Below are 55,512 nucleotides of genomic sequence, written 5' to 3' on the forward strand. Positions count from 1 at the left end.
GCTGAACCGAAGCAACCTTGTAGGGGCCGGACGCCATCGGCACTTCCAGCGACGTGCGCGAAATATCGCGCGCCTTACCCTGGCTGTCGGTCCCTTCCCACCAATGTTTCGGCAGGATCGGGAAATCGCCTACGATCGAGGGTAGTTCCTTGTTGTTCTTCTCATCGAAGCGGAAGGTCACTTCGCGATCACCGGTCTTTTCCGCTCCGGTCACATGGCGATAGTAACCGGAATAAAAGGCACTGTGCTGTTTGAGCATATTCAGGCTGAAGACGACGTCTTCCGGGGTCACCGGCTGACCGTCGGCCCATTTGGCTTCCGGCCGCAGTCGGAAGGTCACTGACGACATGTCGTCAGGGTAGGCAACGGCTTCAGCCAATAGGCCGTAGGTGCCGAAGACCTCGTCTTCCGAACGCTTCATCAACGTTTCGAAGATCATCGTCACGCTGGAAGCGATGGCGCCCCTGTCAATTACCGGATTGAGGTTGTCGAACGTGCCCTCTTGGGCAAGCTTGAGTTCGCCTTGCTTGGGGGCGTTTACATCGACATAGGGAAGCGCCTGGAAATCTGCTGGCAATTGCGGCTCGCGGACCACGGCCATGCCGTAACGCCATTTCGGCTCATCGGCCATCGCCCATGGCGCCATGAATGACGCTGCCAATGCGACAACAAGACCTTTGCGGAGCCGGGCCAAATCCATGCTTTTCCCTTTGTGGTTTTGATTTGTTGCACCGAAGCATAGGGCAAAAGAGGGCGAAAAACAGGAGGAGCCGCTCACAAGCAATTTATCGCCCGCAGCCGCCGGGCGAGATCTCCATTTCACCAAAGTCTCATTCCAGACTAAACTGGCGATAAAAGTGATTTGCGGCGGAAGTTCATGAAATCGATTTCGAAGATGGTCCTCGGACTGGCGGCGACGGCTCTGTTATGCGGTTCCATCACGGATCCATCGATGGCGCAGGACGGTACGCCGGCCAAGCAGCTCTTCGGCGCGGTGAAATTGCCGAACGCTGCGTCGCCGGCACCTCTCGGCTTCTACGCCAAGGGCTGCATGTCCGGTGCCGTCGCACTACCGACGGACGGCCCGACATGGCAGGCCATGCGCCTTTCGCGCAATCGGCGCTGGGGCAACCCGGCAATGATCGATCTGCTCGAACAGTTTTCCCGCGATGCCGCAAGCCTCGGCTGGGGGACCGGCATTCTGGTCGGTGATATTTCCCAGCCTCGCGGCGGCCCGATGATAAATGGCCATGCCTCGCACCAGATCGGGCTCGATGCGGATGTCTGGTTCACACCGAAACCGGCCCAGCCGATGAGCGTGCAGCAGCGGGAAGACCTTCCGTTCACCTCGATGCTGGACAAGAGCAAGTTCCTGACTGTCGATTCGCGCAAGTGGACGAACACGCATGCTCGCCTGGTTATGCAGGCAGCAAGCTATCCCCAGGTACAGCGGGTTTTCGTCAACCCGGCCATCAAGAAGAAGCTTTGCCAGACCTGGACCGGCGACCGAAGCCTGCTCGGCAAGGTGCGGCCGGTCTACGGACATGACGAGCATTTTCATATCCGCATGAACTGCCCGCCGGGTGCAACAGGCTGCGAACGGCAGGCGGCAACGCCTGTCACCGACGATTGCGACAGCAAGGCGCTCGCATGGTGGTTCACCAAGGAACCATGGGCGCCGCCGAAGCCTGCCGACCCCGACAAGAAGCCGGTCAAGCCGCGCCAGGTCATGCTGTCGGACCTGCCAAAGGCCTGTTCTGCAGTGCTTGCCGGCGCGTCTCGCTCCGAAGCCGACGCGACCTTCGGGGGCCAGCCTGTGGCCTATTCGAGCCAGCCTTCCGTGCCTCAAGCCGTCGATCAGATGGATGCGATCAGCTCCAATCCGGCCAATGTTCCGGCAGACATACCGTTGCCACGCGAGCGGCCTTTCCGTTAAGCCCGTTTGGCATCCGTAAGCTGCAGCGACAACGCCGAGCCTTCCCTTATCGGCAACGGCACGATAGAAAGCCAAGGCAAATTAAGGTGGCCTGCAAAGGCCCGATGGAGGAATGCCTTGGAATCGGCCAAGCCGTGCATCGCGCTCATCGCGCATGATCTGAAAAAAGACGACATGGCGGATTTTGCCCGCCAACGCCAGACGGCATTATCGAAGTTTCGCATCGTCGCAACGGGAACGACCGGCGGCCGCGTGCAGGAAGCTGCTCCAGGTCTCGATGTTACGCGACTGAAAAGCGGGCCGCTGGGCGGCGATCAGCAGATCGGTGCGATGATCGCAACCGGCGAGGTCAGCATGCTGGTCTTTTTCATCGATCCGCTCTCCGCACTTCCGCACGATGTCGACGTCAAGGCGCTTACGCGGCTTGCAACCGTCTATGACATCCCGATGGCGCTCAATCGCGCCACTGCAGAACATCTCATCGACTTTCAGTAATCCGCGAGATCCGCTCCCCATGGCCAATGTTCATTCCGAGGCACTGCCCTTTCCTATCCTGATCGGAGATATCGGCGGCACCAATGCCCGCTTCTCCATTCTTGTCGATGCCGAAAGCAAGGCAACGGACTTCGTCCATGTGCAGACGGCGGATTACGAAACGATCGACGATGCGATCGTCGACAAGGTCTTCAACAATCCCGAGCTTGCCAAGCCGCGTTCGGCAATCCTTGCCATTGCCGGTCCGGTCGACGGCGACGAAATCGATCTGACCAATTGCGACTGGATCGTTCGGCCGAAGAAAATGATCGGCGAACTCGGCTTTGACGCGGTGCTCGTCCTCAACGACTTCGAGGCTCAGGCGCTCGCAGTTGCCAGCTTGACCGATAGCGACCGCGAGCAGATCGGCCCGAATGCGCCTGCCGTCGATGCAACACGGGTCGTACTTGGCCCCGGCACTGGTCTTGGCGTTGCAGGCCTGCTTCACGCCCAGGACACTTGGTTTCCCGTGCCGGGTGAAGGCGGCCATGTCGATATCGGCCCGCGCACACCGCGCGATCTCGAGATCTTTCCGCATCTCGTCACCATCGAGGGGCGTGTCTCGGCCGAGGAAATCATTTCCGGACGCGGCCTCCTGCATATCTACAATGCGGTCTGCGCGGCTGGCAGCGTTACACCGAGCGTCAGCCAGCCCAAGGATGTGACCGAAGAGGGTCTGAACGGGAAGAACGCCCAGGCTGCGGAGGCACTCGAACTGTTCGTGACCTATCTCGGCCGTCTCGCCGGCGATCTGGCCCTCATCTTCATGGCGCGCGGCGGCGTTTTCCTTGGTGGCGGGATTTCGCCAAAAATCCTGCCTGAGCTGAAGAAACCCGCCTTCCGGGCGGCTTTCGAGGACAAGGCACCGCATAAGGAACTGATGGAGACAATCCCGACTTTTGTCGTGACGCATCCGCAGGCAGCGCTCGCCGGCCTTGCCAGCTATGCCCGCACGCCCGCCTCTTATGGTATTGCTACCGAGGGGCGCTGCTGGCGTCGGTGAATGCCGGAAAGTCACACCATTAACGAATCCGGCAAGGTCGGCTGGCAAAACCAAGCCTAAGGGGTTAACAAGCCCCTTCTTGAGACTGCGCAGTGATACTGCCGAATTGGGACTTTCCATTGAAGGCTGAAAAAGAAAAAAAACGTCACGTTGATTCCAGCACCGTCGTCAGCGTGCTGAAGCGTATCATTTCGGAAAACGGCCGCGACCATATCCGTGGATATGTATTTGCGATCAGCTGTCTGATTGTCGTGGCGCTTTCAACCGCATTTACCGCCTGGATCATGGAGAAGGTTGTAAACGAGGCATTTGCCAATCGTCGCGCAGATATCGTCTGGCTGATATGCGGCTCTATCCTTGCTGCTTTCGTGCTGCGCGGTTTCGCCACCTATGGCCAAGCGGTTGCACTGTCGAAGATTAGCAACAATATCGTGGCGCGTTATCAGCGCCGGCTATACAGCCACATGATGTCGCTCTCGGTCGGCTTCTTCTCGGAAGCCCGTTCCGCGCATCTGGCGGCACAGATCAGCCAGAACATTTCGGGCATCCGCGATGTGATGAACCTGACGGTCACCTCGACAGCACGCGATCTCCTGACGCTCGTCTCGCTTGTCGGCGTTATGATTTCCAAGGACTGGGTTCTATCGCTGATCGTCTTTGCCGTCGCGCCGCCGCTCCTTTATGCGCTCCGTTATGTGTCTCGCCGACTTCGACTGGCGACCAGGGAGTCGATCGAGATCAACAGCCGCGTTCTTGGCGCCATGCAGGAAACGGTGCAGGGCATTGCGGTGGTGAAGGCCTTCACTATGGAGCAGGAGCTCGAGAAGAAGGTCAACAAGATCATCCAGACGGCTGAGGCCCGCTCCAACCGCATCGCGCGGCTTTCCGAGCGCACCTCGCCGCTGACGGAAACCTTTGCCGGCTTTTCCATCGCGAGCGTGCTGGCCTATGCCGCATTCCGTTCGATCTACGACAACGTGCCGCCAGGGGCTTTCTTCGCCTTCGTCACCGCCTTGCTGTTGGCCTATGATCCGGCACGCCGGCTTGCCAAGCTGCAGGTGCAGATGGACCGCGCCGTGGTCAACGCGCAGATGATCTATGCCCTTCTCGATCTGCAGCCCGCGCAACGCGAAAAGCCCGGCGCACCTGCTCTTGCGATCACCGAGGCCAAGGTCGAACTCAAGGATGTCGTTTTTTCCTATGCGACAGGTTCACCGATCCTTCGCGGAGTGAGCCTTGTCGCCGAAGGCGGCAAAACGACTGCGCTTGTCGGACCTTCAGGTGCCGGCAAATCGACCATTATCAACCTCATTCCGCGCTTCTACGATCCGGCGGAAGGCGAGATCCTGATCGACGGACAAAATATCGCCGACGTTACGAAATCCTCGCTTCGCCACCAGCTCGCTTATGTCTCGCAACAGCCCTACATGTTCGAAGGCTCGATCCGCGACAACATCCGATACGGACGTCCGGACGCAACCGACGAAGAGGTCGAGGAGGCAGCGAAGCTCGCGCACGCGCATGAATTCATCATTGCCCAGTCCGAAGGCTATGACACATCGGTCGGCGAAAACGGTGTGACGCTTTCCGGCGGCCAGCGGCAGAGGCTTTCGATCGCCCGCGCACTGGTGCGCAACGCGCCGATCCTACTGCTCGACGAGGCGACATCGGCGCTCGACAACGAGTCGGAGGCCGCCGTGCAGAAGGCGCTCGACACGGCCATGCGCGGCCGCACCGTGATCGTCATTGCGCACCGGCTGTCGACCGTCGTAAACGCCGACAAGATCGTGGTGATGCAGGAAGGCCGCGTTGTCGAGGAAGGCACTCATGATGACCTTGCCCAGCGCAAGAACGGCCTCTACGCTCGGCTCAACAATCTGCAATCGCCGGAACATCATTAAGCAGGAACAGGCAGGACATGAGTGAAAACGAGATGAAGCTGGTCGTCGTGGGTGCCGGCGGTCGAATGGGCCAGACCCTGATCCGCGTGATCCACGAAACGCCCAGCGTCACTCTTCATGCAGCCATCGAGCGCGAAGGCTCTCCGTTCCTCGGCAAGGATGCAGGTGAATTGTCGGGTGTTGGACCGATCGGCGTTGCGGTAACCAGCGATCCGCTTCAGGCCTTTCTCAATGCCGAGGGCGTGGTCGATTTCACCGCGCCTGCTGCCAGCGTCACCTTCGCAGGTCTCGCTGCGCAGGCGCGCATCGTGCATGTGATCGGCACGACCGGCTGCTCTGCCGATGATGAAGAGAAGTTCACCGCCGCAAGCCGTCATGCACGGGTGGTGAAATCCGGTAATATGAGCCTCGGCGTCAATCTTCTCAGCGTCCTGACCAAGCAGGCCGCGCGTGCCTTGCCGGCAGAGGGCTGGGATATCGAAATCATCGAGATGCATCACAAGCACAAGGTGGATGCTCCGTCGGGCACCGCATTGCTGCTCGGCGAAGCGGCTGCCGCAGGGCGCGGCATCGACCTTGCTTCCCAGTCCGTGCGCGTTCGTGATGGTCATACCGGCCCGCGCCCGGGCGGCACGATCGGCTTTGCAACGCTGCGCGGCGGCTCCGTCGTCGGCGATCATTCCGTCATTCTCGCCGGTGAAGGCGAACTGGTTACATTGTCGCACAGTGCCCGGGACCGCTCTATTTTCGCACGCGGGGCAGTTGCAGCCGCACTCTGGGCGCGTAATAAGAAGCCCGGTCAATATTCGATGCTCGACGTGCTCGGGCTCTCAAATCAATAATATACGGAGGTCTTTCTCATGAGCGGTACTCTTGTCCTCGTTCGCCACGGCCAGAGCGACTGGAATCTCAAAAATCTGTTCACCGGCTGGAAGGACCCTGACCTGACCCCGCTTGGGATCCAGGAAGCCGAGACCGGCGGCAAGGCGCTGGCCGAAACCGGCATCAAGTTCGACATCGCCTTTACCTCCGACCTGCAGCGCGCCCAGAAGACGCTGAAGATCGTGCTCGACAAGGTCGGCCAGCCGGACCTTCAGACGATCAAGGACCAGGCGCTGAATGAGCGCGATTACGGCGATCTCTCCGGCCTCAACAAGGACGATGCCCGTGCCAAGTGGGGCGAGGAGCAGGTTCACATCTGGCGCCGTTCCTATGACGTCCCGCCTCCGGGCGGCGAAAGCCTGCGCGACACCGGCGCCCGCGTTTGGCCCTATTACCTGACCGAGATCCTGCCCCGCGTCCTTCGCGGCGAAAAGGTGCTGGTTGCAGCCCACGGCAATTCGCTGCGCTCGCTGGTCATGGTGCTCGACAAGCTCACCAAGGAACAGATCCTCGGCGTCAACCTCGCAACGGGCGTTCCTATGGTCTACAAGCTCAACGCCGACTCCACGGTCGCTTCCAAGGAAGTGCTCGGCGACATGTCCGGCGCGCACTAAGCGTTACTCCGGTCCTCAAATTCAGACGCCAGCCGACAGGAAACTGCGGCTGGCGTTTTCTATTCCGGTCCTGTCAATTCTCGATCGTGAACTGCACCGCATCCGCCGGAAAACGGCTGACGGCATATTGGACCGGTACGCCATCGGGATCGACATTCAGCGCCCGGGTAACGAGAACGATCGCTCCGGGCGACAGCTCCAGGGAGGCGAGATCGTCATTGTCCGCGTGGACGGCGGTGATTTCCGTCGAGGCGCGGATATAGTCCGGCAAGCCGACAGCCGCAAAGGCGGCGGTTATGGAGCCGCTGTCGCGATAGGCATCGGCCATGCCGGCAAAGCGGTCCGCCGGGAACCACGCGGTTGCGCGGGAAACGGGCCGGCGGTCGGCCTTTCTCAGTGTTTCGAGCCGGATGAGCCTTGAGCCTAAGGGCAATTGCAGCCGGGCGGCGAGATCGGCACTTGCGATTTCTTCGGACGAGGCGAGCAAGATGCCTTCCTTTTCCCGCGCCTGATCGCCAATGCCCTGATTGAATCTCGTGCGCCGCGAGATCGGAAAATTCAGCCTTTCCTTGCGCAGGATCAGCGTTCCCCGGCCCTGCACCGCCTGGACGATGCCTTCCTGGGCAAGCGCTGCAAGCGCACTGCGAACGGTATGGCGATTGACGCCGAACTGGGCTGCCAGAACCACTTCCGGCGGCACTTTTCCGGTGTCGTCATAGTCGCCGCCGGCGATGGCCGTGCGTATCCTGTCGGCAATCTGCCGCCAGAGCGCTACACCGTTTTGCCGACGAACTGCCGCTTCCTGCATATCCATGTCACACGCTTGTTATATCCAAAAGTTATGGCTAAGTTATCTTGTATAGTTGTCTATATCAATAGACATTTTGGAGAGTTGCCATGAGTGTTGCAGAGCAGACCCTGCCAACCGAACAGGCAGGCCGCAGGCGGTGCGCTTCCCTTCTCGCCGTAGCGACAACGGATGAACTTCGCGCCGCGTGGGATGCATTGAAAGACAAGCCCGAGACAAAACCCGTTCGCGGCCCGGAGACCGGGCTGGTGATGGTTCGCGGCCGGATCGGCGGCGGCGGCAGTCCGTTCAATCTCGGCGAAGCGACCGTGACACGCGCGACCATCGCACTTGCATCGGGCACGGTCGGCCACGCGCAAGCTCTCGGCACGGATAAGCAGAAGGCAAAGCTTGCGGCAATATTCGATGCACTCTGGCAGGAAGATGCCACGAGAGACCATGTCGAAAACGTCCTACTTGCTCCGATTGAACATCGCATTGCGACGGAAAACCGAGCGAAGGCGGAAGAGACTGCCGCGACCCGCGTCGACTTCTTCACAATGGTTCGGGGAGAAGACTGATGTCTGCCAATACACAGGCCTTTACCGGTAGCTTTTCCGATCCGGTATTCCAGTCCCAGAGCGTATTTCGCATGCTGATGGACGGCACGGCGCGGCCGGGATCGATCCGGTCGATCGAGCATGATGCCGGTCAGCCCGATCCGCTCGGAACGGCAGCCGGCGCAATCGCGCTGACGCTTTGCGACCATGACACGCCGGTCTGGCTCAGCGCCGGCTTTGCCAAGTCGGCGGTCGGCGAATGGATCGGCTTCCATTCCGGTGCGACGATAACCCGCGAAAAGGCCGAAGCACGCTTTGCCTTCGTCGAGGCGGGCGTGACGCCTTCTTCCTTCGGCCTGTTTTCGCTCGGCAGCCAAGAATATCCGGATCGTTCGACGACGCTGGTCATAGAAGTGGCGGGACTTGGTGAAGGCCAGTCCTTCACGCTGTCGGGACCGGGCATCCTTCAGTCCAAGACAGTCGAGATTGCCGGATTGCCCGAGGCGTTCCTGCGTCTATGGGCCGACAACCGGCCGCTGTTTCCACGCGGGGTCGATGTCATCTTGACGGCGGGACGCAGTTTTCTGTGCCTGCCCCGCACGACGAAGATCGTGGCTTAGTCCTCAAGGAGAGTAGACCATGTATGTTGCCGTCAAAGGTGGCGAGGTCGCCATCAGCAACGCTCACCGGCTTCTCGCCGACCGACGCCGGGGCGATCGTTCACTGCCCTCCGTCACGATCGACCAGATTGCCGAACAGCTCGGCCTTGCCGTCGATCGGGTGATGGCGGAGGCCTCGCTTTATGACCGTTCGCTTGCAGCGCTTGCCGTGCGCCAATCGCGCGGCGACCTGATTGAGGCGATCTTCCTGCTGCGCGCCTATCGCACCACCCTGCCCCGTTTCGGCAATTCGGTGCCACTCGACACCGCCGACATGCAGGTCGAACGCCGCGTCTCGGCTACCTACAAGGATCTGCCGGGCGGACAGCTGCTCGGTCCGACCTTCGATTACACGCATCGCCTTCTCGACCCCTCGCTGCTTTCGGACGAAGCGGTCGAAGAACCGGCCCGCAGGGAAGCCGGTGGCGAGGAGATCATGCGCGTCTCCGACATTCTCGCGCATGAGGGCCTGATCGAAGCCGACGGGGATCTGCCGCAGGATCATCAGGCAGGCGATCTGACACGCGAGCCGATGGAATTCCCGATGGGCCGCGATCTGCACCTGCAAGCCCTGGCACGCGGCGACGAAGGTTTTCTCCTGGCGCTCGGTTATTCGACCCAGCGCGGCTATGGCCGCAACCATCCGTTTGTCGGCGAAATCCGCATCGGCGAAGTCGAGGTGGAGATGGACATACCGGAACTCGGCTTTGCCGTTTCGCTCGGCAACATCCGCGTCACCGAATGCCAGATGGTCAACCAGTTCAAGGGTTCTTCCAAGGCGCCGCCGCAGTTTACCCGCGGTTACGGCCTGGTCTTCGGCCAGAGCGAGCGCAAGGCGATGTCGATGTCATTGGTCGATCGCGCGCTTCGTGCAGAGGAACTTGGCGAGGACATTACCGCGCCGGCACAGGACGAGGAATTCGTCATTTCGCATTCCGACAACGTGCAGGCGACCGGTTTCGTCGAACACCTGAAGCTGCCGCATTACGTCGATTTCCAGGCGGAACTCGCCATGGTCCGCAAGATGCGCGCCGATATCGAAGCCGCGCGCAACGGTGAAACCGAGATGAAGGATGCTGCCGAATGAGTGCCGATCTCGCCACCTATAATTTCGCCTATCTGGACGAGCAGACGAAGCGGATGATCCGCCGCGCGATCCTGAAGGCAATATCGATACCCGGCTATCAAGTACCCTTCGCATCGCGCGAAATGCCGATGCCTTATGGCTGGGGCACCGGCGGCGTGCAGGTAACCGCCTCGATCATCGGGCCGGAAGACGTGTTGAAGGTGATCGACCAGGGCGCCGACGACACGACCAATGCTGTATCGATCCGCGCCTTCTTCCAGAAGGTCGCGAACGTGGCCGTGACGACGCGGACCTGCGATGCGACAATAATCCAGACACGTCACCGCATTCCCGAACAGAAGCTCAGCGAAAATCAGGTTCTCGTCTACCAGGTGCCGATCCCCGAGCCGCTGCGGTTCCTCGAACCGCGGGAGACCGAAACGCGGAAAATGCATGCGCTGGAAGAATACGGCCTCATGCATGTGAAGCTTTACGAAGACATCGCCATCAACGGTCGCATCTCGAAAACCTATGCCTATCCGGTGAAGGTCGATGGCCGTTATGTGATGGACCCCTCGCCGACGCCAAAGTTCGACAATCCGAAAATGCACATGTCGGACGCGCTGCAGCTTTTCGGCGCCGGGCGCGAGAAACGCATCTATGCGGTGCCGCCCTACACGGAGGTTGTGAGCCTCGATTTCGAGGACTATCCGTTCGAGATCCAGACATTCGACCAGGACTGCGCCCTTTGCGGTGCGCATGGCGTCTATCTCGACGAAGTCGTGCTCGACGACAAGGGCGGGCGAATGTTCGTCTGCTCCGACACCGACCATTGCGAGGATCGCCGTGAGCACGGGCATGTCGGGGCGATGCTTGCTCCAAACCAGGAGGCTGCGGAATGACCGATACCCCTCTTCTCAAAGTCAGCGGTGTGTCGAAATTCTATGGCAGCCGGATCGGCTGCAAGGATGTTAATTTCGAGCTTTGGCCCGGCGAAGTGCTGGCGATCGTCGGCGAATCCGGTTCGGGCAAGACGACGCTTCTGAATTGCATCTCCACTCGCCTGCTGCCTACTGCCGGCAGTGTCGAATACCGGATGCGCGACGGCAATTTTCGCGATCTCTATCACATGAGCGAGGCAGAGCGCCGTCTCCTGATGCGCACCGACTGGGGTTTCGTTCACCAGAACCCGGCGGACGGGCTGCGCATGGCCGTTTCTGCCGGCGCCAATGTCGGCGAGCGGCTGATGGCGGTCGGCGACCGTCATTACGGCAAGATCCGCGAAACGGCGACGGACTGGCTCGGTCGGGTAGAAATCTCCGCCGACCGGATCGACGACCAGCCGCGCGCCTTCTCCGGCGGCATGCGCCAGCGCCTGCAGATCGCCCGCAATCTCGTCACCGGCCCGCGTCTGGTCTTCATGGACGAGCCGACCGGCGGTCTCGATGTTTCGGTGCAGGCACGCTTGCTCGATCTCGTTCGTGGCCTCGTCAACGATCTGGGCCTGGCGGCAATCGTCGTCACACATGACCTTGCGGTCGCACGCCTGCTGTCGCACCGGATGATGGTGATGAAGGACGGACATGTCATCGAACACGGACTGACAGACCGGGTGCTCGACGATCCGCGCGAGCCCTACACCCAGCTTCTCGTTTCCTCGATCCTACAAGTATAGGAGATCCAGATGGCCACTCCCCTCGTCGTCTCGGAAGTCTTCAAGAGCTTCACCATGCATCTGCGCGACGGTATCAAGCTTCCGGTCGTCAACGACGTGAACTTTTCCGTCGCCTCGGGCGAATGCGTCGTGCTCGGCGGCCCGTCGGGCATCGGTAAAAGCTCGATCCTGAAAATGCTCTACGGCAACTATGCCGTCGATGCCGGCCAGATTCTCGTCGACCACAAGGACCGGATCGTCGATATCGCCAGCGCCGACCCGCGCACGATCATCGAGGTGCGTCGTCATACGATGGGTTATGTCAGCCAGTTCCTGCGCACCGTGCCGCGCGTCGCTGCAATCGATGTCGTCGCCGAGCCTCTTGTCGTGCGCGGCGTCGAGGCAGCTATTGCGAAAGAGAATGCGGCCGAGCTTCTTTCGAGGCTCAACCTGCCGCGCGAATTGTGGTCGCTGCCGCCATCTACCTTCTCCGGCGGCGAGCAGCAGCGCGTCAATATCGCTCGCGGTTTCATCACCAGCCATCGCGTCCTGCTTCTGGATGAACCGACCGCCTCGCTCGATGCCATCAATCGCCGCGTTGTGGTCGAGATGATCGCCGCGAAGAAGAAAGAGGGCGTCGCCATGCTTGGTATCTTCCATGACGAGGAAGTGCGCGAGGCAGTCGCAGACCGTATTCTCGACGTCAGTGCCTTTTCTCCACGGAAGGCCATTGCGGCATGAGCAGGAAACTGACCGAGGCGCCGAATATCCACGAAACGGCAAGCGTGACGAACGCGACGCTCGGACGCTACACGGAAGTGGCCGAGCGCTGCCGCCTGGATGAAGTGGAGTTTGGTGACTATTCCTATATCGAGCGCGATGGCTCGATCTGGTGCGCCACGATCGGCAAGTTCGTCAACATTGCCGCCGCAGTGCGTATCAACGCCACCAACCATCCCATGCAGCGCGCAACGCTTCATCACTTCACCTATCGCGCCGCCTATTATTGGGATGACGCGGATATGGAAAAGGAGTTCTTCGACTGGCGTCGGGAACACCGGATCGCGATCGGTCATGACGTCTGGATCGGCCACGGCGCCACTCTGCTGCCGGGTGTGAATGTCGGAAATGGCGCGGTGATCGGCGCCGGCGCTGTCGTCTCCAAGGATGTCGCGCCTTACACCATCGTCGGCGGTGTGCCGGCCAAACTGATCCGCGAGCGCTTTACCAAGAAAATCGGAGAAGAAATGGACCGGCTCGCTTGGTGGGATTGGGATCATAAGAAGTTACGCAGCGCACTCGAAGATTTCAGGACACTTTCAGCAGAGGATTTTCTTGCGCGCCATGCGTTGTAACGAAAGCGTTACAGAAGCGTCACACTTGTAATCAAACTGACATCGAATCGACATTCAGACTTCATCAACCAAGTCTAATCCGATCCCCACCAGGGGATTGGACAGGCATTAGAACATGAAGTTTGAACTGAGGAATATCACTCGACGTTTCGGCGATCGTATCGCGGTCAATGCCGTCAATGTAGAGATTCCCCAGGGCCAGATGGTCGGCATTATCGGCCGGTCCGGTGCCGGCAAGTCCACCCTTCTGCGGATGATCAACCGCCTGCAGGAGCCGAGTTCCGGCTCTATCCATTTCGGCAGCGTCGAAGTGTCCTCACTGAAGGGCGCCGGATTGCGCAACTGGCAGCGTGACTGCGCGATGATCTTCCAGCAGTTCAATCTCGTGCCACGCCTCGACGTGCTGACCAATGTCATGCTCGGTCGCCTGAACCACCGTTCTACGATCATGAGCCTGCTCAACATCTTTTCCGACGACGAGCGACTGGCAGCCATTGCGGCGCTCGAACGTCTCGGTATCGAACAGACCGCGATGCAGCGCGCCGGAACGCTTTCGGGCGGCCAGCAACAGCGTGTGGCGATTGCCCGTGCGCTGATGCAGGCGCCGAAGATGCTGCTTGCCGACGAGCCGATTGCTTCGCTCGATCCGCTCAACGCCAAGATCGTGATGGATGCGCTGCGCGATATCAACGAGCGTGAAGGCATTACCGTCATTACCAACCTGCACACGCTCGATACCGCCCGCAGCTATTGCGAGCGGATCATCGGCATGGCTCATGGCAGCGTTGTCTTCGACGGCACTCCAGCTGAACTCACGGCGGCTGCCGTGCAGGAAATCTACGGCTCCGACAAGGATGGCGCCGGCATCGACGAAACGATGACCTCGACCAGCATCAACATTCCCGCAGCACAGGCTAGCCGGGAACAGCAATCGGGCGGGATCGGTTCGCTGGCGAGCGCCAGCGCCTGATACCCGCACCCAGATCGACAGCCCGCGTAAAGGGCAAACCATTCATTCATGACCCAACTCCGGATGATCCGGAAACAGGAGATCACCATGCTGAAGAAAACTCTTCTCGCTGCCGTTGCACTCAGCGTGCTCGCCGGCTCCGCAATGGCACAGGACGTCAAGGTTCTGCGCATCGGTCTCGACGGCTCGGAAAACGAAGCCGACCAGATCCGCAACACCCAGTGTGTTGCCGATGGCCTCAAGGCTGCGACCGGCGTTCCGGAAGTCCAGATCTTCCCGTCGCCGGACTATAACGGCGTCATCCAGGGCCTGCTCGGCGGCACGATCGACATCGCTTCGATGGGCGCCTCCTCCTATGCCGCCATCGCAATCAAGGACCCGAAGGCTGTCGACCCGATCCTGACCTACACCCAGTCGGACGGTTCCAGCGGTTACTACTCGATCATGGTCGCCCGCAAGGATTCAGGCATCAAGACGCTCGCCGACCTGAAGGGAAAGAAGCTCGGCTTCGCCGACCCGGACTCGACCTCCGGCTATCTCGTCCCGAACGTCGCCCTGCCGAAGGAAATCGGCGCACCGGTGAAGGAATACTTCTCTGAAACCGGCTTCGGCGGCGGTCACGAGAACCTCGTTCTTGCCGTTCTCGACAAGAAGTTCGATGCCGGCACGACCTTCGGTTCGGGCGTTGGCAAGTGGGAAGACGGTTACACCGGCGGCAACCTGCACCAGATGGTCAACAAGGGTAACCTGGACATGGACGATATCGTCGAAGTCTGGAAGTCGCCGCTGATCCCGAACGGCCCGCTGATGGTCAACAACAAACTGCCGGAAGCCATGCGCGCCAAGGTCGAAGCCTATTTCATGGAACTTCCGAAGAAGGACCACGATTGCTTCAAGTCCTACACCCAGGGCGACAACAAGGAATACATCAAGGTCGATCCGTCCTTCTACCAGACGATCGTCGACGCTCGTAAGTCCGTCATCGGCGGCTGATCCTTTTTCCCATCCTCTGACGGCGGTACTCCATGAGTGCCGCCGTTCGTCAAACGAGAGCGCGGATCATGGCGACCATCAGCGAAAATACCTCTGGCGGGCTCGGCCCTGCCGCATCCATGGTGATGCAGCATTACCGGCAGCAGCTTCGGACACGCCGGATCTACACCGCGATCTCGATCGGCGTTTTTCTCATCGCCCTCTTCTACTCGCTGCAATTCGCCAATAACGCGAATGCCGGCAAGTTCTTCGAACGCTTGCCCTATTTCTTCGATTTCATCCGCAGCTTCGTGCCGGACAGCCCGATGGAAATTTTCCGGGCGATGTTCGACCTGCCGTCACCCTATGCCGACGGATCGCTGAAATACGACTATACGGCCGACCGGGTCTACATTACCGACACGCTCTACATCCCGAACTTCCTCTATCAGCTGATCATCACGATCAACATCGCGCTTGTCTCGACAATCATCGGTGCGGCAATTGCCTTCCTGCTCTGCTTCTTCGCCTCGACCAATCTGGTCGGCGCCGGCGCTACTCGTTTCGTCGTGCGCCGGATCATGGAAGTGATGCGCGCCTTCCCGGAAATCGTCATCGCGGGGCTTCTCACTGCGATCCTGTCGATCGGTCCGATCGCCGCGATCATTGCGATCACCGTCCATACGATCGGTGCTCTTGGAAAGCTGTTCTTCGAAGTTGTCGAAAATTCCGACATGAGGCCGGATGAAGGCCTGCGTGCCGCCGGTGCTTCATGGGTCGAGCGCGTGCGCTTCGCCATCGTTCCCCAGGTGCTGCCGAATTTCGTTTCCTACACGCTGCTGCGCGCCGAGATCAACGTGCGCGCCTCGACAATCATCGGGGCTGTCGGGGGCGGCGGCATCGGCGAAGTGTTTCGTCTGGCGATCGGCCGCGACCATGCCGCCAAGACCTATGCGATCATCATCCTGCTGCTTGTCAGCGTGATCGCGATCGATCAGTTCTCGAGCTGGCTTCGCCGCCGGCTGATCGGCCAACAATCCTTCGAATTCGGCAGGGGAGCAGCCTGATGACATCTTCGGTCCCCAGCATCAACGCTTCCGATCGCGAGCGGCTGCGCTCGGCCCATCCGGAGGTCTTTCACCGCTCGGTCATGAAGCGCTACGGGCTGGTCATCGGTTCAGGCATCGTCTTTGCCTATCTCGTGATCTGCTTCTTCGCCTTCAATGTCGGTCCCGCCTTCCAGAATGGTCAGTGGGATCGTGCGTCTTCCTATATCCAGGACTGGTATTCGTGGCGCGCACAGCCGCGCCTGCGCTTCCAGGATGACGGCACCGTGCGGGCGCAGTGGTCAAGCCGCGGACAATATGCCGCGGGCGCCGACATATTCTGGCTGCAGCCGACCCAGGGTGGCGGCTATACGGTCACCTACGGCAGCGACAACGACAGGCTGGAAGTTTCGTCAAGCCGCGTCGATGTCTACGTCAACGGTACTGCTTACCCCGTCACGATCACCGAGGATGCAGCAACAGCACCGGCAGGCGCGCCGGCTGCGATCATCCAGGACGGAGCCAAGGTCATCGTTGACTACGGCTTCGAGGGACAGGCTGAAATCCGGACCTCCCAGGTCTATATCCAGCGCCGCTTCCTCGGTTGGGCGAACTTCCTGTTCGACACCAAGTCGGATTTCTGGGGCAAGAGCTGGGGCGAACTGGTCAGCCTTGCAACGGTCGGCGAGCGCCTCGATCCGGCGCGCTCCAACGTTTCGCACATGGTCGCCGACTTTCTCGGCAACAATGTCTGGCAGCATGCCGACATCCTTTCGAAGCTGATGCAGACATTGGTGATGGCCTTCGTTGGCACGCTGCTCGGCACGCTCTTTGCCTTCCCGCTCGCGTTCATCGCTGCGCGCAACATCACGCGAAGCCGCGTCGCCAACTGGGGCATGAAGCGTCTGTTCGACTTCCTGCGCTCGGTCGACATGCTGATCTGGGCGCTGTTCTTCACCCGCTCCTTCGGCCCCGGGCCGATCCCCGGCATTGCGGCGATCTTCTTTACCGATGCCGGCGCGCTTGGAAAGGTTTATGCGGAAGCGGTCGAGAACGTGGACGACAAGCAGCGCGAGGGCGTGAAATCGGTCGGGGCCTCGCCAATCATCGTCAACCGCTTCGGCGTAGTGCCGCAGGTCCTGCCGGTGTTTATCTCCCAGTCGCTGTACTTCTGGGAATCGAATACCCGCTCGGCCACCGTCATCGGTGCCGTCGGCGCAGGCGGTATTGGCCTCAAGCTCCTCGAAGCGATGGGCACCAATGCCGACTGGGACAAGGTCGCCTATATGGTTCTCCTCATCCTCTTCGTGGTCTTCCTGTTCGACAACGTGTCTAATGCGATCCGCTCGCGACTGATCGGCGGCCCGACGCATTAAAGCGCGCCCGCATCATCATTCTGTCATGGAAATCTTTTAGGCGCTGGGCCTGTCTTCGGATACGACGGATGTCTAGACTTCCGTCTCTGCCCCTTCCTGATTCCGGAATGATGCCTTGCGTTACGCCCTCTACTTTTCCCCCGCTGCGGACCATCCGCTGACGACGACCGCATCCCGTTGGCTCGGCCGTGATGCCTATACCGGCGAGGCCTTTCCCACGCCCGAGGTCAACGGCCTTTCCGTGGAGGAGGTTCATGCGCTTACCGCCGATCCTCGCCGCTACGCCTTTCACGCAACACTGAAGGCTCCGTTCGAACTCGCAGACGGCAAGACGGAAGCGGAACTGATCGAAGCTTTCGAAGAGTTTGCCGCGACGACTGAGGCATTCGATATACCCAACGTGATTGTCGGCCAGCTCGGACGGTTCTTCGCGCTGGTGCCGGATCGGGTCTATCCCGAGCTGCAGGACTATGCTGCCCGCATCGTTGAGGATTTCGAGCCATTTCGGGCGCCGCTGTCGGATGCCGATATTACCCGTCGCAAGCCGGAAACGCTGTCGCCGCAGCATCGCGACAACCTGATGCGCTGGGGTTATCCCCATGTGATGGGAGAATTTCGCTTTCACATGACGCTGTCCGGCCAGGTTCCGCCCGAACAGGCGCCTGCCATGCGCGCCGCTCTTGAGCCCCGTTTTGCCGAATTCGTCAACAGGCCGCTCTCCATTAACGGCATAGCGCTCTTCGTCGAGCCTGCCCGCGGCGCAGATTTTATTGCCCATCGCTGGCTGCCCCTGAAGCCCGCTTCCGAGATCAGAAAGACCGCCCCATGACCGAGACCGTATTCAAGAATGCCCGCATCGTGCTGGAAGACAGCGTTATTTCCGGCTCCGTACAGATCCGTGACGGCAAGATCGCTGACTTTTCCGAAGGCAGCGTTCACACGGGCGAGGATTTCGAGGGCGATTATCTGATCCCGGGTCTGGTGGAGCTGCATACCGACCATCTGGAACAGCATTATTCTCCGCGTCCCGGCGTGCGCTGGAATGCGACGGCGGCGATCCAGGCCCATGACGCCCAGATCGCCTCTTCCGGCATCACGACCGTCTTCGATTGCCTGAGAATGGGATCGGACGAGGACGGTGGCTTCGAGCATGGCGAGATGCGGGCCATGGCCGATGCGATCCAGGCGGCCGAACGCGAAGCGCGGCTGCGCTCGGAGCACCTGATCCACCTCCGCTGCGAGGTTTCGGCCGATAACGTGCTGGAGCATTTTGCCGATTTCGAGAATGACAGCCATGTGCGGCTCGTCTCGCTGATGGACCACGCTCCCGGTCAGCGTCAGTTCCAGACAATGGATCAGTATATCTTCTACTATCAGAAGAAGCGCGGCCTGACCGACGAAGCCTTTAAGATCTTTGTCGACAAGCGCGTGGCGGAATCGCAGCGCAATTCGACGCCGAATCGTATCGCGATTGCCAAGCATTGCGCCGAGCACGGTATCACCGTTGCAAGCCATGACGATGCGACGCTTGCCCATGTCGACGAGGCGATCGAAAACGGCGTCAAGCTTGCCGAATTCCCAACCAGTTTCGAAGCCGCCGCCGCCTCGCATAGGGCTGGCATGAGCGTGCTGATGGGCGCGCCGAACGTCGTGCGCGGCAAGTCGCATTCCGGCAATATTGCCGCCCGCGATCTTGCTGCCGGAGACGTTCTCGATGTCCTCTCCTCGGACTACGTGCCTCTCAGCCTGCTTTACGCGCCATTCATTCTTGCAGACGATGTCGAGGGGATCTCTTTGCCAAAGGCGATCTCCATGGTGACGTCCACCCCAGCCCGAACAGCTGGCCTTGCCGATCGCGGCCGGATCGCGACCGGGTTGCGTGCCGACCTCGTACGGGTTCATCGCGAGGCAGGCGTGCCGGTATCGCGCGCCGTCTGGCGGCAAGGGCGCCGGGTGGCCTAATGCACGGATCATCCGAACCCCGCAGAAAAGCCGGTGAAGGCTGCATGGTCGCGGTCGTCGGCCCCAGTGGGGCCGGCAAGGACACATTGATGGCCTACGCCGCCCGCGCCCTCTCGGGCAACCCCGATGTGGTGTTTGCCCGTCGCGTGATAACCCGCGATGCTGCTGCCGGCGGCGAGAATCATGATGGCGTCTGCGAAGCTGAGTTCGAAAAGCTCAAAGCCGATGGCCGCTTTGCCGTTTCATGGGAAGCTCACGGATTGCATTACGGCATACCCGTCGAGACGAAGAATGCCGTGGCGAGCGGCGCGGTCGTTGTCGCAAACGGATCGCGCTCGGCGCTCGGCCTGTTCGGGCAAGCCTATCCGAACCTCGTCGTCATCAACGTAACAGCACGCCCGGAAGTGCTGGCACTGCGGCTTGAAGCGCGCGGACGAGAGAGCAGAGAAGACATTCTGCGCCGGCTGAAACGGAGTTCTCTTGGCGTGATCGGCGACTATAAGGTCATCACGATCGATAATAGCGATGAAATAGAAATTTCGGGCAAAGCGATTGTCGACGCCGTTTCGACTTTATTATCCCAGTCTTTCATTCCGAGAGAAAAATAAAACCTGGCACGCTTTAAAGTTCCAATAGGTCCCCTACCTGCTTTATTCGGCATGCCTAATGGAGGCTAGGCCAATTGGAGCTGGGGCGGTGATAGAAACACGAGCAAGGGATGGAGCGGACCCTGACAGTGTGGCAAGCAATGATCTGGAAGCGCGAATAGTCGTGCTGGAGATTGTCGCCATGACCGCATTGGCGTTGACGCTCGACACCTCCGAGAACGGCAATGCTGATCAGGCCCGCGGTATAGCAGCCCTGATCCAAGACACGGTGCGACAACGATCGCGCGAGGTCGGTCTAACCAAAGGTGCGCAGGAAACGGCAGATACCTATGCCGAGGAACTGCTTTCCACGGCACTGGCTTCGCTTTATCCGGAAACCGGGTCAGCCTGATCTGCGCATTGATCGCCAGATCAGAAAACATCAGCGGCCTTTCAGTGCGCCTCGTCCCAGTTGGAAGCGGCGCGCGCATCAACCTTGAGCGGCACTTTCATCGAAATCGCCGGCATTGCCGCCTGTTCCATGGTCGAGACGATGATCGGCATGGCCTTTTCGACGTCCGCATCCTCGACTTCGAAAATTAGTTCATCGTGGACCTGAAGCAGCATGCGCACACGTTCGCCAAGCCCGGCTTCAGCCAGTACCGGCTCCATCTTCACCATGGCACGACGAATGATATCTGCCGCAGATCCCTGGATCGGTGCGTTGATCGCCGCACGCTCGTTAAACGCGCGCATCGAAGGGTTGGACGACTTGATTTCCGGGTAATGGGCGCGGCGACCGAAGATCGTTTCCACATAGCCGTGCTCGCGGGCAAAGGCCTTGGTTGAATCCATATAGTCGCGGATACCTGGGAAACGCTCGAAATACTTCTTGATGTAATCGCTCGCTTCAGAGCGCTCGATCGACAGCTGGTTGGCAAGACCGAAGGCGGAGATGCCGTAAATGATGCCGAAATTGATCGCCTTGGCACGGCGGCGGATTTCGCTCGGCATGCCTTCCACCGGGACACCGAACATTTCGGATGCGGTCATGGCGTGGATATCTATCCCGTCGGCAAAGGCCTGGCGCAGCTGCGGAATGTCGGCCACATGGGCGAGTACGCGCAGTTCGATCTGGCTGTAATCCGCAGACAGAAGCTTGTGGCCCGGCGACGCAATGAAAGCGGTGCGGATCTTGCGGCCTTCCGCCGTCCTTACCGGAATATTCTGCAGGTTCGGTTCGGACGATGACAGGCGCCCCGTCGTGGTGGAAGCCAGCGAATAGGAGGTGTGGACTCGCTTCGTTTCAGGGTGCACATAACCGGGAAGCGCATCCGTGTAGGTAGATTTCAGCTTGGTCAGCTGACGCCAGTCAACGATCTTGCGTGGCAGCTCCGCGCCTTCGGCTGCGAGATCTTCCAGAACCTGCGCTGAGGTCGACCACTGGCCGGTTTTGGTCTTGGAACCGCCCGGAAGCCCCATTTTACCGAACAGGATATCACCGAGCTGTTTGGGCGAGCCGATGGTGAACTTTTCGCCGGCGAGTTCGTAGATCTCGTGCTCGAAGGCAGCTGCCTTCTGGGCCAATTCGCCAGAAAGGCGCGACAGGATCTGCCGGTCGATGGAAATACCACGCTCTTCCATGCGCGCCAGAACTTCGACGAGAGGACGTTCCAGCCGCTCATAGATGCGGGTAAGGCCCATCGCCGCCAGTTGCGGCTTCAGCACCATCCAGAGCCTCAGCGTCACATCGGCATCTTCTGCAGCGTAAGTCGTCGCGCGGTCGATATCGACGAAATCGAAGGTGACGCCGCTCTTGCCCGAACCGGCAACATCCTTGAACGCGATCGGCTTATGGTTCAGCCAGCGTTCGGACAATGTGTCCATGCCGTGCGTGGTCTTGCCGGCGTCCAGCACATAGGACATCAACATCGTATCGTCATAACCCTGCACGGTGATGCCGTGGCGCTTCATGACGAGGTAGTCGAATTTCAGGTTCTGGGCGACCTTCAGGACCGACGGGTCTTCCAGCAGCGGCTTGAGGCGATCCAGCGCATCGCGGGTGGAAAGCTGGTTTTCGGCCATTCCGCCGCCAAGGAGATCGCCGACACCGGTCTTGTGGGTCAGTGGCACATAGGCGGCACGGACATCGAGCCCCGATGGATTATCGGTATTGTCGGCAATGGCGAGCGAAAAACCGACCAGCTCCGTCTGCATCGGATCGAGCGAATTGGTCTCGGTATCGAAACCGACAAGACCGGTCTCGCGCGCGGCCTTGATCCAGTCGTCGAGAACGGCAGCGTCTCGGATCGTGACATATTTCGTCGTGTCGATTTTCGCAGTGGAAAAAGCGGCGATACGCGTATCCGCAAGCTCGCTCGGCGTTGCTCCATCGGCGCCCTTGGCAACAGCCGCCTTGGCGGGATTTGCAGGTGCCTGGGCTGCGGCATCGCCGGTATTGATGGAAGTTCCGGCATCAAGATCCGGCCCTCTTGCCTCGGCGCCCCATTCCACCTCGATCGTGGCCGGCTCTATGGTATTGGCATCGCAATCGCAGGTCGTGGCCACGCGGCGGGTCAGCGTGCCGAATTCCATCGCCTTCAGGAATGCGACCAGCTTTGGCCCATCTTGTGGCTCGAGGAACAGCGCGTCGAGATCAAGATCCAAAGGCACATCGGTACGCAACTCCACCAACTGGCGGGACAGGCGGGCCATATCCGCATTGGCAATGATGTTTTCGCGACGTTTGACCTGCTTGATTTCGCCCGCGCGTGTCAGCAGCGTATCGAGATCGCCGAACTCTTCCAGAAGCTGGGCCGCCGTCTTCGGTCCGATACCGGGAATACCCGGAACGTTGTCGACCGAGTCACCCACCAGCGCCTGAAGATCGATCATCTTTTCCGGCGGCACACCCCATTTTTCGACGACTTCCGGAATGCCGATCTGCTTGTCCTTCATGCTGTCATACATGTGGACCATCGGCGTCACGAGCTGCATCAGGTCCTTGTCGGAAGACACGATGGTAACGTCTGCACCGGTGGCTTCTGCCTGACGGGCATAAGTCGCGATGATGTCGTCCGCCTCGAAACCTTCGGTCTCAATGCAGGGCAGGTTGAAGGCACGGGTCGCCTGGCGGATCAGGCCGAACTGCGGGACCAGTTCTTCCGGCGGGGCCGAGCGGTTCGCCTTGTAGGCGTCGTAGAGATCCTTGCGGAACGTTTTCGACGAATAATCGAAGATGACGGCGAAATGGGTGGGCGTCACGCCGACCGACGTATCACGCGCATCGGTCAGCAGTTTCCAGAGCATGTTGCAGAAGCCTGAGACCGCGCCGACCGGCAAGCCATCGGTTTTTCGGGTCAGCGGTGGCAGCGCGTGAAACGCGCGAAAGATGAAGCCGGAACCGTCGACTAGGAAGAGGTGATCGCCTTTTTTCATGGGCATGGCATAGCGTGGCACAGGATCGGCGTCCACGAAAACTTCTTCGGAACCACACCGGCAAGCTTTGCTCTACCTTACCGAATTGTAATCCAGCTTTCCCTTGAAAAGCCGCAATCCGCCTATCATCTCAGGGTTACCGGCGATCGTAACGCCGCAGTCTGGCAGAAGGCCCGTCCCCCGCCTCACCAGACCGGACAAAGGCCTATCCCCCTCTCCGGGTCTTTGTCCTTCTATAAGAAACGCCACGGCTGCCCCCTCCCAGCCGTGGCGTTTTTGTTTGCGTTACCTCCGACATCGGCAGCCGAATTATCAGTGCCCATCTTGCCAACACCGCACCTGTGCCCCAATCTCCATAAAAGCATTGCCTGATATCGATTATCGTCTGCCAGCCAAGCTGGCTCCCCCGGGAAAGTAGTGGCGGAGGCCATGGGATTCGATCGCTCGCAGTCGGCTACCTATCTGGCCGGTCAGCTCGCCAGGGTTTTTTCACGATCGCTGCAGAAGCGGGCGGCGTCACTCGGCTTTTCTCCTGGCCAGTTTCCCGTGCTGCTGGAACTCTGGCAGGAAGACGGCCTGACCCAGAAACAGCTCTTGGACAAGCTTGAGGTGGAGCAGGCCACACTTGCCAATACGCTTTCGCGTATGGAGCGCGACGGGCTGATTGCGCGCACACCGCACCCGAGCGACAAACGGGCCCAGATCATCACTTTGACGGAACTCGGCAGATCGCTGGAAACGAGTGCTGTCGATGCCGCCGCCGAGGCGGACAGCGCGCTGTTTTCCGGCTTCCGCTCATTCGAGCGGGAGCTGATGATGGAATATATGCGCCTTATCATCGGTAACAGCCGAAAAGCCTAAGGCACCGCCCAAAACGAGCGATGCCTCTTCAGATCCATCAGGGTTGAATGACGACCATGGCCGAGAAGGGCCAGACATAGGCCTGCAACGTCACCAGCACACCGACAAGGCAGGCAAGCACGATCGAGTGCCAGAAGACGAAGCGCAGAATACTGCCTTCGTGCCCGAACCAGCCGGTCGCAGTGGATGCGACGACGATCGACTGTGCGTCGATCATCTTTCCCATCACGCCACCGGACGAGTTTGCCGCTCCCATCAGGATCGGCGACAGGCCGAGTTGTTCGGACGTCACCTTCTGCAGGTTGCCGAAGAGAATGTTCGACGCCGTGTCGGAGCCGGTCAATGCCACGCCGAGCCAGCCGAGCAGCGTGCCGAAGAACGGATAGAAGACGCCGGTCGCGGCAAAGGCAAGGCCGAGTGTGGAGTCGATGCCCGACAGTCTCGTCAGCGTACCGAGCGCCAGCATCGCGGCGATCGTAATCAGCGAATAGGCGCAGAGTTTTATTGTCCTGGCGTAGGTTTTCAGCATCGCCAACGGAGTGAAGCCCATGGCAAAGCCGGAAAGTACGGCTGCGATAAACATGCCGGTGCCCGTGTATGACAGCCAGGTGAAGGAGAAGGTCGCGGCTTCCGGCGTTGGCCCGGGCGCTACGGGCGGCATCTTGGCGATCATCTTGTCGAGGCCCGGGACGGGATAGTTCCACACCGCCCATGAATTGACCGCCGACTTGAAGAAACCGGTGCCCCAGATCAAAAGGATCACGCAGACGATTACCCAGGGTGTCAGTGCTGCACGGATCTCGGCCCGCGACGGGCGCACGATCGGTTTTGCTTCCTTCAATGTGCCGTCATCGGAAATATCGTGGCCGCGCAGCTTGGGTGAAGTCCAGACCTCCTTGGGCTGCCAGACCTGCAGGAAGCCAATGAGGCATGCCATGGAGATCAGTGAGGCGCCGATATCGACGATCCATGGATTTATGTAGTTGGAGATGGCGAACTGCGAAATGGCAAAGGACGCGCCGGTCACCAGGATAGCCGGCCAGATCTGCATCATGCCCTTGCGTCCGGCAAAAACCCAGATCAGCCAGAAGGGCACAAGCACCGAGAAGAATGGCAGCTGCCTGCCGACCATGGCACCAAGCAGGTAGGGATCGATGCCTGTGACCTGAGACAGGCCCTGGATCGGCGTGCCGAGCGCGCCATAGGCGACCGGCGCGGTATTGGCGATAAGAGACAGGCCGGAAGCGGCGAGCGGCGAAAAGCCAAGGCCGATCAGGATCGCGCCAGTAACCGCTACCGGCGTACCGAAGCCGGATGCGCCCTCGAAAAAAGCCCCAAAGGCAAAGGCGATGAGCAGTAATTGTATGCGGCGGTCGTCCGTCACGCTGCCGATCGTCTGTTGAAGCTTCTCGAACTGCCCTTTCTCCACCGTCAGCCGGTAGAGGAAGATGACATTGAGGACGATCCAGCCGATCGGGAAAAAGCCGGTGATCGCTCCCAGAATAGTGGCACGGATCGACATCGCTGCCGGCATGGTGAAGATGAAGATTGCGATCAGATTGGCAATGATGAGCGCGATGATGGCTGCGATATGTGCCTTCACCACATTGGTTGCGATAAGGCCGAGAAGAATGAGAACGGGAATTGCGGCGAGTATGGTGGACAGAACAGCACTGCCCGTGGGGTCATAAACTTGATTCCACATTGAAGCCCCTCCCAAGGCCGGACGAAACGATGTCCGAATTTGAGCATATATCTCCACTTTGCCGACAGTCCAGGGTTGTACTCCTTCGACCAAAGTTGCATTGCCCGTGCATTCGGCAAACCGGCAGCGGCTTTTGCCATTGTGCCGCCCTGCCCTTGCTTGCTAACAGTTCAGGGCAAGCTGGCCGCCCGCGTGTGCGACCGCTCCAAGACAAGGTGATTTCAATGACCGATATTTCCGCCGTTCTCGATCGCGCCGACCAGAACCTTCAAGACAGCATCGACCGCCTCTTTTCGCTCGTCCGCATCCAGTCCATCTCCACGGACCCGGCCTACAAGGCCGAGTGCCGCAAGGCAGCCGAATGGCTGGTTGTCGAACTGAAGGGTATCGGCTTTGACGCCTCCGTGCGCGACACGGCCGGGCACCCGATGGTTGTCGCCCATCACGAGGGCGCGACGGCCGATGCCCCACATGTGCTTTTCTACGGCCATTACGACGTACAACCGGTCGATCCGATCGAGCTCTGGGAGGACAGTCCGTTTGAGCCGAAGATCAAGGAAATCTCGCCCGGCCGTAAAGTGTTGACCGGCCGCGGCACCGCTGATGACAAGGGCCAGTTGATGACCTTCGTCGAAGCCTGCCGCGCCTACAAGGAAATCAACGGTTCGCTGCCGATCCGCGTCACCATCCTGTTTGAAGGCGAAGAAGAGTCCGGTTCGCCGTCGCTGAAGCCCTTCCTCGACGCCAATGCCGCAGAACTCAAGGCCGAGTTTGCGCTGGTTTGCGATACCGGCATGTGGGATGGCGATACGCCGGCAATCGCAGCTGCATTGCGTGGCCTAGTCGGCGAAGAGATCGTCATCAAGGCTGCCGATCGCGACCTGCATTCCGGCCTGTTCGGCGGAGCTGCCGCCAACCCGATCCATATCCTCACCGGCATTCTCGCCGGCCTGCATGACGAGACCGGTCGCGTGACACTGGACGGCTTTTACGAGGGCGTCGAAGAGACGCCGACCAATATCAAGGAAGGCTGGGAAACGCTCGGTCGCAGCTCCGAGAGCTTTCTTGGCGGCGTCGGTCTTTCGATCCCGTCCGGCGAAAAAGGCCGCTCCGTGCTGGAACTGACCTGGGCACGCCCAACTGCAGAAGTGAACGGCATTACCGGCGGCTATACCGGCGAAGGTTTCAAGACGGTAATCGCGGCCCAGGCCTCGGCCAAGGTTTCCTTCCGCCTCGTCGGAGATCAGAACCCGGCAAAGGTTCGCGAAGCCTTCCGCGCCTATGTGCGCTCGAAAATCCCAGGCGATTGCTCGGTGGAATTCCATGAACATGGCGCATCACCTGCCATCCAGCTTTCCTATGATTCGCCGGAGTTGACCAAGGCAAAAGCTGCCCTTTCGGAAGAGTGGAAGAACCCGGCCGTCATCATTGGTATGGGCGGCTCGATCCCAATCGTCGGCGATTTCCAGAAGCAGCTCGGCATGGATTCGCTGCTGGTCGGCTTCGGTCTCGTGGATGACCGTATCCATTCGCCGAACGAAAAATATGATCTCAAGTCCTACCACAAGGGCATCCGCTCCTGGGCACGGATCATGACGGCGTTGGCTCAGAAGTAATTTTTCTCGACGTCATCCTCGGGCTTGTCCCGAGGGTCCATTCACGTTGAGGTTGGGTTGAACGACAATAGATGCTCGGGACGAGCCCGAGCATGGCGACCAGAACGAAGCCCTGCAACTTTACCACAAACGCAAAACGCCGGCTCTTCAGCCGGCGTTTTCAATTCCACTATCGTCTTCGATCAGTTGTCGAAGAATTCCTTCATCCGGGCGAAGAAGCCGGTCGATTCGGGATTGTTCTCCTTGGACGAGATTTCCTCGAATTCCTGCAGCAGTTCGCGCTGACGCTTGGTCAGCTTCTGCGGCGTCTCGATGCCGATCTGAATATAGAGGTCGCCCGTCTGCGACGAGCGCAGAACCGGCATGCCCTTGCCCTTCAAACGAAACTGCTTGCCGGCTTGGGTGCCTTCCGGCACCGACACACGCGACTTCGAGCCGTCCAGCGTGCCGACATCGAACGTGCCACCAAGCGCTGCCGTGGTCATCGAGATCGGAACGGCGCAATAAAGGTCGGCGCCATCGCGCTGGAAGAATTCATGCGGCGTAACCGACAGGAAGATATAGAGATCGCCCGCCGGGCCGCCACGGGCACCGGCTTCGCCCTCGCCCTGAAGGCGGATACGGGTACCGTCCTCGATGCCGGCCGGGATGTTGACCGAGAGCGAACGCTCTTCGGTCACACGGCCCTGGCCGTGGCACTTTGTGCAGGGATCGGTGATCGTCTGGCCGCGGCCATGACAGGTCGGGCAGGTGCGCTCAACAGAGAAGAAGCCCTGGGAAGCGCGAACGCGACCCGAACCCTGACAGGTGCCGCAGGTCTTGGGCTGCGTGCCGGGCTTGGCGCCAGAACCGGTGCAGACGTCGCAGGTGATCGAGGTCGGAACCCGGATCTGCGCTGTCTTCCCGGAAAACGCTTCTTCCAGCGAAATTTCCATGTTGTAGCGAAGATCGGCGCCGCGTTCGCGGCCACCGGAAGAACGGCGCGCACGGCCGCCGCCCATCATCTCGCCAAAGATGTCTTCGAAAATGTCGGAGAAGCCACCGGCACCACCGCCGAAACCGCCGCCACCGCCCATGCCGCCCTGTTCGAAGGCTGCATGACCGTAACGATCATAGGCTGCGCGCTTCTGCGGGTCCTTTAGGGTTTCGTAGGCCTCATTCAGTTCCTTGAACTTCTTTTCGGCCTCCGCGTCACCTGGATTCTTGTCCGGGTGGTATTTCATGGCCATCTTGCGGAAGGCGCTCTTCAGCTCCTTCTCGTCCGCCGATTTGGCGACGCCCAGGATTTCGTAAAAGTCTGCTTTGGCCATTCAGGTATCCGGCTCCGGAAACGTAGTCCGGCTGCACAAGGCAGCCGGAACTTTTAGTCGACTATATTGAGGCTTCCGTCAACGGAGCCTTAGGCCGACTTCTTGTCGTCCTTGATTTCCTCGTAGTCGGCATCAACGACACCGTCGTCCTTGCCGCCTTCAGCTCCACCTTCAGCCTGCTGGGCCTCGTAGATGGCCTGGCCGAGCTTCATGGAAGCTTCCATGAGGGTCTGCGTCTTTGCCTGGATGTCATCGGCATCCGGCTCGGAAGCTTCGACCGAGGTCTTCAGCGCAGCAATCGCATCTTCGATCGCCTTGCGGTCGGCTTCGGTGACCTTGTCGCCGTATTCAGCCAGCGACTTCTCGCTGGAGTGAATGAGGCTTTCGGCCTGGTTCCTGGCTTCAACGCCTGCACGACGCTTCTTGTCGGCTTCGGCATTGGCTTCAGCATCCTTGACCATCTTTTCGATGTCGGCGTCAGAGAGACCGCCAGAAGCCTGGATCCGGATCTGCTGTTCCTTGCCGGTACCCTTGTCCTTGGCCGAAACCTGGACGATGCCGTTGGCGTCGATGTCGAAGGTGACTTCGATCTGCGGCATGCCGCGCGGTGCCGGCGGCAGGCCGACGAGGTCGAACTGGCCGAGCAGTTTGTTGTCTGCCGCCATTTCGCGCTCACCCTGGGAAACGCGGATCGTCACGGCCTGCTGGTTGTCGTCAGCGGTCGAGAAGGTTTGGCTCTTCTTGGTCGGGATCGTGGTGTTACGGTCGATCAGACGGGTGAAGACGCCACCGAGCGTTTCGATGCCGAGCGACAGCGGGGTCACGTCGAGAAGCAGAACGTCCTTGACGTCGCCCTGGAGAACGCCGCCCTGGATGGCAGCACCGAGGGCTACGACTTCATCCGGGTTGACGCCCTTGTGCGGCTCCTTGCCGAACAGCTGCTTGACGATTTCCTGCACCTTCGGCATGCGGCTCATACCGCCGACGAGAACGACTTCGTCGATCTCGGCTGCAGTAACGCCGGCATCCTTCAGCGCTGCCTTGCACGGTGCGACAGTGCGCTGAACCAGATCATCGACCAGGCTTTCGAACTTGGCGCGGGTCAGCTTCAGCGTCAGGTGCTTCGGACCGGACGCGTCCGCCGTGATGAACGGCAGGTTGATTTCGGTCTGCTGCGAGGACGACAGTTCGATCTTGGCCTTTTCGGCAGCTTCCTTGAGGCGCTGCAGGGCAAGCTTGTCGTTCTTCAGGTCAATGCCCTGATCCTTCTTGAACTCGGCTGCAAGATATTCGACCAGACGCATGTCGAAGTCTTCACCGCCGAGGAAGGTGTCGCCGTTAGTCGACTTCACTTCGAAGACGCCGTCGCCGATTTCCAGAACCGAGATATCGAAGGTACCGCCACCCAAGTCGTAAACGGCGATCGTCTTGCCGTCCTTCTTGTCCATGCCGTAGGCAAGGGCCGCAGCAGTCGGCTCGTTGATGATGCGGAGGACTTCGAGACCCGCGATGCGGCCGGCATCCTTGGTTGCCTGGCGCTGCGCGTCGTTGAAGTATGCCGGAACGGTGATGACGGCCTTTTCGACCTTTTCACCGAGGTAGGATTCAGCGGTTTCCTTCATCTTCTGAAGGATCATCGCGGAAACCTGAGCCGGGGAATAGTTCTTGTCGTGTGCCTTGACCCATGCGTCGCCGTTATCGCCCTTGACGATATCGAACGGAACAAGGCCTTTGTCCTTCTCGACCGTCGGGTCTTCGAAGCGGCGGCCGATCAGGCGCTTGACTGCAAACAGGGTGTTGGTCGGGTTAGTCACCGCCTGGCGCTTGGCCGGCTGGCCGACGAGACGTTCGCCGTCTTCGGTGAATGCGACCATGGAGGGCGTGGTGCGCGCGCCTTCGGCGTTCTCGATGACCTTCGCATCCTTGCCATCCATGATGGCAACGCAGGAGTTGGTGGTACCGAGGTCGATGCCAATTACTTTAGCCATATCTTCTCTCTCCTTTAAGCGAACCGTCGGGACCCCGAAAGGCATTCCACTGACAGTTCCTCGACTGGGATGGTCTTTTGAATTCCTTGGCAGCCAGTGCTGCCGTCATGCGGCGTATATAAGGACGGGTTTTTCCGACTGCAAGGCAGGAAATCGCCAGCCTTCCGGCAAAAAGCGCGATTCGTCTGCTGACGCATGCAAGCATGCCGCCGGAGACATTACTGGCCCATGATTACGTCAAGCAATGTGGTCCTGCGAGCTTGCTGCGGCTGGTAGACATGGCCGCCGTCAGCGCCGACATCTCCGGGAGGCACAGGGCCGCCGCCAACGCTTCCGGGCGGTAAGGGAGCCTGCGAATCATACGGGCCTTTATACTGGCGATAATCGCGGTAGCCGCCGGCCTGTTCGGCGTCGGTATCGCCGCGATATTGGCGCTGCTGCCGATTGTCGTAAACCGTGCCACCATTGCCGTTGTTGCAAATGGCGTTATCGCCATAAGCGCAGGGAATAGCGCCCGGAGGCTGCGGTGAAGCCGACCGATCGAAGTTTCGGGCCGGTGGCAAGGCAGCCTCTGCCTGCGGCTGCACCGGCGGCAGCGGGCGTGAGCGAACGATATCCGAGCCGGCAGGTGCCGGTGGCGCCGGCGGAAAACTGTCAGAGCCCGAATATTCCGGCTGCTCCTGAGAGGCTCCGGGCAGGATACCGGAAATGATGTCGCCGATTGAGGTCGAAGGCGACTGCGGCTGATCGGTTGCGGGCGGCAGCTGAGCGCCGTTGCCGAAACCAAACAAGGGCGTCGGCGTGTATCCCTTCATCGCCACAGTCATATATTCCTTCCAGGCCTTGGCAGGCAACGTGCCGCCGGTAACCCTCTTCATGTAGCTGCCGTCGTCATTGCCGAACCACACACCGGTCGTCAGAATGCTGGTAAAGCCGACAAAAAGCGCATCTCGGGAATTCTGCGTCGTACCGGATTTTCCGGCCGCCTGCCAGCCGTCAAGCCGTGCTGCCCTGCCAGTACCCTCGCGAATGACACCGGACATCATGCCGTTCATCGTGGCGGCGATGGGCTCGCTCAAGACACGCGGCGGATTGCTGTAATCAGCCTCGTACAGAACCTTGCCATCCGGATCGGTGATGCGTTTGACGATGTGCGGCGTCGCCTTGTAGCCACCGTTCATGAAAGCCGCGTAAGATGACGTCAGCTCCACCAGCGAGACTTCCGAAGTGCCAAGTGCAATCGAGGCATTTGGCTGGATATCGGAATCAACGCCGAGTCGATGCGCCATCGAGACCACTTTTTCCGGTCCCACGGCCATGACCAGCTGTGCCGCAACCGTGTTCAGCGAATGTGTCAGGGCATAAGAGAGCGGAACCGGACCTTTATATTCCTTCTCATAGTTTTCTGGCGTCCAGTTACCGATCTTCACCGGCGCGTCGTTGACGATCGTGTCGGGACCGTAACCGGCTTCGAGTGCGGAGGCATAAACAAACGGCTTGAATGCCGATCCCGGCTGACGCTTTGCCTTGAAGGCACGATTGAACTGGCTCTGGACATAATCACGCCCGCCGACAACAGCGCGGATCGCTCCCGTCGCGTCAACCGAAACCAGCGCAGCCTGGGAGGCGTTCAGCTTGCCTCCTTCCTTTTTCAGGATGTCGTTCAGCGATTTGTCGGCCGCTTCTTCAAGCTTGAGGTCGATCGTCGTTTCAACGGTGACATCAACCTTCGGCTCGCCGATCAGGCTTTTAACCTCGTCCACGACCATATCGGCGGCATAATGCTGCGGGCCGGACCAGTAGCTCTTTGCATTGGAAGGCGGCTGCGCCATCGCCTTGTTGAAATCGCTGTCGGTTATGTAGCCTTCTTCGCGCATCGTACCGAGGACGACCTGAGCACGCTCTTCGGCCGCTTTCGGATCGCGGGCCGGAGAGAGCCTTGAAGGTGCCTTCAGAAGGCCGGCGAGCGTCGCCGCTTCACCGAGGTTCACATCGCGGGCAGACTTGTTGAAATAACGCCTTGATGCCGCCTCGACGCCATAGGCACCAGAACCGAAGAAAACCCGGTTCAGATACATGGCGAGGATCTGGTCCTTGGTGAACTTGTGCTCCAGCCAGAAAGACAGAAGCACTTCCTGGATTTTTCGCTCGAAAGTGCGATCCGGGGAGAGAAACAGGTTCTTTGCCAACTGCTGGGTAATCGTCGAGCCACCCTGGATCGGCTGGCCGGTCAGGTTATTGACGAAGGCACGCGCAAGACCCAACGGGTCAATGCCGAAATGTGAATAGAAACGCCGATCCTCGATCGAAATCACCGCCTGAGGCAGGTAGGGCGACATCTCTTCCAGCGCCAAGGCCTCGCCGCCGGTTGCGCCGCGATTGGCAATGACGGAACCGTCGATCGCAGTGATCTTCATGTTCGGCGGACGATCGGGAATCGACCAGCTGCTGGCCGCAGGCATTTGCGCGCCGTAATAAAGCACAAGGCCACCTATGCCGATTGCACCCCAGATACCGAGAACGACACACCAGTAGATCAGCCTGCGCAACGGAGCGAATAATCCGCCACCGGCGGAACCGCTGCCGCGGCGAGATCCAGATTTTGCGGCTCCCCGTTTTTGGCGACGGGCGGTGTCGACCTTCGCATCAGACTTGGGCGCACGTTTAGACGCCTTGCGATGACCGACAATGCGATCGTCAGCCTCAAGGCGAAATTCGTCCTGATCTTCGTCGTGCGATGCTTCGAAGGAAGGTTCGACGCGCTTGTCTGATTTGCCTCTGGCTACCATGCGAGCCGGCGGTCTCCCGTCTTATGCCTGCGAAAAACAGCAGGCCTTTTGCCATCAGGTTTCCGCTGGACTCTAAATGCGGCGATTTAAGGAGGGGTAAAAGGCAAACAGAACCTGAAGAAGATAGCTAGATGTTCAACCAACTGTTTCGAGATGTGGCTTTCTACCTTGAAAACCACGGCTTTCCAGAGAATTCCGGATTTGGTAATATCAGAGGCTACTGAAGTTATGCGTCAGGCAGATAAAGGGAAGAATTCCGGACTGCCGCGTTCAGCGCTCGGGGAGGGAGCCATGAACAAAATCTTCGAGGCTGTCGTTCGGAACGGCGACCAACGAGTGCCAGTAGCACTCGTCAATCTCAAGCAGGCCTTGGAAATGTCCGAGAAACTCGTCTTCGAGTTCAGCCATCCTGAACACGAAGCGGGCAAGACGGATATCTTTGTCGGCCGAGAGGTCTTGCAGAAGCTGATGTGACTGTGTCCTACGACGTTGCGTGTCGATTACACAAGGCTTACGCGTATTCGTGATTTGGGCAGCTGGAGATTACTTGTTATCCTCCTCAGCGCAACAAGCGAAAGGAGAATGGACATGAAGACATTTCTCGTCGTCGCTGCCGTCATGGGCCTCACGTCATCCGCAGCACTTGCGGATTGTGCCGGTCATAAAGTGACGGCTTCCAATGCGGTGGACAAGGAAATCACCACCGCAAGCATTGCTTCCACTCCAGTGCAGCAGGAGATGAAGCAGGCGGGGCAACCAAGCGACCCTGCCGCTGATAGCCAGAAAGCCACTCAATAACCGATGCCCTACGCCGGGCATTTGTCCGGCGCAGCAAGCCGCAATAGAGCTGGAACCTAGTCAGCCGATCTCCGTTGGGTTCTATGAAATCCAGAAAAGGAGGTTGTGATGCCGAACAGAGATCCGATCCCCAATCCGACGGCAGATACGCCACGGGGGCCAACACCTACCGGGGGAGTGCCGGACAGGATCCAGGAAAAGCCACCCCTGACACCTGCGAAGGACAAGGGCGACAACAAGAACCCCCAGGATCCTGTGCTTGATCCGGCTCTGTTGCCGACAGGTGATCCGGCTGGCATGGCCTAAATTGGTTTCAGGCCTTTCGGGCGGCAGCGCTGTATTGCGCCGCCCGAACCCGATTACATATCGCGATAGAAAACAGGCAGCGTTTTTTAACCCCCAAATCGTACCCGCGCTAACTTGTTGTTGCCATTTTATCAACCGGATATCAGATTGCCGCCCGGGTAAGGACATTTCGCTGACACAGGCTTGCAATTCGCAGGGCTGTGCTCGTGCTTTTTGACCTGCCCAGGCAAAGTCGGGAACTGACTTGTCTGCCATTGGGTCCCAACCGCGACGCGAGGGTTTGATGCCGACTCAGTTGATCCGAAATCCGGTTAATCCGGAACAGCTCACCCTTGTACAGCAAGTCTTTGATGAAACATGCGCTGAGCATGGCATCGACAAGGCGAGCGCTGATGGTGAAGCACTCGCACTGATTCTGGTGAACTCGCTTCAGAAAGGTTCCGCTGAAAAAGAGCAGTTGGAAGCTCTGGCCGGCGCGTTGATACAAACGCGCTGATTGCAGTCTGTCCCAATTCTTGCGCGGTATTTTGACGGACCACGGAACCTAATCGTCGCGTCGAAAGTTGAACGGTCTCCAAGATCAAGATGATGGAGGCCGGAATGGCAGAGTCAGTCAAAAGCTTTACCCGCGAAAACGCTATCGCTTCATTCGATCATCAGCCGAGCGACAGCGCAATCGCCCAAGAGATTCAGGGCCTGCGTTCCGAGATATCCAGGTTGCGTGCCCTTATGTCGGAAAAGACTGGCGAGGTTTACGAGCGCGTTGCAGATCGTGCCAGCAGTGCGGCAAATTATGTCTCTTCGGAAGCCAATTCGGTAGCAGGTACGATCAAAGAACACCCAGCGGCGACTACAACGCTATTCACCCTTATCGGTGCGGTAGGATTTGCAATCGGTTATGCCGTCGCTTCGGCCTCTGCGGAAAGCAAGCAGGCATGGTACCAGCGCTATCTGGGCGACCGCTTCTGATTGCCTTCACAGCGATGATATTTCACTAGCCGCAACGACATCTTGGGCGACGTCGATCCAGACGGCGCCCGTCAACTCTACCAGTTGGACAGGATCGATCCGAACTGCCGAATTGGTAGCACCGGCAGCTGGCACGACTTCGTCGAAGCGCTTGAGAGATATGTCGCAATACACCGATAGCGGCGAAGCCAATCCGAAGGGGCATACGCCGCCGACCGGGTGGCCGGTAATTTCAACCACCTCTTCCCCACCGAGCATGCGTGGCTTGGTACCGAAGCGGGAACGGAACTTCTTGTTGTCCAAGCGAGAAGTGCCAGCCATCACTACGATCATGGTTTCCTCGCCAGCGCGCAAACATATGCTTTTGGCAATTTGATCCGGCTCTACCCCGTGTGCGGCAGCAGCCAGAGGAACCGTCGCGGAACTGGCTTCGGTAACGATTACTTTGATGTTTGGCGCGCGCTGCGCGAAAAAGGCTTGGACCGAAAGGAGACTCATGTCGCGAACATTGCGCATGAATCGTTCTTAGGCAAGCCGTATGCAGCCATGCGCGACGCGCAATACTGCGGTGCGTAATTATGGCTGTTTTTTAGGCTCGCCTCCTGTATAGTCAAATCATCGACGGACGCACTCCTCCTCCCAGTGTCCTCGATGGGACCAGCAACACCTCCTCCTCCCGGTTGTTGGTCAGTTTCAGAAACCCGGCGCACCTCCTCCCGCGCCGGGTTTTCTGTATTTAATGCCTTTATCACAGCGATCTAGAGTACGACCTAGCACATTCAATGCTGGCTTCTAACCATCAAGCCGTTGATATATATAGACCTTTGCGATTACCCTTAAAGATTGCAGTGTCAACCCGATACGTACCCGCAGCATCGCATCAATCTTGACGAACATTGGGGCAAGCCCTAAGTGCGTATGATCGAAATTTGTCTGATGGCCAGCACCGGGCTACTGCCACGCTTGCGACGTTCTACTCTGCAAAGTTCGAAGTTCAATCTGTTCCTTCCGGTTTTCCGGGAGGGGCTGTCGGTCATTGCAAAGAAAGGCATCGATATGGCGACGGGTACAGTTAAGTGGTTCAATGCGACCAAGGGTTACGGATTCATTTCTCCTGATGATGGCGGTGCGGACGTTTTCGTTCACATTTCCGCTGTTGAGCGTGCAGGCCTCGGCCAGCTTCAGGACGGCCAGAAGCTCTCCTTCGAGCTGGTAACGGACCGCCGTTCCGGCAAGGTTGCAGCTGACCAGCTGCAGGCTGCCTAATAAAGCTTTGCTCGCGGCGACCCGGTCGCCGCGAGCTTCCAGATCACCGTCACTTATCGGTCCCGGCGACGTCTTGAAACGACCTGAGCGCCATCCCATTTAAAATCCAACAGCATTTCCGACAAATACTGGAACGAATACGGTCAACCGTGCCATTTCGAAACGGGCAATGGATTCACTTAACGATCGATTAACCTGTTTCAGAGATGATGAGTGCCACAGAGCTGCGCGGTCATAACGATCAGAAACGCAGCCGAGACGGAATGCTTGACCCGTTTGACGTGACCACGGATGTACTGGCGCAATGAACGGGATTGGAAAGGTCGGGCTTGCCCGGCCTTTTTGTTTTCCTATCCCCGTTAGCCCAGCAAATATTCCCGATCATCCTCTCCACTTATGATTCGCCGCCCTAAATCCATCCTTCGGCTTGCCATGCAATGAAGGATAAAAACGAGAATGGCTGAAGGCAAACATCACTGGCTGCGCAAGGACGACGCCGAATCGACCAAGGCGAGCTTTCCCGAACTGTTTTTCGACCTTGTTTTTGTCTTCGCGCTGATCCAGCTGTCACAGACGCTGGCATCGGATTTCTCCTTTGGGATTGCATTCGATGCCCTGATCTTCATTTTCGCACTCTGGTGGGTGTGGATCCACACGACATGGGTGACCAACCTGCTCGATGCCGAAGTCGTGCCGGTGAGATTGCTTCTGTTTTGGCTGATGTTTCTCGGTATCGTACTGGCGATTGCCCTTCCCAAAGCCTTTGGTGAGGCGGGGCTGGTCTTCGCACTGGCCTATGCGGCGATGCAGCTCAGCCGTTCGTTGTTCGCGCTCTATGCATTCAAAGGGACCGACGCCAGGTCGTTCATGACATTCGCGCGCATCACGATGTGGCTGCTCGTCTCCAGCGCTTTCTGGGTCGCTGGCGGTCTCGTCAGTCCGGAAAGCCGCGCCGTGTTCTGGATCGCAGCACTGGCAATCGAATATTCGGCACCCCTCGTTCGCTACTGGACGCCGGGGATCGGCGCCTCGCCTGCCGAAACACTTGATGTAAACGGCGAACACCTCGCCGAACGATGCGCCCTTTTTGTCATTATCGCGCTCGGCGAAACGATCATCACCACCGGCAAGACCGCCTCTGACCACGCCGATGAGGGTAGCATCATCTTTTTGGTTCTCGTCCTGGCATTCCTGACAACCGTTTTGATGTGGTGGATTTATTTCCACGACGGACAGGAACGCGCCGCAGACACAGCGGAAGATGCGACCGAGCCGCAAAACACAGCCGACCATCTTTTCACCTACGGGCACCTACCGATCGTAGCAGGCATTATCCTGACCGCGGTGGGAGAGGATTTCACGCTCACGCATCCGCACAACCAGAGTGATCACGCCAACGCGCTGGCAATTCTCGGCGGCCCGCTGCTGTTTCTTGCCGGCACCCTATGGATGAAGACGGTATCGTCGCGCAGCCTGCCATGGTCGCATTGCGCCGGAATCACGGCCATTCTCGCGGGGTTTATTTTTGTTCCCTACGCAGAAAATTTCCTGCTTCAGCTTATGGCCGCAGCCATTCTTCTTGGCGTAGCGCTCTGGGAATATATAGCGCTCAGGCGATTTCGCCGTGCGTCTGCTTAAGGTTTTTTCGCCTTTCCTCGAAATACGAAACCACTCTATCTATTTGCTTCCAAGCAGTTGCGAGCACAGGACCAGTCCCGCGTTTGCCGGAGTTGCTCTGATCAGTAATGCGGAGGCCTCGTCACTGGCGCCGCCTCGCGGGTCGATTCCTCCAGTGTCAGAAACCGTTCGGTCAACCGATCGAGTTTGGCACGGGTCTGCTCAACCACTTTCCATTGCTCGGCAAGTTGGTCGGACAGTTCATCGATCACCTTGGCCTGATGGGCAGCGAGTTCTTCCAGCTGCACCAGTCTCGTCTCGTCGCTCACGGCGGCAATCCTCTCATCTTCCAACCTGTCTAGTCGGGGATGTAGAGGATGCCTGTGACGCGGTCCAGCCTTCGATCAGGCACGGAGCCTGGGACGCTCCTGATAAACACTTGCCGAACCGCTCGTTCTGAAACGCGTCACCAGCGCCGCAAGACTGCCGCTGATGCCGACAAGGCTCTGGGCTGCGGCATTCGTTTCTTCCATCAGCGCAGCATTCTGCTGGGTGATCTGGTCCATGCTGCGGACGGACGCATTGATCTGATCGATGCCGGATGCCTGCTCCTGTGCCGAATGGGCGATCAGGGTTATATGTTCGTCGATCGCCTTCACCCGCGTGCCGATGCCGGTCAGCGCTTCACCGGCCCGGTTGACGAGACCGACGCCGCGCTGCACGTCACCGGCGGAGCGATCGATCAGTTCCTTGATTTCCTTGGCAGCAGCAGCGGATCTCTGTGCCAGTTCACGCACTTCCTGAGCAACTACTGCAAAACCCTTGCCCTGCTCGCCGGCACGCGCCGCCTCGACACCGGCATTCAATGCCAGGAGGTTTGTCTGGAACGCAATCTCGTCGATGGCGCCGATGATCTGGGTCATCTTCTGTGACGATTCGGCAATATCGTCCATGGCGGAGATCGCCTGATGGACAACCTCTCCGTTCTTCTGGGTCTCCAATGCCGATTCGCGGATGATGCTCTGCACTTCCTGCGTCCGCCGCGCCGACTGGCCGGAGAGCGACGTGATCTGCTCAAGCGCTGCCGCAGTCTCTTCGAGCGATGCGGCCTGCTGCTCGGTGCGCTTGGCCATGTTGTCGGCAGCGGACGAGATATCGCCGACTTCCGCACGGACCTGTCCGACGGACTGGTTTATTTCTCCCATAGCCGCATCGAGTGCCGCAATGGAGGAATTGTAATTCGTCTTCAGCGCATGAAAATTCGGTGCCAGTTCCTGATGAAGCTCTGCTGTCAGATCCCCGCCTGAAAGACTTTTCAGCGCCTGGCCCAGCGCATCCAGAGCACCATCCTGCTCCTGCTTGGCAGCTATACGTTCGGCTTCGACTTTCCTGCGGCCGTCTTCCAGCGCTTCCAGATAAACCGAAATGGCATAGTCCATATCGACCATAGCCGCCTTGACGACTGCCGAAAGGTGATCGGCCAGCACGCCAGCCTTCTTGTCGAGGAAGAAGCCCTTCATCTCCCTGGCAATGACTGCGCGAATGATACCGTCGAGAATGAGAGCATAACCGCCGATATACCAGCGTGGCTCCAGACCAAGCCGGGCATGGGTCCTGCCGATGGCGGAAACCGCCTCGACATAATCTCCATCGTAACGGCCGGACGAGATCACGTCCCAGTGGCTGGCCTGACGCTCCTTGGCATGAGAGACATGAGCGTCGCTGGAAAAGAATTTTGCAGTGTGAGGATGCGCCTTTGCCTTCTGGTAGAAAGCGTCGAGCGCCGGACCAACAGCGTCCTTGACGATCGGCTGGACGTTCGCGAGATGGCGACGTTCCGTTTCTCCGAGGCCGACGAAATTCAGGCGCTCGGCAAGTGCTGCCTTCTGGTCTTGGCTTCTCATTGTTTCCCCCGGTTAAATCTTGAGCCGCTTCGCGGATTCACGTGGTATCGCTTTTGAATGAAGCATGCGCGCCAAAGTTTAATACGCCATTATCCAATCACCCTAAGCTTTCATTAATCATAACTTGTTGCCGATATACTAACGGACAATAATTCGAGACTTAAATTGCGAGGCGCATCACATTGCCTGCCGCCGGCCTCACAATCCAATCGCTTGCGTTCTGCCGCACAAATCCTTAGCTCCTGTGCAACGGCAAACCGCGATTTCCCATGGTGCAAAAGACTTCCATCTCCCGGCTCAAGCTCACCGACTTCCGCAACTACGCCGCGGCTTCGCTGGCGCTCGACAGCAGGCATGTGGTGCTGACGGGGGAAAACGGTGCCGGCAAAACCAATCTGATGGAGGCGATATCCTTCCTGTCACCGGGGCGCGGCTTCAGGCGGGCGGTGCTGACCGACGTGACGCGGGTCGGTGCGGACGGCGGTTTTGCCATATTCGTCGATCTCGATGGAATGCAGGGCGAGGTTGCAATCGGCACCGGAACAGAACCTGGAGACGGCGAAAGCGTCAGTCGCAAGCTGAGGATCAACAGCACGCCGGCCAAATCCACCGAGGAGCTTTCCGACCATCTGAACGTGTTGTGGCTGACGCCGTCGATGGATGGGCTGTTTACCGGCTCGTCATCGGACAGGCGACGGTTTCTCGACCGGCTTGTCCTGTCACTCGATCCCACCCATGCCCGTCGGGCGAGCGATTTCGAACGCGCCATGCGCAGCCGCAACAGGCTTCTTTCGGAAGGGCGCTTCGATCCTTCGTGGCTGACGGCGATTGAAACGCAGATGGCCGAACTCGGGATAGCCATGGCTGCCGCACGGCATGAAATGCTGGGCCTGCTGCAGTCTCTCTCGGTCAATTCCGCAGACACACCGTTTCCGACACCGGCGCTGGCACTCGAAGGTTTCATGGATGGCGGCATGGATCGCCCGGCAGCTGATCTGGAAGAGGATTACCTTATCTCTCTGCGCAACGGCCGCGGGCGCGACGCGGCCGCCGGCCGCACACTCGAAGGCCCGCACCGCGTCGATCTTCTCGTGCGCCATCAGGAGAAGGATATCGAGGCTTCGCGATGCTCGACCGGAGAACAGAAGGCACTGCTGATCGGGCTCATTCTTGCCCATGCAAGATTGACGGCCGACATGACGGGTTTCGCGCCGATCCTGCTGCTGGATGAAATAGCCGCGCATCTCGATGAGGGGCGGCGGGCGACATTGTTCGATCTGGTGGACGGGCTGGGCGGGCAGGCATTCATGACCGGCACCGACCGATCGATGTTTGCCGCACTCGGCGATCGGGCGCAGTTCTTCACGGTCACCCATGGAAGCGTCACGTCGTCAACCGCATAAGGAAGACGCTTACCCGATGGAGGTGGTGGTGCTATGAGATCGATTATGGAAAACCAATCCTCGCGATCAACGACCTCGGCCCTGACGCCGGACGAGATCGAACGTTACAAACGCCATATCCTGTTGCCGGAAATCGGCGGAACCGGCCAGCAGAAGCTGAAAGCCGCCCGTGTTCTGGTGATCGGTGCCGGTGGTCTTGGCGCCCCCGTGCTGGAATATCTCGCAGCAGCCGGTATCGGCACGATCGGCATCGCCGACGACGACCGCGTGTCGCTCTCAAATCTGCAGCGTCAGGTGATCCATGATTCCGGCACGATCGGTGAAATGAAGACGAAGAGCGCGCGCGACAAGATCGCCCGCCTCAATCCGCATGTCCGGGTCGTCGATTTCGAGGAACGGTTTTCGCCCGAATGGGCGATGCAGCACCTGCCGCGCTTCGATCTGCTCGTCGATGGCTCAGACAATTTCGATACGCGCTATGCCGCAGCCGACGCGGCAGAGGCAGCGAAAATCCCGCTCGTCACCGGTGCCGTCGGGCGCTTCGATGGTTCTGTGACGGCGCTCAAGCCCTATGAGAGCAGCACGGACGGCGTGCTCAACCCGACCTATCGCGACCTGTTTCCCGAAAAGCCGCCGGAGGGTCTGATCCCGGCCTGCGCCGAGACCGGCGTGGTCGGGGCGCTTACCGGCGTCATTGGTACGCTTATGGCGATGGAAGTCATAAAGCTGATCACCGGCATCGGCGAACCGCTGGTCGGCCGCCTTATGCTCTACGACGCGCTTTCGGCCCGGTTCGACACGATCAGATACAAACGCAGGAAGAGGTCGTCGGCAGAATGATCGATATTATCAGGATCGACAACGGCTTTGGCCGCTGGGATGAATTGCTGGCACTTATCCTCTCGTCCTTCTCCTACATGGACGAGATCGTCGATCCGCCCTCCTCGGCGCATCGGCTGACACTTGCTTCGCTGGCGCAAAAGGCCACGAGCGAGATTGCCTTTGCCGCACTGGAGGAAACCCGTCTGGTCGGGTGCGTGTTCCTGAAACCCGAAACCGATTGCCTTTATGTCGGGAAACTGGCCGTGGCGCCGGGCCAGCAAGGCAAGGGCGTCGGGCGCCGGCTGCTTGCCATTGCAGAAGACACTGCGCAGAGCATGAACCTGCCGACGCTCAGGCTGGAAACGCGCATCGAGCTTGTCGGCAATCACACGACTTTCGGCCGTTGGGGATTTCAGAAGACCGCAGAAAAGTCCCATCCGGGTTTCGACAGGGTCACCTTCATCGAGATGCGCAAGCAGCTTGAGCCGATCCCGGCCTGAATTCAGTTTCTGCCGGGTAAAACGCGATTCGGCGGACGGTGGCCGTCGAAAAAGGCTCGGATATTGATGATGACCTTATCGCCCATGTCGATCCGGCCCTCGATCGTGGCCGAACCCATATGGGGCAACAGAACGACCTTGCCTTCATTCGCAAGCTTGACGAGTTTCGGGTTGATCGCGGGCTCGTTCTGATAAACGTCGAGACCAGCACCGGCGATCTTGTCTTCACGCAGAAGCTTGATCATCGCCATCTCGTCGATGATGTCACCACGCGCCGTGTTGACGATGATCGCCGTGGGCTGCATCAGCGCCAGACGCCGGGCTGACACAAGATGAAAGGTGCCGGGCGTCGACGGGCAATTGACCGAAACGATATCGACACGGGCCAGCATCTGATCGAGGCTGTCCCAATAGGTCGCCTCCAGTTCGCTCTCGGTCGCCTGATTGACAGGCTTGCGGTTGTGATAGTGGATGGAAAGACCGAAAGCCTTGGCGCGTCTTGCGACCGCAGTGCCGATCCGACCCATCCCGATAATACCGATGCGTTTGCCCCAGATCCGGCGTCCGAGCATCCAGGTCGGGCTCCAGCCGGCCCAATCACCGGGATTGTCGGTCAGAATACGAGAGCCTTCCGCAAGGCGACGGTTGACGGCGAGGATGAGCGCCATCGTCATATCCGCCGTGTCCTCGGTCAGGACGTTCGGCGTATTGGTAACGGTAATGCCTTTCTCAGCCGCCGCATCGACATCGATGTGATCCGTACCGTTGGAAAAACCGGCAATAAGCTTCAGTTGCGGGCCTGCTGAGGCCAGAAGCTCGGCATCGATCTTGTCCGCGATTGTCGGTACAAGTACGTCGACACTCGCCATCGCAGCAGCAAGCTCTTCGCGTGAACGCGGCCGGTCATCGATGTTGAGCTCGGCGTCGAAGAGTTCGCGCATGCGCGTCTCGACGGCGTCCGGCAGCTTGCGCGTGATATAAACCCTGGGTCTTTTCTTCGCAGTCATCGCTCCGCCACCGCAATTTTAGCAGGTCATTAACCAAGTCGCGCGATAGTCGATCCTATCCTTGGGCGTTCTAGCAGACCCACCGGCGAAGACAAACAAAACCTCGCAAACGGGCCATGAAGCACATCCGCGGATCGTCAGTCAGGATCCACACAATGCGCCGCCTCATCATCATCATCGTAGCCATCTGCTTTCCCCTGATCGCAACGCTTTCCGCCATCGTCCCAGTCTATGCACAGGGTGCTGCAAAAGGTGCGAGCGGCCTGCCGCTACCGCGTTTTGCCAGCCTGAAATCAAAGAAAGTCAATATCCGTATCGGGCCGAGCACCGACTATGCGGTTTCATGGATGTACATGAAGGCAGGTACGCCCATGGAAATCATCCAGGAATACGACAACTGGCGGCGCGTGCGTGACGCCGAGGGTACCGAGGGCTGGGTGAACCAGGCGCTGCTTTCGGGCGAGCGTACGGCCGTCGCGGCTCCATGGATGCGCGGCAAGGGCCAGGACATCTATGTTAACATGCGACGCGACCCGCAAAGCTCGGCCGCAATCACAGCCAAGCTTCAGCCGGGCGTTCAGCTTACCATCAAGGAATGCAACGGTGACTGGTGCCAGGCGGAAACCGGTGGTGCCGAGGGCTGGGTAGCCCAGGGCGAAGTCTGGGGCGTTTACCCGGGCGAAGCCTTTAAATAAGGCCTGCCTCGGCTGCTGCCTCTTTCAGCGATACCAGCGGACGTGGGCCGATCTGCTGGATAACTTCGGCTGCAGCGAGGCAACCGAGCTTGCCGCAATCTTCCAGCGAACGACCCTGCGTGTAGCCATAAAGGAAGCCGGAGGCGAAGAGATCACCGGCGCCAGTCGTATCGACCAGTTCGTCGATTGCATAGGCATCGATTTTTACCCGCTCACTACCGCGAACGATGACGGCGCCCTCTTCGCTGAGCGTGACCGCGGCCAGCTTGCAGTCTGCGGCGATCTTGCCGAGAGCCAGTTCGAAGTCTTCCGTCTCGTAGAGCGACAGCAGTTCGTGCTTGTTGGCAAAGACGATATCGACTGTGCCGGACGTCATCAAATCGAGGAATTCCGAGCGGTAGCGCCCAACACAGAAGGGGTCGGAGAGCGTCATGGACACTTCACGGCCATGCGCGTGGGCAATGCGAGCTGCCTCGCGAATAGCATCCTTGGCACGCGGCGGATCCCAGAGATAACCCTCGAAATAGGTGACCTTGGCTTCGGCGACGACTTCTTCCTCGACATGTTCGGGGCCAAGTTCGACGCAGGCGCCGAGATAGGTGTTCATCGAACGCTCGCCATCGGGCGTGACGAAGATCATCGAACGAGCCGTGGGGGGATGAAGACCATCAGGCTTTGTCTGGTAATGAACGCCCTGCGCGCGGATGTCGTGCTGGAAGATCTGGCCCAGCTGATCCTCGGCAACCTTGCCGAAATAGGCGGCCTTGCCCCCGAAACCTGCAATGCCGGCAGCGGTATTGCCGGCCGAACCACCCGACGCCTCGACCGCAGGTCCCATCTTTGAATAAAGAAATTCGGCGCGCTCGGCATCGATAAGGTTCATGGCGCCCTTGATGATCGCATTGTCTTCAAGAAACGAATCCTCGCAACGGGCGAGGATATCGACGATGGCGTTGCCGATGGTCAGCACGTCGAACTTTGGCATTCACTCTTCATCCTTTTGCGTTCAAGCTGCGCCATGGGTAGTGGCCTTTTCCGCCCAAGGGAAGAACAAATGTTCTTGCATCCATCCCAGCCGTGCATCGAGTTGGTTCAGGTTTATCATCTGTCATCTGGCCGTCACGGTTTTCGCATATGTTGATCCCGTCCGGTAAGGTTGGCTGCCACGGATGTACTGGCGGCTGACTGCCGGATTTTTCATTCCATTATAGATCTGGATCAGAGCACGGTTGCATATATGCATTTGTTGCTCGGAAGCTTATGCGCTAGACGCATAGGATCGGAATATTCCAAGGTCCTACCGTGTCGCTCGTCCTCGCCAATGTCCTCCCGGTCTTCATTCTCATTCTGCTCGGCTGGCTGATCGCCAAATCCGGACTTCTCAAAGCGGAGACCGGTGATGCGCTGGGCGAATTTGTCTTCAAGATCGCCGTTCCCATGCTGATCTTCCGCACGCTAGCAACCGCGCATTTCGAAGGCGTTTCGCCCTTCAGACTGTGGACCGCCTATTTTATAGGTGTCGCGATCACCTGGACCATCGGGGCTTTTATGGCAAAACGCGCCTTCGGGCGGGACGCCAAAGTTGCCGTGATTGCAGGCATGTCGGCAAGCTTCGCCAATAATGTCTTCATCGGCCTTCCGCTGGTCGATCATATCGTCGGACAGGATGGGCTTGTTGCCATCTCCATCCTTCTCGCAATCCATCTGCCGATCATGATGATTGTCGGTACGGTGCTTATGGAAAGCGCCTCAGCCAAGGTAGATGGCACGGCTGCCCGCGGTATTGTCGCCGTACTCAAGCAGGTAGGGACAAACCTTGCGCGCAATCCGCTCGTCATCGCCTTGACACTCGGACTTGCCTTCAATCTTTCCGGCCTGTCAATGAACGCACCAGTTGCCCTGGTCGTCGACCAGATTGCCGGCTCTGCCAGCCCGGCCGCACTGATTTCGATCGGGATGGCGCTGACGCGTTATCCGATCAAGGGCGATCTGGGGCTCTCCTCTACCGCGGCCGTGCTCAAGCTATTCCTGATGCCGGCGTCCGTATTTGCGGCCTGCCAGCTACTGAACCTACGGCCGGACTGGACCGCTGCGCTGGTTCTGACCTCTTCCGTTCCGACAGGCATCAATGCCTGGCTGATTGCACAGCGTTTCCGCTCCAGCCAGTGCCTTGCCGCTTCCGTCATCAGCATCACAACCGCTTTCGGTGTCATCTCCGTCAGCATGTGGGCCTGGCTGCTTTCCTGACCGGAGGCAGAATGCAAAACGCCCGGCTGAGCCGGGCGTTATCTCTTAGGAACTCAAGAAGTAAAATCAGTTCGTAGCTGGTTCCGGTGCGTTCGGATCCGGCAGCGGCGCCGGGCTGTCGGACTGCTCGCGTATATAGGCGAGCAGATTGGCGCGCTCCTTGTCGTTCTTGATACCGGCAAAGCCCATGGCCGTGCCCTTTACATAAGCCTTCGGGCCGGCAAGGAAGTGGTTGAGATGATCGAAGGTCCAGGTTTCCTGGCCACCCTTGGAAAAATCCTTCATCCCAGCAGAATAAGAAAAACCCTCGTGCGTAGCGACCGGACGGTTCACAAGACCCCAGAGGTCAGGACCAACCTTGTTCGGCCCTCCCTTCTCGATGGAGTGACAGCTCTGACACTTCTTGAAAACGGCGGCGCCGGCGGTGGCATCTGCGCTCGCCATGAGCTGGCCAACAGGCACGGCAGCGGGTGCGGCTTCTGCGCCGGCTGCTTCGCCGCCCGATGCTTCCTCCGCAGCGGCAATCGCGAAACCTTCCTTTTCAGGAACGGGAGAGTGAAAAATCCCCTCCGAAGCGATCGAAACCGACATCATCACGAAAACAGTGGCAAGCAACGCACCAACCGACATATTCACGTAGGGGTTCATCCAGAGCTCCTTCCCATCTCGTTGACTACCCTCTGGACCAACTTGCGGTACAAACGGCCATCTTGCAATCGCGCGGAAGCTATGTCTTTTGCCAAATCGTTGCAATTGGAAACAAAACGCGCCGCATGAGACTATTTGACACTCTTGACGCGAGAATAGAAGGCCTTCGATGACACAACCGGCAGCAGAAAAAACACTGGTCCTGATCCCGGCCCGAATGGCCTCGACCCGACTGCCGAACAAGCCGCTCGCCGACATCGCCGGCCTGCCGATGATCGTTCAGGTGGCAAAGCGCGCCGAGGAAGCAAAAGCCGGGCGCGTTGTCGTGGCGGTCGACGATCAGGCCGTGTTCGATGTCGTCAAGGCAGCCGGTTTCGATGTCGTCATGACCCGCCAGGATCACCAGTCCGGCTCGGATCGCATCTACGAGGCGCTGCAGAAGGCCGACCCGGATGGCAAGGCGGAATTCGTCATCAACGTCCAGGGCGACCTGCCGACGATCGAGGCGGACGTGGTACGTGCTTCACTTCGACCGCTTCTCGACAATCCCTCGACCGATATCGCGACTCTGACCGTCGAAATCACCGACGAACACGAGAAAACCAATCCGAATGTGGTGAAGATCGTCGGCTCGCCGATTTCCGAAACCCGGCTGAAGGCACTCTATTTCACCCGCGCGACCGCTCCCTATGGTGATGGCCCGCTTTACCATCACATCGGCCTTTACACCTATCGCCGCGCGGCTCTGGAAAAATTCGTCGCGCTCGGCCCGTCCCCGTTGGAAATGCGCGAGCGGCTGGAGCAGCTTCGGGCACTCGAGGCCGGCATGCGGATCGATGCCGAAATCGTGCACTCGATCCCGCTCGGCGTCGACACCCCTGCCGACCTTGAGAAAGCCCGTGCAATCCTGACGTCGCGCCAATCCTGAAAAAGAGGCACCCGATGACCACGCTGACCAATCGCATTGCCTTCCAGGGCGACTACGGCGCCAATTCCGACATGGCTTGCCGCGACATGTTTCCCGATATGGAGCCGCTGCCCTGCGCGACCTTCGAAGATGCCTTCCAGGCGCTCGAAAGCGGCGAGGCCGATCTGGCGATGATCCCGATCGAGAACACGATTGCCGGGCGCGTGGCGGACATCCACACGCTGCTGCCGGAATCGCGGCTGCATATTATCGGTGAATATTTCATGCCGATTCGCTTCCAGCTGATGGTTCTGCCGGGTGTGAAGCATGACGAGATCCGCACGGTTCACAGCCATATCCATGCGCTGGGCCAATGCCGCAAAATCATCCGCTCGAACGGCTGGAAAGCCGTTGTTGCCGGCGATACGGCGGGGGCTGCCAAGATGGTGGCTGAAAAGGGCGATCACTCGATGGCGGCACTTGCGCCGCGGCTTGCCGCGGATCTCTACAAGCTCGAGATCCTGGCCGAAAACGTCGAGGATACGGAAAACAACGTAACCCGCTTCGTCGTTCTGTCGCGCGACGAGAAGTGGGTACAACGGAACAATCCGGAAGACGTGATCGTCACGACCTTCGTCTTCAATGTGCGCAACATCCCGGCAGCCCTCTACAAGGCGATGGGCGGTTTTGCGACCAACGGCATCAACATGACGAAGCTCGAAAGCTACCAGCTGGGTGGCAAGTTCGTCGCCACCCAGTTCTATGCCGATATCGAAGGCCATCCGGATGACGCGCCGGTGCGCCGGGCGCTGGAGGAACTCCGGTTCTTCTCGGAAAAGGTCCGCATCCTCGGCAGCTACAAGGGACACCCGATGCGCGGCGCGCTGCAGAAAGCATAAGGCGCTTCAACGCGCCAAGCCGGAACGAGGCATCGGAAGACTAAGACTAGTAAGGGATTTGCAAAAGGCGGCGTGTTCAACGCCGCCTTTTGTGTTTCAGGCCGTTTCGCTCCTGGCATAGACGCGCAGGCGATGACCATCGGGATCGGTCGCGACGAAGGTATAGCCGAAGTCCAGTTCCGCCGGTGTCTGCAGCACGCGCAGGCCCTTCTTCGCCCAATCGCTATAGGTGCGATCGACATCAGCGGTTTTTTCGAGCCGGTAGCAGATTTCCATGGAGCCGCTTCCCGCGGTCACCGCCGGCTGTGCCGTGTGGCGCGACCACAGACCGAGCTTCATGCCGTTGGACAGGATAAACAACGCGAATGTCGGCGAGCTTTCCACTGGTTCGACACCGAGCAGATCGCGGTAAAATGCGGCGCTTACGAACGGATTATCGACGAAAAGAATAGTGAAATCAGGGTGAACCATGTCAGTGCTCCTTGTTGAGACTGACCCGAATCTATCGCATCATGCTGTCAAATTCTGTCAGCAGCCCTAGCCGGGCGCGGAAATGCCTTCTGACCGTCGCCACTCTTTCAGCAGTGCCGGGCGGCGGCGCGGGTAACGCTTTCCTGTCGAGACCGCGGAGACGATGCGGTCCGTGCGGAAATGGCGAAATCCCTGTCGCAGCTCGCACCAGCCGATCATAACCCGCACGCTATCGAAAAAACCGAGCGCAAAAGGCCAGACGCGGCGCTCGGTCAGCGCGCCCTTTTCATCCCTGTAGGCGAGGTCGAGCATGTGTTCGGCGCGGATCGCCTTGCGGATCATCGCCAGATCGCTCCTGTCTTCTCTGTTTCGTGGCGCTGCTACGAGCAAAGTGGAATTATCGATCTCTTCGCTGAGTTCGACCGGCAGGACTGCGGCGATCTTCTGCAGCGCGTCCACGGCGCCGGCCGCGAGTATCGGATCAGCCATTTTCGCAACCCAGCGGGAGCCGAGCACGAGAGCCTCGATCTCCTCTTGCGAAAACATCATCGGCGGCAGCATGAAACCGGGCTTCAGGATGTAGCCGAGCCCGGCTTCCCCCTCGATCAAGGCCCCTTGTGCCTGCAGGCTGGCGATATCGCGGTAGAGCGTGCGGAGGCTGACGCCGGTTTCGGCGGCAAGCGTCGCACCGCTGACCGGCTGCCGATACCGCCGCATGACCTGCAGAAGCACCAGAAGACGCTCCGAGCGGGCCACTGTCATCAGGTGCCTCCGATTTCTAGCCTGCTCGCACAGGCCACGGAACTGTTACTCAAGCGACGCCCGATTGCTCATACGGCCAATCGATCCAGTCCTTCATCAGCCGATAGGCGATCGCGCCGCTGGCAGGGCCGAAGGGTTTTGTATCCGGGCCGGCGTCGAGCATGTGCCTGACTTCGTCACGGGTAAACCAGCGGACATCCGACATTTCCTGCGGATCGATGGTGATCTCTGTCGAAATCGCTTCCGAATAACAGCCAATCATCAGCGAGTGCGGCATGGGCCAGGGCTGGGAAGCGTGATACCGCACGCGACCGACCTCGATGCCCGATTCCTCGACCGTCTCGCGGCGAACCGCATGCTCGATCGTTTCGCCCGGTTCGACGAAACCGGCGAGGCAGGAATACATGCCCTCCTGAAAATGATGGCTGCGGCCGAGCAAGCAGCGATCGTTCTCGACATCGACCGTCAGCATGATGACGACCGGATCGGTGCGAGGAAACATCATGTGCTGGCACTGGGTGCAGACGCGCTTGTAGCCGCCGATCTTCATTTCAGTCGGCGAGCCGCATTTGCCGCAGAAGCGGTTGGCCGCGTTCCAGGAGAGAAGCGAGATCGCCTGAGCGACCTCGCCCTGCAGCTCCGCGTCGATCAGCGCTTCGCGGTAGAGCGCGCGGGCATCCGTGGGCTTGTACTGGCCGGCAAGTTCTTCCGCCGGGACATTAACGGGAATCGCCACGCGCGGCTCACCGTTTTCGCGGTAGCCGAGCAGGATGGCATTGTCGAAATCGGGCTTCAGTTCCGCCAGTTCGTAAGCCGCGAAAAGCGGGTCCAGAACCTGTTCGTCATGTTTGAGGATGAGCTTTGCACCGGCGAAGGCGAGAATATGGGTCCCCTCGATCGCCAGCGCCTCGCTAACGCAGTCGTCGGCGCGATATTCGCCCCGACGGTCGAGCCTGTTGCCGGAAAAGGCCGTCAGGTTGCCGGGCTCCGGATGGGGCGCATCCGTCTCGAAAAGTTTTCTTGTCATGATACGAGATTTTCCGTCAGGCTTTTGATCAATAATTGCTTGGCTGTATCTTCATAAGGTTCCGCCTGGCCATAACCCCAGATCGGTCCCGGCCAGTTCGGGTCACGGTCGAACCGTGCGACGATATGCACATGCAGCTGGCGAACGATATTGCCGATCGCAGCCACATTGATCTTTTCGGCCCCTGTCGCCTTTTTCAGCGCGGCCGCCACCATATTGGTCTCGAAGGTCAGAAGCGCCTGGTCGAGCGGCGTCAGCTCGAACAGCTCGCTCACATCATTGCGCTGCGGCACCAGCATGAACCAAGGCCAGCGGCTGTCCTTCATCATCCTGAGCTGACAGAGGCCGAAGCTCTCCACAAGCTCGGTATCCCTGGCAAGCCGTGGATCCAGTTCAAAGGCGCTCAAGCGATCCTCCCGGCATTTTCGGTGTTGTGATTTTCGATACTGACAGTTTTTTACAGGGTTGGCTTGCATTTGGAAGCATTATTGCCGATATGTGCGGCGGGAGGTTGGTGGTGGACGAGCCACTCGCCAACCGGGTCAGGTCCGGAAGGAAGCAGCCCTAACGAGCCAGGCACGGGTCGCCGTGCCAGCCTCCCACCTTCTCATCTTGGTCAACGCCCGGTCCGGTCAAGATCGCCTGACTGCCGGAATGGCCCGTACAGGCCCGAGGGCCTATAGTCAGGACCTTATGAGCGACAGCGGGCCGACATCAATCAATCCCTCATCCCCTGCCCCTTCGGGCAGCACGGGATATCGGGTTCTCGCCCGCAAGTATCGGCCGAAGGATTTCTCCGACCTGATGGTCGGTCAGGAACCGATGGTACGGACGCTGACGAATGCGTTCGAGACCGGCCGTATCGCCCAGGCCTATATGCTGACGGGCGTACGCGGGGTGGGAAAAACGACCACCGCACGAATTCTCGCCCGCGGACTTAACTACAAGACGGCCGAAATCGACCGCCCGACGATCGACCTGCGTGAACCCGGCGAACATTGCCAGGCGATCATGGAAGGCCGGCATGTCGACGTGATCGAGATGGACGCTGCGTCTCATACCGGTATCGACGATATCAGAGAGATCATCGAGCAGGTGCGCTATCGCCCGGTTTCGGCGCGCTACAAGGTCTATATTATCGACGAAGTGCACATGCTCTCGACGCAGGCCTTCAACGGGCTGTTGAAGACACTCGAAGAGCCGCCGGAACATGTGAAGTTCATTTTCGCGACGACGGAAATCCGCAAGGTTCCGATCACTGTCCTTTCCCGCTGCCAGCGTTTTGATCTGCGCCGTATCAGCGCTGCCGATCTGGTCGGCCTGTTTACCACCATTCTGGAGAAGGAAGGCGTGCCTGCCGAGCAGGAAGCATTGGCGATGATCGCGCGTGCCGCCGAAGGCTCCGCCCGCGACGGCCTTTCGCTGCTCGACCAGTCGATCGCCCATGGCGGCGGCAGCGTGCATGCGGATACCGTGCGCGGCATGCTGGGCCTTGCCGACCGCGCCCGCATCGTCGACCTGTTCGAGCATATCGTGAAGGGCGATATCACGGCTGCACTTTCCGAATTCAACGCTCAATACGAGGCCGGCGCCAATCCGGTCGTCGTCCTGACGGATCTGGCCGATTTCACCCATCTGGTCACCCGGTTCAAATATATTCCCGAAGCTGCCGACGATCCTTCGCTGAGCGAAGTGGAGCGCGTGCGCGGCCAGGAGTTTTCCGAAAATGTTGCGGTCAGCGCGCTGTCGCGTATCTGGCAGATGCTGTTGAAGGGTATTCCGGAAGCGGAAAGCTCTTCGCGCCCGGCAGGTGCTGCCGAAATGGTGCTGATCCGGCTGACGCATGCGGCATCGCTTCCCTCCCCCGAAGATGCGGCGCGGCGGCTTGCTGATTTTGCCAATGGCGATGGCCAGCCGACGCCCAATGGCGGCGGCGGAAATGGCGGCGGGCGCGGCCCGCAGATGGCGCAGCAGACGATCGTCAACGCCCGCGGCTTTGATGGCGGCCAGCGCGCTCCTTCCGGCGGACCGACGGCCATGCTGCAGGCGGTGCCGAACACGACGACACGGGAAATGCCCGTCGGCCGCATCGAGGAACGCCCGTCCGAGAGGCCGGAGCCGAAGGTTGCCGTCCGTTCGCTGCACGATGTCGTTGACCTCTGCACCGAGAACCGCGACCCGAGGCTGAAGGCGCTGGTGCGCAATTTCGTCCGGCTGGTGAAGATCGAGCCCGGCCGCCTCGATATCCGCATGACGGATGGCGGTCCCGGCACGCTGCCCGGTGAACTCGGCGTCAAGCTGAAGGAATGGACCGGCATCCACTGGATAGTTACGCTCAGCAAGGACGAAGGCGAGCCGACGCTGGTGGAGGCTGATGCCAGCGCTCGCGAAGCACGGATGACCGATGCGCGCGCCGATCCGGATGTCGCAGCGATCCTGTCGCAATTTCCGGGCGCCAAGATCACCGACGTCAGGATCCGTGTGCTTGAGGAAGACAACGAGGTCGAGGATGCGCCGGCGCCGGCCATCGCGGAATCCGCCGAGGGCGATATCCTGCCCGGCGACGACATCGAGCTATAAGAGAAGAAGAGGAATTACCGATGCGCGACATCATGGGCATGATGGGCAAGGTCAAGGAAATGCAGGCCAAGATGGAGAAGATGCAGGCGGATATCGCTGCTCTCGAAGTCGAAGGCACGGCTGGCGGTGGTCTCGTGACCGTCAAGATGAACGGCAAGGGCGAAATACTCGGCCTGAAGATCGATCCTTCGCTGTTCAAGGAAGACGATATCGAGATACTCGAAGACCTGATCGTTGCCGCACACAAGTCGGCCAAGGATCGCGCCGAGCAGATTACCGCCGAAAAGACCAAGGAACTGACCGCCGGCCTGCCGATCCCGCCCGGCATGAAGCTGCCGTTCTAATCCTGTCTCGAGAAGGGCGGTTCCGATGACATTGGCTTCCGTGCTCGTATTTGCCGCCGCGCTGTTCGTCGCGGCGGGCTCTCCCGGCCCCAGCATCGCCGCGCTCGTCTCGCGCGTGCTGACAAAGGGCTGGCGTGACGTTTTGCCCTTCCTGATGGCGATGTGGGTGGGGGAGACCGTATGGCTATCCTTTGCGGTTGCCGGCCTTTCCGCTATCGCCGAAAGTTTTCAGCCCGTCTTCGTCGCAATCAAGTGGATCGGCGTCGCCTATCTTCTCTATCTCGCCTGGAAAATGTGGTTTGCCAGAACGGACGGCGCTGACGGCCAACTGCCGGAAAGCCGCTCTGCGGCGAGGATGTTCTTCGCCGGGCTGACCGTGACACTCGGCAACCCGAAGATCATGATGTTCTATGTCGCGCTTTTGCCGTCGATCATCGATCTTAACGGCGTCACGCTGATCGGCTGGCTGGAACTGGTCGCCGCCATGCTGATCGTGCTTGCGACCGTCGATATCGTCTGGATCACGCTGGCGAACAAGGCGCGGCAATTTCTGAAAAGCCCGCGCGCGCTGAAGCTTGCCAACCGCATCTCGGCCGGCACCATGGCCGGTGCGGCTGCCGCCATCGCGACCCGATAAAACTCAGAAATTATACCTGACGCCGACGACATTGGCGTTGGAGCCGCCATGCATGTCGCCAAGCGTGCCCCAGGCGCCGGAGCGGTGATGCAGGCGCCAGAAAAGCTCTAGCTCCGGTTTCGCGACGCTGCT

The 55,512-nt window shown here is 59.4% G+C and carries 58 protein-coding genes and 1 other RNA gene (2 of these 59 only partly in view); 41 read left to right on the plus strand and 18 right to left on the minus strand.

What is annotated here, in order from left to right:
* Window positions 1–700 carry the beginning of an extracellular solute-binding protein gene (locus ACI3K0_RS12140; RefSeq protein ID WP_404945352.1) on the minus strand. Its footprint begins 1,136 nt before the window's first position, so only the first 700 of its 1,836 coding nucleotides appear in the window; its start codon is at window positions 698–700; the stop codon falls past the left edge of the window.
* 177 nt (window positions 701–877) lie between these two features.
* Here ACI3K0_RS12140 and mepA point away from each other — a divergent pair, with 177 nt between their 5' ends.
* The 6 genes from mepA to ACI3K0_RS12170 all read left to right on the plus strand — a co-directional run bounded on the left by mepA (window position 878) and on the right by ACI3K0_RS12170 (window position 6,870).
* The gene (mepA, locus tag ACI3K0_RS12145) at window positions 878–1,936 is read left to right on the plus strand and encodes a penicillin-insensitive murein endopeptidase (RefSeq protein ID WP_183823818.1); all 1,059 of its coding nucleotides are present in this window, start codon (window positions 878–880) and stop codon (window positions 1,934–1,936) included.
* 117 nt (window positions 1,937–2,053) lie between these two features.
* Window positions 2,054–2,431, plus strand: coding sequence for a methylglyoxal synthase (locus ACI3K0_RS12150; protein WP_148146159.1), 378 nt, complete (start codon window positions 2,054–2,056; stop codon window positions 2,429–2,431).
* A 19-nt stretch (window positions 2,432–2,450) separates the two neighbouring features.
* A complete protein-coding gene (locus ACI3K0_RS12155; RefSeq protein WP_183823820.1) occupies window positions 2,451–3,473 on the plus strand; it encodes a glucokinase in 1,023 nt (340 codons plus the stop codon).
* A 119-nt stretch (window positions 3,474–3,592) separates the two neighbouring features.
* Complete coding sequence (locus ACI3K0_RS12160; RefSeq protein WP_183823822.1) at window positions 3,593–5,374, plus strand: ABC transporter ATP-binding protein; 1,782 nt, start codon at window positions 3,593–3,595, stop codon at window positions 5,372–5,374.
* A 17-nt stretch (window positions 5,375–5,391) separates the two neighbouring features.
* Window positions 5,392–6,216, plus strand: coding sequence for a 4-hydroxy-tetrahydrodipicolinate reductase (gene dapB / locus ACI3K0_RS12165; RefSeq protein ID WP_183823825.1), 825 nt, complete (start codon window positions 5,392–5,394; stop codon window positions 6,214–6,216).
* Window positions 6,217–6,234: 18 nt separating this feature from the next.
* On the plus strand, window positions 6,235–6,870 hold the full coding sequence (locus tag ACI3K0_RS12170; RefSeq protein WP_183823826.1) for a 2,3-bisphosphoglycerate-dependent phosphoglycerate mutase: 636 nt from the start codon (window positions 6,235–6,237) through the stop codon (window positions 6,868–6,870).
* Between the two features lie 73 nt (window positions 6,871–6,943).
* Here ACI3K0_RS12170 and phnF read toward each other — a convergent pair whose 3' ends face one another.
* On the minus strand, window positions 6,944–7,678 hold the full coding sequence (phnF, locus tag ACI3K0_RS12175; RefSeq protein WP_183824154.1) for a phosphonate metabolism transcriptional regulator PhnF: 735 nt from the start codon (window positions 7,676–7,678) through the stop codon (window positions 6,944–6,946).
* 89 nt (window positions 7,679–7,767) lie between these two features.
* Here phnF and phnG point away from each other — a divergent pair, with 89 nt between their 5' ends.
* The 15 genes from phnG to ACI3K0_RS12250 all read left to right on the plus strand — a co-directional run bounded on the left by phnG (window position 7,768) and on the right by ACI3K0_RS12250 (window position 20,276).
* Window positions 7,768–8,238 carry a phosphonate C-P lyase system protein PhnG gene (phnG, locus tag ACI3K0_RS12180; protein WP_183823829.1) on the plus strand — a complete coding sequence of 157 codons (471 nt, stop codon included), beginning with the start codon at window positions 7,768–7,770 and terminating at the stop codon, window positions 8,236–8,238.
* The gene (gene phnH / locus ACI3K0_RS12185) at window positions 8,238–8,837 is read left to right on the plus strand and encodes a phosphonate C-P lyase system protein PhnH (RefSeq protein ID WP_404945353.1); all 600 of its coding nucleotides are present in this window, start codon (window positions 8,238–8,240) and stop codon (window positions 8,835–8,837) included. The genes phnG and phnH overlap by 1 nt, the downstream gene beginning before the upstream one ends.
* Before the next feature lie 19 nt (window positions 8,838–8,856).
* Window positions 8,857–9,963: a carbon-phosphorus lyase complex subunit PhnI gene (locus ACI3K0_RS12190; protein WP_404945354.1), complete on the plus strand. Its 1,107-nt coding sequence runs from the start codon at window positions 8,857–8,859 to the stop codon at window positions 9,961–9,963.
* On the plus strand, window positions 9,960–10,844 hold the full coding sequence (locus ACI3K0_RS12195; RefSeq protein WP_183823835.1) for an alpha-D-ribose 1-methylphosphonate 5-phosphate C-P-lyase PhnJ: 885 nt from the start codon (window positions 9,960–9,962) through the stop codon (window positions 10,842–10,844). The genes ACI3K0_RS12190 and ACI3K0_RS12195 overlap by 4 nt, the downstream gene beginning before the upstream one ends.
* Window positions 10,841–11,617, plus strand: a complete 777-nt coding sequence (gene phnK, locus ACI3K0_RS12200) for a phosphonate C-P lyase system protein PhnK (RefSeq protein ID WP_183823837.1) — start codon at window positions 10,841–10,843, stop codon at window positions 11,615–11,617. Before ACI3K0_RS12195 ends, phnK begins: the two co-directional genes overlap by 4 nt.
* A gap of 9 nt (window positions 11,618–11,626) precedes the next feature.
* Complete coding sequence (gene phnL / locus ACI3K0_RS12205; protein ID WP_183823839.1) at window positions 11,627–12,337, plus strand: phosphonate C-P lyase system protein PhnL; 711 nt, start codon at window positions 11,627–11,629, stop codon at window positions 12,335–12,337.
* The gene (locus tag ACI3K0_RS12210; RefSeq protein ID WP_183823841.1) at window positions 12,334–12,951 is read left to right on the plus strand and encodes a DapH/DapD/GlmU-related protein; all 618 of its coding nucleotides are present in this window, start codon (window positions 12,334–12,336) and stop codon (window positions 12,949–12,951) included. Before phnL ends, ACI3K0_RS12210 begins: the two co-directional genes overlap by 4 nt.
* Before the next feature lie 115 nt (window positions 12,952–13,066).
* Complete coding sequence (gene phnC, locus ACI3K0_RS12215) at window positions 13,067–13,921, plus strand: phosphonate ABC transporter ATP-binding protein (protein ID WP_183823843.1); 855 nt, start codon at window positions 13,067–13,069, stop codon at window positions 13,919–13,921.
* Window positions 13,922–14,008: 87 nt separating this feature from the next.
* The gene (gene phnD / locus ACI3K0_RS12220; RefSeq protein ID WP_183823845.1) at window positions 14,009–14,914 is read left to right on the plus strand and encodes a phosphonate ABC transporter substrate-binding protein; all 906 of its coding nucleotides are present in this window, start codon (window positions 14,009–14,011) and stop codon (window positions 14,912–14,914) included.
* Window positions 14,915–15,033: 119 nt separating this feature from the next.
* The gene (gene phnE, locus ACI3K0_RS12225; RefSeq protein ID WP_394353667.1) at window positions 15,034–15,960 is read left to right on the plus strand and encodes a phosphonate ABC transporter, permease protein PhnE; all 927 of its coding nucleotides are present in this window, start codon (window positions 15,034–15,036) and stop codon (window positions 15,958–15,960) included.
* The gene (gene phnE / locus ACI3K0_RS12230) at window positions 15,960–17,315 is read left to right on the plus strand and encodes a phosphonate ABC transporter, permease protein PhnE (protein WP_183823847.1); all 1,356 of its coding nucleotides are present in this window, start codon (window positions 15,960–15,962) and stop codon (window positions 17,313–17,315) included. Before phnE (ACI3K0_RS12225) ends, phnE (ACI3K0_RS12230) begins: the two co-directional genes overlap by 1 nt.
* A gap of 115 nt (window positions 17,316–17,430) precedes the next feature.
* Window positions 17,431–18,144 (plus strand): DUF1045 domain-containing protein, encoded by a 714-nt coding sequence (locus ACI3K0_RS12235; protein WP_183823849.1) that lies wholly within the window; start codon window positions 17,431–17,433, stop codon window positions 18,142–18,144.
* On the plus strand, window positions 18,141–19,277 hold the full coding sequence (locus ACI3K0_RS12240; RefSeq protein ID WP_404945355.1) for an alpha-D-ribose 1-methylphosphonate 5-triphosphate diphosphatase: 1,137 nt from the start codon (window positions 18,141–18,143) through the stop codon (window positions 19,275–19,277). Before ACI3K0_RS12235 ends, ACI3K0_RS12240 begins: the two co-directional genes overlap by 4 nt.
* On the plus strand, window positions 19,277–19,885 hold the full coding sequence (phnN, locus tag ACI3K0_RS12245) for a phosphonate metabolism protein/1,5-bisphosphokinase (PRPP-forming) PhnN (protein WP_246435988.1): 609 nt from the start codon (window positions 19,277–19,279) through the stop codon (window positions 19,883–19,885). Before ACI3K0_RS12240 ends, phnN begins: the two co-directional genes overlap by 1 nt.
* A 130-nt stretch (window positions 19,886–20,015) precedes the next feature.
* Window positions 20,016–20,276: a hypothetical protein gene (locus ACI3K0_RS12250; protein WP_148146178.1), complete on the plus strand. Its 261-nt coding sequence runs from the start codon at window positions 20,016–20,018 to the stop codon at window positions 20,274–20,276.
* Between the two features lie 41 nt (window positions 20,277–20,317).
* Here ACI3K0_RS12250 and polA read toward each other — a convergent pair whose 3' ends face one another.
* Complete coding sequence (gene polA / locus ACI3K0_RS12255) at window positions 20,318–23,302, minus strand: DNA polymerase I (RefSeq protein WP_183824158.1); 2,985 nt, start codon at window positions 23,300–23,302, stop codon at window positions 20,318–20,320.
* A gap of 429 nt (window positions 23,303–23,731) precedes the next feature.
* Here polA and ACI3K0_RS12260 point away from each other — a divergent pair, with 429 nt between their 5' ends.
* On the plus strand, window positions 23,732–24,163 hold the full coding sequence (locus ACI3K0_RS12260) for a MarR family winged helix-turn-helix transcriptional regulator (protein ID WP_112455112.1): 432 nt from the start codon (window positions 23,732–23,734) through the stop codon (window positions 24,161–24,163).
* A gap of 37 nt (window positions 24,164–24,200) precedes the next feature.
* Here ACI3K0_RS12260 and ACI3K0_RS12265 read toward each other — a convergent pair whose 3' ends face one another.
* Window positions 24,201–25,868, minus strand: coding sequence for an L-lactate permease (locus ACI3K0_RS12265; protein ID WP_183823855.1), 1,668 nt, complete (start codon window positions 25,866–25,868; stop codon window positions 24,201–24,203).
* Window positions 25,869–26,092: 224 nt separating this feature from the next.
* Between ACI3K0_RS12265 and ACI3K0_RS12270 the strand changes: the two genes are divergently transcribed.
* Window positions 26,093–27,484 carry a M20/M25/M40 family metallo-hydrolase gene (locus ACI3K0_RS12270; RefSeq protein ID WP_183823857.1) on the plus strand — a complete coding sequence of 464 codons (1,392 nt, stop codon included), beginning with the start codon at window positions 26,093–26,095 and terminating at the stop codon, window positions 27,482–27,484.
* A 182-nt stretch (window positions 27,485–27,666) separates the two neighbouring features.
* Here the strand turns inward: ACI3K0_RS12270 and dnaJ are convergent, their stop codons facing one another.
* The 3 genes from dnaJ to ACI3K0_RS12285 form a co-directional block, all read right to left on the minus strand.
* Window positions 27,667–28,794, minus strand: coding sequence for a molecular chaperone DnaJ (dnaJ, locus tag ACI3K0_RS12275; protein WP_148146182.1), 1,128 nt, complete (start codon window positions 28,792–28,794; stop codon window positions 27,667–27,669).
* A gap of 89 nt (window positions 28,795–28,883) precedes the next feature.
* Window positions 28,884–30,782 carry a molecular chaperone DnaK gene (dnaK, locus tag ACI3K0_RS12280; protein ID WP_183823859.1) on the minus strand — a complete coding sequence of 633 codons (1,899 nt, stop codon included), beginning with the start codon at window positions 30,780–30,782 and terminating at the stop codon, window positions 28,884–28,886.
* Between the two features lie 218 nt (window positions 30,783–31,000).
* Window positions 31,001–33,571: a transglycosylase domain-containing protein gene (locus ACI3K0_RS12285; protein WP_404945356.1), complete on the minus strand. Its 2,571-nt coding sequence runs from the start codon at window positions 33,569–33,571 to the stop codon at window positions 31,001–31,003.
* Window positions 33,572–33,862: 291 nt separating this feature from the next.
* Between ACI3K0_RS12285 and ACI3K0_RS12290 the strand changes: the two genes are divergently transcribed.
* From ACI3K0_RS12290 to ACI3K0_RS12310, 5 genes are all read left to right on the plus strand, one after another.
* Window positions 33,863–34,045 (plus strand): hypothetical protein, encoded by a 183-nt coding sequence (locus ACI3K0_RS12290; protein ID WP_148146185.1) that lies wholly within the window; start codon window positions 33,863–33,865, stop codon window positions 34,043–34,045.
* Between the two features lie 114 nt (window positions 34,046–34,159).
* On the plus strand, window positions 34,160–34,369 hold the full coding sequence (locus ACI3K0_RS12295; RefSeq protein WP_148146186.1) for a hypothetical protein: 210 nt from the start codon (window positions 34,160–34,162) through the stop codon (window positions 34,367–34,369).
* Between the two features lie 108 nt (window positions 34,370–34,477).
* On the plus strand, window positions 34,478–34,675 hold the full coding sequence (locus ACI3K0_RS12300) for a hypothetical protein (protein WP_404945357.1): 198 nt from the start codon (window positions 34,478–34,480) through the stop codon (window positions 34,673–34,675).
* Between the two features lie 283 nt (window positions 34,676–34,958).
* A complete protein-coding gene (locus tag ACI3K0_RS12305) occupies window positions 34,959–35,171 on the plus strand; it encodes a hypothetical protein (RefSeq protein ID WP_148146188.1) in 213 nt (70 codons plus the stop codon).
* A 104-nt stretch (window positions 35,172–35,275) separates the two neighbouring features.
* Window positions 35,276–35,644, plus strand: a complete 369-nt coding sequence (locus ACI3K0_RS12310; protein WP_404945358.1) for a hypothetical protein — start codon at window positions 35,276–35,278, stop codon at window positions 35,642–35,644.
* Between the two features lie 6 nt (window positions 35,645–35,650).
* On the opposite strand, the gene ACI3K0_RS12315 is transcribed toward ACI3K0_RS12310, so the two are convergent.
* On the minus strand, window positions 35,651–36,142 hold the full coding sequence (locus ACI3K0_RS12315) for a YbaK/EbsC family protein (RefSeq protein ID WP_404945378.1): 492 nt from the start codon (window positions 36,140–36,142) through the stop codon (window positions 35,651–35,653).
* 558 nt (window positions 36,143–36,700) lie between these two features.
* On the opposite strand from ACI3K0_RS12315, the gene ACI3K0_RS12320 reads away from it, so the two are divergent.
* The gene (locus tag ACI3K0_RS12320; protein ID WP_112459391.1) at window positions 36,701–36,910 is read left to right on the plus strand and encodes a cold-shock protein; all 210 of its coding nucleotides are present in this window, start codon (window positions 36,701–36,703) and stop codon (window positions 36,908–36,910) included.
* Between the two features lie 456 nt (window positions 36,911–37,366).
* A complete protein-coding gene (locus tag ACI3K0_RS12325) occupies window positions 37,367–38,548 on the plus strand; it encodes a low temperature requirement protein A (protein WP_404945359.1) in 1,182 nt (393 codons plus the stop codon).
* Window positions 38,549–38,649: 101 nt separating this feature from the next.
* Here ACI3K0_RS12325 and ACI3K0_RS12330 read toward each other — a convergent pair whose 3' ends face one another.
* Both ACI3K0_RS12330 and ACI3K0_RS12335 read right to left on the minus strand, forming a co-directional pair.
* A complete protein-coding gene (locus ACI3K0_RS12330) occupies window positions 38,650–38,856 on the minus strand; it encodes a SlyX family protein (protein ID WP_183823872.1) in 207 nt (68 codons plus the stop codon).
* A gap of 75 nt (window positions 38,857–38,931) precedes the next feature.
* On the minus strand, window positions 38,932–40,431 hold the full coding sequence (locus tag ACI3K0_RS12335; protein ID WP_404945360.1) for a methyl-accepting chemotaxis protein: 1,500 nt from the start codon (window positions 40,429–40,431) through the stop codon (window positions 38,932–38,934).
* A gap of 269 nt (window positions 40,432–40,700) precedes the next feature.
* Here ACI3K0_RS12335 and recF point away from each other — a divergent pair, with 269 nt between their 5' ends.
* From recF to ACI3K0_RS12350, 3 genes are read left to right on the plus strand one after another with little or no spacing between them, the layout of a single operon-like run.
* The gene (recF, locus tag ACI3K0_RS12340; RefSeq protein WP_404945361.1) at window positions 40,701–41,834 is read left to right on the plus strand and encodes a DNA replication/repair protein RecF; all 1,134 of its coding nucleotides are present in this window, start codon (window positions 40,701–40,703) and stop codon (window positions 41,832–41,834) included.
* Between the two features lie 45 nt (window positions 41,835–41,879).
* Complete coding sequence (locus tag ACI3K0_RS12345; protein WP_246435991.1) at window positions 41,880–42,674, plus strand: molybdopterin-synthase adenylyltransferase MoeB; 795 nt, start codon at window positions 41,880–41,882, stop codon at window positions 42,672–42,674.
* Complete coding sequence (locus ACI3K0_RS12350) at window positions 42,674–43,156, plus strand: GNAT family N-acetyltransferase (protein ID WP_183824162.1); 483 nt, start codon at window positions 42,674–42,676, stop codon at window positions 43,154–43,156. Before ACI3K0_RS12345 ends, ACI3K0_RS12350 begins: the two co-directional genes overlap by 1 nt.
* Window positions 43,157–43,158: 2 nt before the next feature.
* Here the strand turns inward: ACI3K0_RS12350 and ACI3K0_RS12355 are convergent, their stop codons facing one another.
* Window positions 43,159–44,163, minus strand: coding sequence for a D-glycerate dehydrogenase (locus ACI3K0_RS12355; protein ID WP_183823876.1), 1,005 nt, complete (start codon window positions 44,161–44,163; stop codon window positions 43,159–43,161).
* 155 nt (window positions 44,164–44,318) lie between these two features.
* On the opposite strand from ACI3K0_RS12355, the gene ACI3K0_RS12360 reads away from it, so the two are divergent.
* Window positions 44,319–44,858, plus strand: a complete 540-nt coding sequence (locus tag ACI3K0_RS12360) for an SH3 domain-containing protein (RefSeq protein ID WP_148146196.1) — start codon at window positions 44,319–44,321, stop codon at window positions 44,856–44,858.
* Here ACI3K0_RS12360 and ACI3K0_RS12365 read toward each other — a convergent pair.
* Window positions 44,851–45,843: an adenosine kinase gene (locus ACI3K0_RS12365; RefSeq protein WP_183823877.1), complete on the minus strand. Its 993-nt coding sequence runs from the start codon at window positions 45,841–45,843 to the stop codon at window positions 44,851–44,853. The genes ACI3K0_RS12360 and ACI3K0_RS12365 overlap by 8 nt on opposite strands.
* 317 nt (window positions 45,844–46,160) lie before the next feature.
* Between ACI3K0_RS12365 and ACI3K0_RS12370 the strand changes: the two genes are divergently transcribed.
* Window positions 46,161–47,105 carry an AEC family transporter gene (locus ACI3K0_RS12370; protein ID WP_404945362.1) on the plus strand — a complete coding sequence of 315 codons (945 nt, stop codon included), beginning with the start codon at window positions 46,161–46,163 and terminating at the stop codon, window positions 47,103–47,105.
* 66 nt (window positions 47,106–47,171) lie between these two features.
* Here the strand turns inward: ACI3K0_RS12370 and ACI3K0_RS12375 are convergent, their stop codons facing one another.
* The gene (locus ACI3K0_RS12375) at window positions 47,172–47,753 is read right to left on the minus strand and encodes a cytochrome c family protein (RefSeq protein ID WP_148146199.1); all 582 of its coding nucleotides are present in this window, start codon (window positions 47,751–47,753) and stop codon (window positions 47,172–47,174) included.
* Between the two features lie 169 nt (window positions 47,754–47,922).
* Between ACI3K0_RS12375 and ACI3K0_RS12380 the strand changes: the two genes are divergently transcribed.
* On the plus strand, window positions 47,923–48,681 hold the full coding sequence (locus tag ACI3K0_RS12380) for a 3-deoxy-manno-octulosonate cytidylyltransferase (protein WP_183823878.1): 759 nt from the start codon (window positions 47,923–47,925) through the stop codon (window positions 48,679–48,681).
* Between the two features lie 14 nt (window positions 48,682–48,695).
* A complete protein-coding gene (locus ACI3K0_RS12385) occupies window positions 48,696–49,559 on the plus strand; it encodes a prephenate dehydratase (RefSeq protein WP_148146201.1) in 864 nt (287 codons plus the stop codon).
* 96 nt (window positions 49,560–49,655) lie between these two features.
* Here the strand turns inward: ACI3K0_RS12385 and ACI3K0_RS12390 are convergent, their stop codons facing one another.
* The 4 genes from ACI3K0_RS12390 to ACI3K0_RS12405 all read right to left on the minus strand — a co-directional run bounded on the left by ACI3K0_RS12390 (window position 49,656) and on the right by ACI3K0_RS12405 (window position 52,226).
* Complete coding sequence (locus ACI3K0_RS12390; protein WP_183823879.1) at window positions 49,656–50,030, minus strand: VOC family protein; 375 nt, start codon at window positions 50,028–50,030, stop codon at window positions 49,656–49,658.
* A 66-nt stretch (window positions 50,031–50,096) separates the two neighbouring features.
* Entirely contained in the window at window positions 50,097–50,792 is a 696-nt protein-coding gene (locus tag ACI3K0_RS12395; RefSeq protein ID WP_183823880.1) for a YafY family protein, read from the minus strand.
* 49 nt (window positions 50,793–50,841) lie between these two features.
* The gene (gene nudC / locus ACI3K0_RS12400) at window positions 50,842–51,819 is read right to left on the minus strand and encodes an NAD(+) diphosphatase (protein WP_183823882.1); all 978 of its coding nucleotides are present in this window, start codon (window positions 51,817–51,819) and stop codon (window positions 50,842–50,844) included.
* Window positions 51,816–52,226 (minus strand): HIT family protein, encoded by a 411-nt coding sequence (locus tag ACI3K0_RS12405; RefSeq protein WP_246435993.1) that lies wholly within the window; start codon window positions 52,224–52,226, stop codon window positions 51,816–51,818. The genes nudC and ACI3K0_RS12405 overlap by 4 nt, the downstream gene beginning before the upstream one ends.
* Before the next feature lie 99 nt (window positions 52,227–52,325).
* Between ACI3K0_RS12405 and ffs the strand changes: the two genes are divergently transcribed.
* From ffs to ACI3K0_RS12425, 4 genes are all read left to right on the plus strand, one after another.
* Window positions 52,326–52,422, plus strand: an RNA gene (gene ffs / locus ACI3K0_RS12410) — signal recognition particle sRNA small type.
* 90 nt (window positions 52,423–52,512) lie between these two features.
* Window positions 52,513–54,399 carry a DNA polymerase III subunit gamma/tau gene (locus tag ACI3K0_RS12415; protein ID WP_404945379.1) on the plus strand — a complete coding sequence of 629 codons (1,887 nt, stop codon included), beginning with the start codon at window positions 52,513–52,515 and terminating at the stop codon, window positions 54,397–54,399.
* 20 nt (window positions 54,400–54,419) lie between these two features.
* Window positions 54,420–54,743, plus strand: a complete 324-nt coding sequence (locus ACI3K0_RS12420; protein WP_183823886.1) for a YbaB/EbfC family nucleoid-associated protein — start codon at window positions 54,420–54,422, stop codon at window positions 54,741–54,743.
* A gap of 25 nt (window positions 54,744–54,768) precedes the next feature.
* The gene (locus tag ACI3K0_RS12425; RefSeq protein WP_183823888.1) at window positions 54,769–55,380 is read left to right on the plus strand and encodes a LysE family translocator; all 612 of its coding nucleotides are present in this window, start codon (window positions 54,769–54,771) and stop codon (window positions 55,378–55,380) included.
* A gap of 3 nt (window positions 55,381–55,383) precedes the next feature.
* Here ACI3K0_RS12425 and ACI3K0_RS12430 read toward each other — a convergent pair whose 3' ends face one another.
* On the minus strand, window positions 55,384–55,512 hold the 3' end of the coding sequence (locus tag ACI3K0_RS12430; RefSeq protein WP_183823890.1) for a hypothetical protein. The gene runs 483 nt beyond the window's last position; only the last 129 of its 612 coding nucleotides appear in the window; the start codon falls outside the window, past its right edge; it ends in the stop codon at window positions 55,384–55,386.

Source organism: Rhizobium sp. ZW T2_16, from assembly GCF_044987325.1.
Taxonomy (GTDB): domain Bacteria; phylum Pseudomonadota; class Alphaproteobacteria; order Rhizobiales; family Rhizobiaceae; genus Neorhizobium; species Neorhizobium cellulosilyticum.

Coding starts and splice junctions, on each gene's coding strand:
- mepA (WP_183823818.1), top strand. CDS start 878: ATGAAATCGATTTCGAAGATGGTCCTCGGACTGGCGGCGACGGCTCTG.
- ACI3K0_RS12155 (WP_183823820.1), top strand. CDS start 2,451: ATGGCCAATGTTCATTCCGAGGCACTGCCCTTTCCTATCCTGATCGGA.
- dapB (WP_183823825.1), top strand. CDS start 5,392: ATGAGTGAAAACGAGATGAAGCTGGTCGTCGTGGGTGCCGGCGGTCGA.
- ACI3K0_RS12170 (WP_183823826.1), top strand. CDS start 6,235: ATGAGCGGTACTCTTGTCCTCGTTCGCCACGGCCAGAGCGACTGGAAT.
- phnF (WP_183824154.1), bottom strand. CDS start 7,678: ATGCAGGAAGCGGCAGTTCGTCGGCAAAACGGTGTAGCGCTCTGGCGG.
- phnG (WP_183823829.1), top strand. CDS start 7,768: ATGAGTGTTGCAGAGCAGACCCTGCCAACCGAACAGGCAGGCCGCAGG.
- phnH (WP_404945353.1), top strand. CDS start 8,238: ATGTCTGCCAATACACAGGCCTTTACCGGTAGCTTTTCCGATCCGGTA.
- ACI3K0_RS12190 (WP_404945354.1), top strand. CDS start 8,857: ATGTATGTTGCCGTCAAAGGTGGCGAGGTCGCCATCAGCAACGCTCAC.
- ACI3K0_RS12195 (WP_183823835.1), top strand. CDS start 9,960: ATGAGTGCCGATCTCGCCACCTATAATTTCGCCTATCTGGACGAGCAG.
- phnK (WP_183823837.1), top strand. CDS start 10,841: ATGACCGATACCCCTCTTCTCAAAGTCAGCGGTGTGTCGAAATTCTAT.
- phnL (WP_183823839.1), top strand. CDS start 11,627: ATGGCCACTCCCCTCGTCGTCTCGGAAGTCTTCAAGAGCTTCACCATG.
- ACI3K0_RS12210 (WP_183823841.1), top strand. CDS start 12,334: ATGAGCAGGAAACTGACCGAGGCGCCGAATATCCACGAAACGGCAAGC.
- phnC (WP_183823843.1), top strand. CDS start 13,067: ATGAAGTTTGAACTGAGGAATATCACTCGACGTTTCGGCGATCGTATC.
- phnD (WP_183823845.1), top strand. CDS start 14,009: ATGCTGAAGAAAACTCTTCTCGCTGCCGTTGCACTCAGCGTGCTCGCC.
- phnE (WP_394353667.1), top strand. CDS start 15,034: ATGGTGATGCAGCATTACCGGCAGCAGCTTCGGACACGCCGGATCTAC.
- phnE (WP_183823847.1), top strand. CDS start 15,960: ATGACATCTTCGGTCCCCAGCATCAACGCTTCCGATCGCGAGCGGCTG.
- ACI3K0_RS12240 (WP_404945355.1), top strand. CDS start 18,141: ATGACCGAGACCGTATTCAAGAATGCCCGCATCGTGCTGGAAGACAGC.
- phnN (WP_246435988.1), top strand. CDS start 19,277: ATGCACGGATCATCCGAACCCCGCAGAAAAGCCGGTGAAGGCTGCATG.
- polA (WP_183824158.1), bottom strand. CDS start 23,302: ATGAAAAAAGGCGATCACCTCTTCCTAGTCGACGGTTCCGGCTTCATC.
- ACI3K0_RS12260 (WP_112455112.1), top strand. CDS start 23,732: ATGGGATTCGATCGCTCGCAGTCGGCTACCTATCTGGCCGGTCAGCTC.
- ACI3K0_RS12265 (WP_183823855.1), bottom strand. CDS start 25,868: ATGTGGAATCAAGTTTATGACCCCACGGGCAGTGCTGTTCTGTCCACC.
- ACI3K0_RS12270 (WP_183823857.1), top strand. CDS start 26,093: ATGACCGATATTTCCGCCGTTCTCGATCGCGCCGACCAGAACCTTCAA.
- dnaJ (WP_148146182.1), bottom strand. CDS start 28,794: ATGGCCAAAGCAGACTTTTACGAAATCCTGGGCGTCGCCAAATCGGCG.
- dnaK (WP_183823859.1), bottom strand. CDS start 30,782: ATGGCTAAAGTAATTGGCATCGACCTCGGTACCACCAACTCCTGCGTT.
- ACI3K0_RS12285 (WP_404945356.1), bottom strand. CDS start 33,571: ATGGTAGCCAGAGGCAAATCAGACAAGCGCGTCGAACCTTCCTTCGAA.
- ACI3K0_RS12290 (WP_148146185.1), top strand. CDS start 33,863: ATGAACAAAATCTTCGAGGCTGTCGTTCGGAACGGCGACCAACGAGTG.
- ACI3K0_RS12295 (WP_148146186.1), top strand. CDS start 34,160: ATGAAGACATTTCTCGTCGTCGCTGCCGTCATGGGCCTCACGTCATCC.
- ACI3K0_RS12300 (WP_404945357.1), top strand. CDS start 34,478: ATGCCGAACAGAGATCCGATCCCCAATCCGACGGCAGATACGCCACGG.
- ACI3K0_RS12305 (WP_148146188.1), top strand. CDS start 34,959: ATGCCGACTCAGTTGATCCGAAATCCGGTTAATCCGGAACAGCTCACC.
- ACI3K0_RS12310 (WP_404945358.1), top strand. CDS start 35,276: ATGGCAGAGTCAGTCAAAAGCTTTACCCGCGAAAACGCTATCGCTTCA.
- ACI3K0_RS12315 (WP_404945378.1), bottom strand. CDS start 36,142: ATGAGTCTCCTTTCGGTCCAAGCCTTTTTCGCGCAGCGCGCGCCAAAC.
- ACI3K0_RS12320 (WP_112459391.1), top strand. CDS start 36,701: ATGGCGACGGGTACAGTTAAGTGGTTCAATGCGACCAAGGGTTACGGA.
- ACI3K0_RS12325 (WP_404945359.1), top strand. CDS start 37,367: ATGGCTGAAGGCAAACATCACTGGCTGCGCAAGGACGACGCCGAATCG.
- ACI3K0_RS12335 (WP_404945360.1), bottom strand. CDS start 40,431: ATGAGAAGCCAAGACCAGAAGGCAGCACTTGCCGAGCGCCTGAATTTC.
- recF (WP_404945361.1), top strand. CDS start 40,701: ATGGTGCAAAAGACTTCCATCTCCCGGCTCAAGCTCACCGACTTCCGC.
- ACI3K0_RS12345 (WP_246435991.1), top strand. CDS start 41,880: ATGGAAAACCAATCCTCGCGATCAACGACCTCGGCCCTGACGCCGGAC.
- ACI3K0_RS12355 (WP_183823876.1), bottom strand. CDS start 44,163: ATGACTGCGAAGAAAAGACCCAGGGTTTATATCACGCGCAAGCTGCCG.
- ACI3K0_RS12360 (WP_148146196.1), top strand. CDS start 44,319: ATGCGCCGCCTCATCATCATCATCGTAGCCATCTGCTTTCCCCTGATC.
- ACI3K0_RS12365 (WP_183823877.1), bottom strand. CDS start 45,843: ATGCCAAAGTTCGACGTGCTGACCATCGGCAACGCCATCGTCGATATC.
- ACI3K0_RS12375 (WP_148146199.1), bottom strand. CDS start 47,753: ATGAACCCCTACGTGAATATGTCGGTTGGTGCGTTGCTTGCCACTGTT.
- ACI3K0_RS12380 (WP_183823878.1), top strand. CDS start 47,923: ATGACACAACCGGCAGCAGAAAAAACACTGGTCCTGATCCCGGCCCGA.
- ACI3K0_RS12385 (WP_148146201.1), top strand. CDS start 48,696: ATGACCACGCTGACCAATCGCATTGCCTTCCAGGGCGACTACGGCGCC.
- ACI3K0_RS12390 (WP_183823879.1), bottom strand. CDS start 50,030: ATGGTTCACCCTGATTTCACTATTCTTTTCGTCGATAATCCGTTCGTA.
- ACI3K0_RS12395 (WP_183823880.1), bottom strand. CDS start 50,792: ATGACAGTGGCCCGCTCGGAGCGTCTTCTGGTGCTTCTGCAGGTCATG.
- nudC (WP_183823882.1), bottom strand. CDS start 51,819: ATGACAAGAAAACTTTTCGAGACGGATGCGCCCCATCCGGAGCCCGGC.
- ACI3K0_RS12415 (WP_404945379.1), top strand. CDS start 52,513: ATGAGCGACAGCGGGCCGACATCAATCAATCCCTCATCCCCTGCCCCT.
- ACI3K0_RS12420 (WP_183823886.1), top strand. CDS start 54,420: ATGCGCGACATCATGGGCATGATGGGCAAGGTCAAGGAAATGCAGGCC.
- ACI3K0_RS12425 (WP_183823888.1), top strand. CDS start 54,769: ATGACATTGGCTTCCGTGCTCGTATTTGCCGCCGCGCTGTTCGTCGCG.